Here is a 57,671-nt window from a genome sequence, read left to right as displayed (position 1 = left end):
GCGCCTTTGCCATCGGCACCACCGAATTCGTCATCATGGGCCTGTTGCCCGATGTGGCGGCCGACCTCGGTGTGTCGATCCCCGGCGCTGGCTGGCTGGTCACCGGTTACGCCCTGGGCGTGGCCATCGGGGCGCCGTTCATGGCGATGGCCACCGCCAAACTGCCGCGTAAAGCAGCGCTGGTCGCGTTGATGGGCATCTTCATTGTCGGCAACCTGCTTTGCGCGATTGCCAGTGATTACAACGTGCTGATGTTTGCCCGGGTGATCACCGCTCTGTGCCACGGCGCGTTCTTCGGTATCGGTTCGGTCGTTGCCGCCAACCTGGTGCCGGCCAACAAGCGTGCTTCGGCCGTTGCCTTGATGTTCACCGGCCTGACCCTGGCCAACGTCCTCGGTGTACCGCTGGGCACTGCGCTGGGTCAGCAATACGGCTGGCGCTCGACCTTCTGGGCGGTGACCGTCATCGGTGTGATTGCACTGATCGGCCTGATCCGCTTCCTGCCGGCCAAGCGTGACGAAGAGAAACTCGACATGCGCGCCGAACTCGCCGCCCTCAAAGGCGCCGGGATCTGGTTGTCGCTGAGCATGACCGCGCTGTTCGCCGCGTCCGTGTTCACCCTGTTCACCTATGTCGCGCCGCTGCTCGGCGAAGTCACTGGCGTGTCGCCGCGTGGCGTGACCTGGACGCTGATGCTGATCGGCCTGGGCCTGACCGTCGGCAACATCATCGGCGGCAAACTCGCCGACAAAGGCATGGCCGCCACGCTGATCGGCGTGTTCATCGCCATGGCCGTGGTCTCCACGGTGCTGACCTGGACCAGCGTCGCGCTGATCCCGACTGAAATCACCCTGTTCCTCTGGGCCACCGCGTGTTTCGCCGCCGTACCGGCGCTGCAAGTCAACGTGGTGACCTTCGGCAAAGCCGCACCGAACCTGGTTTCGACCCTGAACATCGGCGCGTTCAACGTCGGCAATGCTCTCGGCGCCTGGGTTGGCGGCACCGTCATCGCCCACGGCTACGGCCTGACCAGCGTCCCGCTCGCCGCCGCCGCGCTGGCTGTGCTCGCGCTGCTGGTGACCCTGATTACTTTCCGTCAGAACGGCAATGCCGATCTGGCCCCAGCAACCAACTGATTAACTTTTCACTTACGAGGGTTGTAGACATGGCAACTATTTTTGATCCAATCAAGCTCGGCGACATCGAACTGGCCAACCGCATCATCATGGCGCCGCTGACTCGCTGCCGCGCCGACGAAGGCCGCGTGCCGAATGCGTTGATGGCTGAGTATTACGTACAGCGCGCTTCCGCCGGCCTGATCCTCAGCGAAGCTACGTCGGTGACACCGATGGGCGTCGGCTACCCTGACACCCCGGGCATCTGGTCCAACGATCAAGTACGTGGCTGGGCGAACGTCACCAAAGCCATTCACGCTGCCGGCGGCAAGATCTTCCTGCAACTGTGGCACGTCGGCCGTATCTCTCACGAGTCGTACCTGAACGGTGAAACCCCGGTGGCACCGAGCGCGATCCAGCCAAAAGGTCACGTCAGCCTGGTTCGCCCAATGGCCGACTACCCAACCCCGCGTGCACTGGAAACCGCTGAAATCGCCGACATCGTCGACGCTTACCGCACCGGTGCCGAGAACGCCAAAGCCGCCGGTTTCGACGGTGTGGAAATCCACGGCGCCAACGGTTACCTGCTTGACCAGTTCCTGCAAAGCAGCACCAACCAGCGCACCGACAACTACGGCGGTTCCCTGGAAAACCGTGCGCGACTGCTACTGGAAGTGACTGATGCCGCCATCGAAGTCTGGGGCGCCGGCCGTGTTGGTGTGCACCTGGCACCGCGCGCTGATTCCCATGACATGGGCGACGACAACCTGGCGGAAACCTTCACCTACGTCGCACGTGAACTGGGCAAGCGTGGTATCGCATTCATCTGCTCCCGCGAGAAAGAAGGTGCCGACAGCCTCGGCCCGCAATTGAAAGAAGCGTTCGGCGGCCCGTACATCGCCAACGAAAAATTCACCAAGGACAGCGCCAACGCGTGGCTGGCCGACGGCAAGGCAGACGCTGTGGCGTTCGGCGTGCCGTTCATCGCCAACCCGGATCTGCCGGCGCGTTTGAAGGCTGATGCGCCGTTGAATGAGGCGCGTCCGGAGCTGTTCTACGCGAAAGGCCCGGTCGGTTATATCGACTACCCAACGCTGTAACAGGCAACACGCAGAAACGCAAAAGCCCCCGACTCGTGAGAGCCGGGGGCTTTTTGCTGGATTTGCTCGCTGGAGGTCAAACGTGGGAGTTGACTGTCAATGTCCGGGTTTCCTCGACGCCGACCTGACTGGCGAGCGTTACCTTGTTTCACAAGGACGAAACAATTTCCCTACAAAATGCGTAGCTCGCTACGTATAAACTCCGCCCCCGCTGACGTATATAAAAGCAGGCCAATTGACATAAGCTGTGTCAATTACGGATTTTGTTTCATTTGCGCAGGCTCGGGCTCAGGCGCAGCATATCCAGCCCTGTATCGACCCAACGCTCGGCTTCGGCATGCAGTTCGAAACTGTCTGGCGTCAGCAGCCAGCCATACAGGAGGCCATCAATATAGGCATGAATGCTGATGGCCGCGCGGGCGGTGTCGAGATCCTCCGGCAACTGGCCCCGATTGACCGCATTACGCAGGGTCAGCCCGATGCGCTCATTGCATTCGAGACTGGCCACTCGGCGCTGCTGGCGCAAATCGCACATTTCATCGGTGAACTCGCACTTATGAAACAGAATTTCGTTGATACGCCGGGTCTTCGGGTCCAGCGCAACTTGATGAAACAAATGAATCAGCAATTTGCGCATGCAGCCCAGCGGATCAAGTTCGTCCTCGCTCTCGCTGGCCTTGGCCAATTCATCCAGGGGTTCATGCAACGTATCGAGCATGGCCTGCAACAGATCAGCCTTGTTGCTGAAGTGCCAGTAGATCGCACCGCGCGTGACACCGGCCAGGGTCGCAATGTCTGCGAGGGTCGTGCGAGCGACACCCCGTTCATAGAAGGCTTTCTCTGCCGCTTCCAGGATCTGGCTGCGGGTTTCCTGAGCTTCCTCTTTGGTACGACGGACCATGGCAGTAAAACCTCAAACAGGATGTTTCAGGGATGGCTGAACATCCGCTGAATAAAGAGGGGGCGATCTCTCGTGAATCGGCTCCCCAGCCTACAATTTCATACCTTGCAACGACTTCTGTAACAGGATGGGTACGCGGACAAGGTGTTTACAAACAACCATGAACGTAAGTATATTCCTTAGCAAGCTACTTATCCACCCGGTATCCTTTTTTTACCCTTACACACTTCTTGTGCGTTATTTGCGCGCCTGACCCGAGGATCTTCATGCAATTCAAGCCAGCTGTTACCGCTCTGGTCACTGCCGTCGCCCTGGCATCGCTGCTCAGCGGATGTAAAAAGGAAGAGGCGGCACCGCCCGCTCCGCCCCCTCAGGTCGGCGTCGTTACCCTGCAACCACAAGCCTTCACGCTTACGTCCGAACTGCCGGGCCGCACCAGTGCGTTCCGCATCGCTGAAGTTCGTCCGCAGGTCAACGGCATCATTCTCAAGCGTCTGTTCAAGGAAGGCGGCGACGTCAAAGCCGGTCAGCAGCTGTACCAGATCGATCCGTCGGTCTACGAAGCGACCCTGAAAAGCGCCGAAGCCAGCCTGCGTTCGACCAAGTCGATCTCCGACCGCTACAAGCAATTGGTTGATGAACAGGCAGTCAGCCGCCAGGAATACGACACGGCGCTGTCCAACCGTTTGCAATCGGAAGCCGAATTGCAGAGCGCGCAGATCAACGTGCGTTACACCAAGGTCTACGCGCCGATCTCCGGGCGTATCGGCCGCTCTTCAGTGACTGAAGGTGCACTCGTCAGCAACGGCCAGACCGATGCCATGGCCGTGATCCAGCAGTTGGACCCGATCTACGTCGACGTTACGCAGTCCTCGGTTGAACTGCTGGAATTGCGCCGCGAGCTGGAAAGCGGACGTCTGCAGAAGGCCGGCGACAACGCCGCAGCGGTCAAACTGACCCTGGAAGACGGCAGCCAGTACAAGCTTGACGGTAAGCTGGAATTCTCGGAAGTGTCGGTCGATCAGACCACCGGCTCCGTCACCCTGCGTGCGGTGTTCCCGAACCCGGATCACACCCTGCTGCCAGGCATGTTCGTCCATGCCCAGTTGCAGGCCGGTGTGAACAGCGCCGCGATTCTTGCACCACAGCAAGGCGTGACCCGTGACCTCAAAGGTACCCCGACCGCACTGGTCGTCGGTGCCGACAACAAGGTCGAGCTGCGTCAGCTCAAGGCCAGCCGCACCGTCGGCAGCCAGTGGCTGATCGAAGACGGCCTCAAGGCCGGCGACCGTCTGATCACCGAAGGTCTGCAGTACGTCAAACCGGGTGTGGAAGTCAAAGCCACTGAAGCGACCAACGTTCACGCAAAGAACCCGGCCCCCGCACAGGCAGCTGACAAAGCCGCCGGCGGCAAAGGGGAGTAACCCATGTCAAAATTCTTTATCGACCGTCCGATTTTCGCCTGGGTAATCGCCCTGGTGATCATGCTGGTCGGGGCACTTTCGATCCTGAAATTGCCGATCAACCAGTACCCGAGCATTGCGCCGCCGGCCATTGCGATTCAGGTGACCTACCCGGGTGCGTCCGCACAAACCGTGCAGGACACCGTGGTCCAGGTCATCGAGCAACAGCTCAACGGTATCGACAACCTGCGTTATGTGTCCTCGGAAAGTAACTCCGACGGCAGCATGACCATCACCGCGACCTTCGAGCAAGGCACCAACTCCGACACCGCGCAGGTGCAGGTTCAGAACAAGCTGAACCTCGCAACCCCGCTGTTGCCGCAGGAAGTGCAGCAACAAGGTATCCGTGTGACCAAGGCAGTGAAGAACTTCCTGCTGGTGATCGGCGTGGTATCGCGTGACGGCAGCATGACCAAGGACGACCTGTCCAACTACATCGTGTCGAACATGCAGGACCCGATCTCGCGGACCGCCGGTGTCGGTGACTTCCAGGTTTTCGGTGCCCAGTATGCGATGCGTATCTGGCTCGATCCGGCCAAGTTGAACAATTTCAATCTGACCCCGGTGGACGTAAAAAACGCGATTGCCGCGCAGAACGTCCAGGTGTCGTCCGGTCAGCTCGGCGGCTTGCCGGCCGTACAAGGCCAGCAACTCAACGCCACGATCATCGGCAAGACCCGTCTGCAGACGGCCGAGCAGTTCAAGGAAATTCTGCTCAAGGTCAACAAGGACGGTTCGCAGGTTCGCCTCAAAGACGTCGCGGATGTCGGCCTGGGTGGCGAAAACTATGCGATCAGTGCCCAGTTCAACGGCAGCCCGGCTTCCGGTCTGGCGGTGAAACTGGCCAACGGCGCCAACGCCCTCGATACCGCCAAGGCCCTGCGCAAGACGATTGACGACCTCAAGCCGTTCTTCCCGCAAGGCATGGAAGTCGTCTTCCCTTACGACACCACCCCCGTGGTGACCGAGTCGATCAAAGGTGTGGTTCACACCCTGGTCGAAGCGATCGCGCTGGTGTTCCTGGTGATGTTCCTGTTCCTGCAAAACTTCCGCGCCACCGTCATCACCACGATGACCGTGCCGGTGGTCTTGCTGGGTACGTTCGGCATCCTCGCTGCCGCCGGGTTCAGCATCAACACGCTGACCATGTTCGGCATGGTGCTGGCCATCGGCTTGCTGGTGGACGACGCCATCGTCGTGGTGGAAAACGTCGAGCGGGTGATGAGCGAAGAAGGCTTGTCACCGAAAGAGGCGACCAAAAAGTCCATGGGCCAGATCCAGGGCGCACTGGTCGGTATCGCCCTCGTACTGTCGGCGGTATTGCTGCCGATGGCGTTCTTCAGCGGCTCCACCGGTGTGATCTACAAGCAGTTCTCGATCACCATCGTCTCGGCCATGGCCCTGTCGGTACTGGTCGCCCTGATTTTCACCCCGGCGCTGTGCGCCACCATGCTCAAGCCGATTCCGAAAGGCGAGCACGGCACGCCGAAGAAAGGCTTCTTTGGTTGGTTCAACCGCAATTTCGACCGTGGCGTGCAGAGCTACGAGCGCGGTGTCGGCAACATGCTGTCGCGCAAAGCGCCGTACCTGCTGGCCTACCTGCTGATCGTTGTCGGCATGATCTGGCTGTTCACCCGCATTCCGACCGCGTTCCTGCCGGAAGAAGACCAGGGCGTTCTGTTCGCCCAGGTGCAGACCCCGGCCGGCTCCAGTGCCCAGCGTACCCAGGTGGTCGTGGATGAAATGCGTGAATACCTGCTGCGTCCGAACAAGGACGGCGGTGAGGCCGACGCCGTGGCTTCGGTGTTCACCGTCACCGGCTTCAACTTCGCCGGTCGTGGTCAGAGCTCGGGTATGGCTTTCATCATGCTCAAACCGTGGGACGAGCGTAACGCCGACAACAGCGTATTCAGCCTCGCGGCCCGTGCTCAGCAGCATTTCTTCAGTTTCCGTGATGCCATGGTGTTCGCGTTTGCTCCGCCAGCGGTGCTGGAACTGGGTAACGCCACCGGTTTCGACGTATTCCTGCAGGACCGTGCCGGTATCGGCCACGAAAAACTGATGGAAGCGCGCAACCAGTTCCTCGGCATGGCCGCGCAGAGCAAAGTCCTGACCCAGGTACGTCCCAACGGTCTGAACGATGAGCCGCAGTTCCAGCTGGAAATCGATGACGAGAAGGCCAGTGCCCTGGGCATTACCATCAGCGACATCAACAACACCCTGTCGATTGCCTTGGGCAGTAGCTACGTCAACGACTTCATCGACCGCGGTCGTGTGAAGAAGGTGTACGTGCAGGGCCAGCCGGATTCGCGCATGAGTCCGGAAGACCTGAAGAAGTGGTACGTGCGTAACGCCGAAGGCACCATGGTTCCGTTCTCCGCGTTCGCCAAGGGCGAGTGGATCTACGGCTCGCCGAAACTGGCGCGCTACAACGGTGTAGAAGCGGTTGAAGTACTGGGTGCGCCTGCGCCGGGGTACTCCACCGGTGAAGCGATGGCCGAAGTCGAGGCGATTGCCAAGAAGCTGCCGGCGGGTGTCGGTATCTCCTGGACCGGTCTGTCCTATGAGGAACGTCTGTCCGGCTCGCAAGCGCCGGCGCTTTACGCCCTCTCGCTGCTGATGGTGTTCCTGTGTCTGGCGGCGTTGTACGAGAGCTGGTCGATTCCGATTGCGGTTATGCTCGTGGTGCCGTTGGGGATCATCGGTGCGCTGCTGGCGACCAGCCTGCGCGGGCTGTCCAACGACGTGTACTTCCAGGTGGGGCTGTTGACGACCATCGGTCTGGCGGCTAAAAACGCCATTCTGATCGTCGAGTTCGCCAAGGAACTGCATGAACAGGGACGCAGCCTGCGTGACGCGGCAATCGAAGCCTGCCGCATGCGTCTGCGCCCGATCATCATGACCTCGCTGGCGTTCGTGCTCGGTGTTGTACCGTTGGCAATCTCCACCGGTGCCGGTTCGGGCAGCCAGCATGCAATCGGTACTGGCGTGATTGGCGGTATGCTGACGGCCACGATCCTGGCGATCTTCTGGGTCCCACTGTTCTTCGTTACGGTTTCGTCCCTGGGCCAGCGCAAAAACGCTGACAAGGATGAAACGACTGAAACTCCTAAAGAGGCTGGCCAATGAGCAAGTCGCTACTCTCCCTCGCAGTCGCTGCCTTCGTGCTGAGCGGTTGCTCGCTGATACCTGACTATCAGCAGCCTGAGGCCCCGGTCGCAGGTCAGTATCCGCAGGGGCCGGCGTACTCGCCGGCCCAGGCACCGGCGCAGGCCGCTGCCGAGCAGGGCTGGAAGCAGTTTTTCCATGACCCTGCGCTGCAACAGCTGATCCAGGTCTCCCTGGAAAACAACCGCGACCTGCGTGTCGCGGCGCTGAACATCGATGCCTACGCGGCTCAATACCGCATCCAGCGGGCCGACCTGTTCCCCGCGGTTTCGGCCAATGCCAACGGCAGCCGTCAGCGTCTGCCGGCACGCGCTTCGCAAACCGGCGATTCGATGATCAGCAGTTCGTACTCGGCCACCGTCGGCATCAGCGCCTACGAACTTGACCTGTTCGGTCGCGTTCGCAGCCTGAGCGAACAAGCGTTGCAACAATACTTCGCCACCGAAGAAGCACGCCGCAGCACCCAGATCAGTCTGGTCGCCAGCGTCGCCAATGCTTACCTCACCTGGCAAGCGGACAAGGAACTGCTCAAGCTCACTCAGGACACCCTCGGTGCCTTCGAAGAAAGCTACAAGCTGACCAGCCGCAGCAACGAAGTCGGTGTGGCCTCGGCGCTGGATCTGGCCCAGTCGCGCACCTCGGTCGAGAACGCTCGTGCACAACTGGCGCGCTATACCCGCCAGGTCGCACAAGACGAAAACAGCCTGACCCTGCTGCTCGGCACCGGTATCCCGGCCAATCTGCAAGCGGCCAGACCGCTGTCCGATAACCTGCTCAGCGACGTACCGGCCGGTCTGCCTTCAGACCTGCTGCAACGTCGTCCGGACATCCTGCAAGCCGAGTACAACCTGAAAGCGGCCAACGCCAACATCGGCGCGGCCCGTGCCGCGTTCTTCCCGAGCATCAGCCTGACCGCCAACGCGGGCAGCCTGAGCCCGGATCTGTCCGGCCTGTTCAAGGGTGGTTCAGGGACGTGGCTGTTCCAGCCGCAGATCAACCTGCCGATTTTCAACGCCGGCAGCCTGCGCGCCAGCCTCGACTACGCCAAGATCCAGAAGGACATTGGCGTGGCGAACTACGAGAAGTCCATTCAAACGGCCTTCCAGGAAGTCGCCGATGGCCTCGCCGCACGCCAGACCTACACCGAGCAGTTGCAAGCGCAGCGTGACTTCGTTCAGGCCAACCAGGATTACTACCGCCTGGCTGAACGTCGGTATCGCATCGGCGTCGACAGCAACCTGACCTTCCTCGATGCCCAGCGTCAGCTGTTCAGCGCGCAACAAGCGCTGATCACCGACCGCCTCGCGCAGTTGACCAGTGCGGTCAACCTGTACAAGGCCCTGGGCGGTGGCTGGAATGCGCAGACCGCGCAGAACGAAGCGCTGAAAGAAGAAGCACCGAAGATGAAGTTGTTCTGATCATCATCGGCTGAATACAGGGAGCCCACCGATTGGTGGGCTTTTTGTTGTCTGTCGGAACGTTGTGTTGTCTGGGCTGGCCCTTTCGCGAGCAAGCCCGCTCCCACAGGGGGATCGCACTCCAAATGTGGGAGCGAACCTGCTCGCGAAGAGGCCCCTGCATTCACCCGGAACACTCGGCTCAATCTTGCGTTCGATAATCGCCCAAAACCCGCTTTACCCAATTGAAACCCGCCCTCCGCCCCCCGCACCATTCGCTCCACAAAACCAATAACAACAGGTTCGATACCATGCTCCCGCGCCCTGCTCCGTCCGGCTGATCAACGCCGCTTCACCCTGAAAATCATTCATGACTGCGCCCCCCGAAAACGGCGCCCGCGCCCCCGTTCGCCTAAAAAAACAAGAGAGACCCGAGCCCATGACCACCTCCCCTGCGCCTTATGCATTTCCTGGCCTGATCGCCCTCGTCCTGGCTGGCGCGGCCCTGCCCGTTGCGGCCGAAGAAGCCGGTTTCGTCGAAGGCGCCAAGGTCAACCTGAACCTGCGCAACTTTTACATCAACCGCAACTTCACCAACCCGACCAAGGCCCAGGGCAAGGCTGAAGAGTGGACGCAGAGCTTCATCCTCGATGCCAAATCCGGCTTCACCCAAGGCACTGTCGGTTTCGGCATGGACGTGCTGGGCTTGTACTCGGTGAAACTCGATGGCGGCAAAGGCACGGGCGGCACGCAGTTGCTGCCGCTGGATCACGACGGGCGCCCGGCCGACAACTTCGGCCGCACCAACGTCGCGTTCAAGGCCAAGCTGTCCCAGACCGAAGTGAAGGTCGGCGAATGGATGCCGGTGCTGCCGATCCTGCGCTCGGACGATGGTCGCTCGTTGCCCCAGACCTTCCGTGGAGGCCAGATCACCTCGAAGGAAATCGACGGCCTCACCCTTTACGGCGGCCAGTTCCGCGCCAACAGCCCGCGCGACGACAGCAGCATGAGTGACATGTCGATGACCGGCAAAGCAGCGTTCACTTCAGATCGCTTCAACTTCCAGGGCGGCGAATACGTTTTCAATGAAAAACGCACGCAGATCGGCCTGTGGAATGCCGAACTCAAGGACATCTACAGCCAGCAATACGTCAACCTGATCCACAGCCAGCCGCTGGGCGACTGGACCCTCGGCGCCAACCTCGGATTTTTCTATGGCAAGGACGACGGCAGCGCCCGTGCCGGTGATCTGGACAACAAGACCTGGTCGGGGATGTTCTCGGCCAAATACGGCGGCAACACTTTTTATGTCGGTCTGCAGAAACTCACTGGCGACAGCGCGTGGATGCGCGTCAACGGCACCAGTGGCGGCACCTTGGCCAACGACAGCTACAACGCCAGTTACGACAACGCACAGGAACGTTCCTGGCAACTGCGCCACGACTACAACTTCGCCGCGCTCGGTGTCCCCGGCCTGACCCTGATGAACCGCTACATCAGCGGCGACAACGTACACACCGGGACGATCACCGATGGCAAGGAATGGGGCCGAGAGTCAGAACTGGGCTACACCGTGCAGAGCGGCGCCTTGAAGAATCTGAACGTCAGATGGCGCAACTCGACCATGCGCCGTGATTACAGCAATAACGAGTTCGACGAGAACCGCTTGATCGTCAGTTACCCGATCAGCCTTTTGTAATCAGCGAACGGTCACTTCAATAGCTGGCTCGTTGAGGCACTCCGTCGGTCGTATCGAACTGGCGGATTGTACTCACACAGATAAAGTCAGTAGGTGGTTACTTTCTCCAGTCCGAAGTAGGAGCCCTTTTTCTCTTCCGTTATCTCCGGATGCTGTACGCGAAGCTGCCATGACCTCGGAGGTCAGGTATGAATAAGCGAATAGTTATCGTCGGTGGCGGTGTAGGCGGAACCATGCTGGCCAATCAATTGGCCGGCAAGCTGTATCCGGAAATCCTTCGCGGCGACGTCTCGATCACCCTGCTATCCAATTCCCCCGATCACTTCTACAAACCGGCGTTCATGTATGTGGCGTTCAACCAGTTCTTCAATGAAGAAATCAAACGCCCGGAACGTTCACTGTTACGCCCGGAAATCCACTTTAATGTTGAAGAAGTCACCCACTTCGATTTTCCTGGCCAATACCTGAAAACCCGTAGCGCAAAACGCTATGACTACGATTTTCTGGTCATCGCCACTGGCTGCGTGCCTGCGCCTGAACGCATTGAGGGATTGCAAGAGGCTGGCGATCACTTCTATCAATACCAACCCGCCCGTCAACTGGCACAAAGGCTGAGCACCATCGAAAAAGGCCGGATTTTCATTACGGTATCTTTCCCGCAAACACCCAACGTCCCTCACCAGTGCGGCATTGCTCCGGTGGAAACGACATTGATGCTTGATGATTTCCTGCGTCGCCGAGGTGTCCGTGACAAGGTAGAAATCATTTACACCTACCCTACCGTCGCCCAACTCTTACGTAATTGCCTGTTTCTGCAACGGCCCACGGGCGAAATCCTGCCGGACATTTTTGAACAGAAAGGTATCCACTTTCAGCGCAGCTTCACTCTGAGCAAGGTCGACCCCGACGCAAAAGTCGCCTATTCAGCCGAAGGTGATGCACAACCATTCGACATCCTGATGGCTACCCCGCCGATCTGTGCAGTTAAAGCGGTTCGGGAGTCCGGCGCCTCACAAGCGCCGAATGATGAGGGCTGGCTGCCGACCCATCATGAAACGCTGCAGGTTTATGGCCTGCAACATGTCTATGTGATCGGCGACACCGTGGATCTTCCAGTGAGCAAGGCGGGTGGTGCATGCCATAACCAGGCACCCGTCATCGCCAACAACATCACCGCCGAAATTCGCTTGGGAGCCCCCAACAGCGTCTATGACGGTCGGGTTCAGGCAGTGGCGCAAATGGGGCTGAATGCCGGGATGCCTCTTTGGTACGACTATTCCCACGATGTACAGCCGACACCGCCCACCAAACTTGGCGGTCTGCTCAGAAACGGTTTCAATCGCGGCCTTTACTGGGCTGTGGCACGAGGCATGCTTTGACCCTGCACAGGGAGGAGTGATGACAGATGAATATGCCTGAAGAAATATCGGCCACGCCAGGGTTCACCGCCCTCATGGCCAAACTGCAACCGTTGGTTGACGGTGGAAGACTGGAAAACCTCGTGGACTTGCTTTCATTGCTTTCCGATCTGATTGACGTGACGGATGCAGCGATGGTGGAAAAGCTCGCGCAGGCGTTCGAATCCGCTGCGGCAACCACTTGGGCAGTCAGTAACACTTTGCGCCAAGCCAAAGCTGAAGCTGCGGCACTGCCCGAATCGCTGAGCCTCTTTGCCTTGCTCAAACTGTTGAACGATACGGATACGCGCAAAGGTGTGGCAGTTGTCCTGAAAACCCTCAACATCATCGGAAGACAACTGTAACTCGCCAGAGAGGATCACCTCATGAGCGTCAAACTTGAAACGGCAGGGGAAGCCAGCACCCAATGGAACGCCAAGGCGTACCAGCAGTTTTCTCGTCTCAGGCAACGTCCGGTCAATGAATTGCTCGACCGGGTTGACCTGGCGAATCCGCAACGCATTTACGACCTCGGCTGCGGCACCGGCATTGCCACGCAGTTGTTGGCCAAACGCTGGCCGCGCGCGCAGTTGCAGGGCGTCGACAGCTCCGCACAGATGCTCGATGAGGCGCGCTGTCTGCCGATCCGGGCGTTGTGGAAACGTTGCGACCTGCTTGATTGGCAACCGGAGCAGCCGGCGGATCTGCTGTTCGCCGCCGCCGTGCTGCACTTCATCGACGGCCATGAAACGCTGCTGCCGCGCCTGCTCGGTTATCTGAACCCCGGCGGCTGTCTGGCGGCGCACATGCCGGACTGGCGCGACGCCTTGTGGTATCGGCTGATGCTCGACACCCTCGAAGACGGCGGCCCCAACGGCACACCCTTGGGCACGCCCGAACTGCGCCAGCGCATGGCCGCGCGACCGTTGTTGTCACTGGAGGATTACTACCGCTTGCTCGCGCCGCAGACTACGTCGCTGGACATCTGGGAGACCGAGCAATTGCAGGTGGTGGACGGCAAATCGCCGGTGTACGACTGGGTAAAAGTGTCGGCGTTGCGACCGGTGATGCAGGCGCTGGATTCAGCCGAACAGGCGCGGTTTATCTATCACTTTCTGATGCGGGTGCATGCGCATTATCCGCAGGAGGCGGATGGGCATACGTTGTTTGCGTTCAAGCGGATATTCATTGTCGCCCACGTCTGATTTCGCGGCCGCTAGCGCCTTCGCGAGCAAGCCCGCGCCCACAGGGGAAACGCATTCTCCTGTGGGCGCGGGCTTGCTCGCGAAGACGTCAGATGAGGCCACCCTCACTCGCGGGATTCAACACCCAACTCATCCCACACCGACTCAGCCAGGTGAAACGTCGCATTCGCCGCCGGTATCCCGCAGTAAATCGCGCTCTGCATGATCACTTCCTTGATCTCGCCACGGCTCACGCCGTTGTTGGCCGCCGCGCGCAAATGCAGTTTCAGCTCCCCCTCGCGGTTCATGCCGATCAGCATGGCGATGGTGATCAGACTGCGTGTGTGCCGAGGCAGGCCCGGACGCGTCCAGATGTCACCCCAGGCATGCCGGGTGATCATTTCCTGAAACTCCGAGTTGAACTCGGTCAGCGTGGTCAGGCTGCGGTCAACATGCGCATCGCCCAACACCGCGCGGCGCACTTGCATGCCGTCGTCGTAACGTTGTTTTTCGTCCACGAAAATCCCCTTGTCAGGCCTTTAGAAACGCCAACACACGATCACTGAAATCCGCGCCAGCCTGCACGTTGGACAAGTGCGCCGCGTAGAACCCGGCGTATTGCGCACCGCGCACGTGCTCCTGAATGAAGTGCCCACCCGACGGCGGCGTCACCGCATCTTCGGTGCCGGCAATAACCAGCAACGGCACGTTGATCGCCGCCAGTTGCTCACGGAAATCGGCATCACGCACCGCCGCGCAATTGGCCGCGTAGCCTTCAGGCGAAGTGGCGGCCAGCATGTCGGTAATCTGCTTGGCCGCCGCCGGATGCGCTGCCGAAAAGTCCGGGGTAAACCAACGGGCAATCGATGCATCACGCAGGGCAACCATCGCCGCCGCGCCGTCACGCAGCACGGTTTCGATGCGTGGGTTCCATACCGACGGATCGCCGATTTTTGCCGCCGTGTTGCAGACGATCAGCTTGTGCAGACGATGCCCGGCATTGATGCCCAACCATTGCCCGATCAGGCCGCCCATCGACAATCCGCAGAAATGCGCACGCTCAATGTGCAGCGCATCGAGCAGGCCGAGTACGTCGTGACCGAGTTGCTCGATGCTGTACGGCCCCGGCGTCACCAGCGATTGACCGTGACCACGGGTGTCGAAACGCAGCACGCGAAAATGCTCGGTAAAGGCCGGCATCTGCGCATCCCACATGTGCAGGTCAGTGCCCAGGGAGTTGGACAGCACCAGCACCGGCGCATCGACCGGGCCTTCAATTTGATAGTGCAGTTCGCCATCGGCGAGTTGAACGAAAGCCACAGCCCTCTCCTTTCAGACAGACAATGCGTTGTGTTCGGCCACCGCGCGCTCGACCCAGGTTTTCGCCTGGCCGAGGTAATGGGCGGGGTTCAAAAGATGATCGAGTTCAGCGCTGCTCAGTTCGGCAGTGATTTGTGCTTCGTCACCGAGTACGGCGCGCAAATGCCGTTGCTCGGCAACTGCGCGTTTGCAGCATTGCTCGAGCAGGTGATGCGCGGTGTCGCGGCCAACCCGCTGCGCAAGCACGATACTCACCGCTTCGGCCAGCACCAGCCCCTGAGTCAATTCAAGGTTGCGGCCCATGCGCGCGGCGTCGACTTCCAGGCCCTCGGCAAGCAATTTCGCCTGTTGCAGCGAACCCGAAACGAGGCAGCAGATGTCCGGCAAGGTTTCCCATTCAGCGTGCCACAGACCGAGGCTGCGTTCATGCTCCTGCGGCATCGCGCTGAACAGCGTGGAGACCAGACCCGGCACCCGCGTCGCCGCGCCGATCAACACCGCCGCACCCACCGGATTGCGTTTGTGCGGCATGGTTGACGAACCGCCCTTGCCCGGCGCCGCAGGTTCAAAAACCTCCGCCGCTTCGGTCTGCATCAACAGGCTGATGTCGCGACCGAATTTGCCGAGGCTGCCGGCGATCAAACCGAGCACCGCGCCAAACTCCACCACACGATCACGCTGGGTGTGCCACGGTTGCTCCGGCAAGGTCAGTTGCAATTCCGCAGCCAGCGCTTGCGCGATTGGCAACGCCTGTTCGCCGAGCGCCGCGAGCGTGCCCGAGGCGCCACCGAATTGCAGCACCAGCAAGCGTGGCTTGAGTTCGCGCAGACGCTGACGGCTGCGAGTGACAGCCCCCAACCATCCAGCGATTTTCATGCCCAGCGTCACTGGCGTTGCGTGTTGCAACCACGTGCGTCCGGCCAGCGGTGTCGCTGCATGACGTTGCGCTTGGGTCGCGAGAGAATCAGCAAGTTGCGAAAGATCGTCCTCGATCAACGCCAGCGCCTGACGCAATTGCAGCACCAGCCCCGAGTCCATCACGTCCTGACTGGTTGCCCCCAAATGCACATAACGCTCGGCCTCGGCATCGCTGGCCGCGATCTGCTTGCCCAACGCCTTGACCAGCGCAATCGCCGAATTGCCCGCCGAGGCAATCGCCTCGCTCAGTGCCGCGAAGTCGTACAAGCCTGCACTGCACGCCGCTGTAATCGGCGCGACAGCTGATGCAGGAATCAGCCCGACCCGCGCCTCGGCCCGGGCCAGCGCTGCTTCAAAGTCGAGCATCGCCTGCACGCGGCCCTGATCGCAGAACACTTCGCGCATATCGCGGGCGGTAAAGTAGGCATCGAACAATTGATTGCCCGGTCGCTGAGTCATAAACAGTCCTTGCCGGCGCGGACCATCACGGCCCGCGCGCATCGGGTTAGAGATCGTGGTGCAAGTACGCCGCCTGTTTCGGCAGGCGCAGACTGAACAGGAAAGCAATCGCCATCATCGCCGTCACGTACCAGTAAAAGGAGTTTTCCATGCCGATGCTCTTCAAGCTCAGGGCGACGAATTCCGCCGAGCCGCCGAAGATCGCATTAGCCACCGCATAGGCCAGGCCGACGCCGAGGGCGCGGACTTCCGGCGGGAACATTTCGGCTTTCACCAGGCCACTGATCGAGGTGTAGAAACTGACAATCGCCAGCGCCACGGTGATCAGCACAAACGCCAAGAACGGGCTGCTGACGCTTTTCAGGCTCAACAGAATCGGCACGGTGAACAGCGTACCGAGCGCGCCGAACCACAGCATCGAATTACGTCGGCCAATCTTGTCGGCGAGCATGCCGAACAGCGGCTGCATGCACATGTACAGGAACAGCGCGCCGGTCATGATGTAGCTGGCGGTCTTGGCGTGCATGCCAGCGGTGTTCACCAGGTACTTCTGCATGTAGGTGGTGAACGTGTAGAAAATCAGCGAGCCACCGGCGGTGTAACCGAGCACGGTGATGAACGCGGCTTTGTGATCACGGAACAGCGCGGCGATGCTGCCGGCGTCTTTGTGTTCACGGGTTTCCTTGTTGGTGGTTTCTTTCAGCGAACGACGCAGGAGCAGCGAGATCAGCGCCGCCACTGCACCGACCACAAACGGAATCCGCCAGCCGTAGGCGCGCAGGTCTTCTTCGGTGAGGAACTGCTGCAGGATCACCACCAGCGACACCGCCAGCAGTTGCCCGCCGATCAGGGTCACGTACTGGAACGAGGCGAAAAATCCGCGCTGGCCCTTGAGGGCGACTTCGCTCATGTAGGTGGCGGTAGTGCCGTACTCACCGCCGACCGAGAGGCCTTGCAGCAGACGGGCGAACAACAGCAAGACCGGCGCCCAGACGCCGATGTCCTTGTACGTCGGCAGGCAGGCGATCAGCAACGAGCCAAAGCACATCATCAGAATCGAGATGAGCATCGAATTCTTGCGTCCGTGCTTGTCGGCGACCCGGCCGAAAATCCAGCCGCCAATCGGGCGCATCAGGAAGCCGGCCGCGAACACGCCGGCGGTGTTGACCAGTTGCACCGTCGGGTTGTCAGAGGGGAAGAACGCCGGGGCGAAATAGATCGCGCAAAAGGCGTAGACGTAGAAGTCGAACCATTCGACGAGGTTGCCGGACGAGGCGCCGACAATGGCGAAGATGCGCTTGCTGCGCTCTTCGCCGGTGTAGTGGGAGGTGGCGGTTGTCATTGTTCTTCACTCGATAGGGACTGTGAGAGTCTAGACATACTTTGCAACAGTCCCGTTCCACAGTGCCATCTGCAACACAGTTCTCTCCGGTGGGAGCGGGCTTGCTCGCGAAGAGGGAGTGTCAGTCGACATTTATGTTGGCTGACCCACCGCTTTCGCGAGCAAGCCCGCTCCCACAGGGGATTGCTGGTGTTCTTTTAGTAATCGAAGAACACCGTCTCGGCATCGGTGCCCTGCAGAATCACATTCCACTGGTAAACACCCGACGCATCTTTTTTCGCCAGCAACGTGTTGCGACGCTCCGCCGGCACACATTCCAGCAACGGATCATTCACGTTCGCCGGCTCGCCTTCAAAGTAGATCCGCGTCAGCAAGTGTTTGACCAGGCCACGGGCAAACACCAGCACCACCAGATGCGGCGCCTGAGTCGAGCCCTTGAGGCCTTCAACCGTGCCCGGTTTGATTGTGGTGAAACGGAAACGCCCTTCAGCGTCCACCGGCACCCGGCCAAAGCCTTCGAAATTCGGATCGAGCGGCTTGTTTTGCTCATCTTCCGGGTGGTCGTATTTGCCGGCGGCATTCGCCTGCCAGACTTCGAGCATGGCGTCGTTGACAACATCGCCGTTGCCATCCACCACCTGCCCGGTGATCGCCACGCGCTCGCCCAGGGTCTGTTCGACAGTGAGGTCTTCGCGGTTCAGCCAGGTCAGACCGATGTGGTAATACGGCCCGACGGTGTGGGACGTGGTCGCAGTCAGCGTCATCTTATTTCTCCATCGGCGTGGCTTCACGCCCGCGCAGCACGATGTCCCAGCGATAACCGAGGGCGTAGGACGGAATGGTTTTTTCCAGATCGAAACTGGCGATCAGGCGTTCCTTGGCCGAGGTGTCCGGCACGCAGTTGTAGATCGGGTCATACGCCAGCAGCGGATCGCCCGGGAAATACATCTGCGTCACCAGGCGGGTGAGGATGCTCGGCCCGAACAGCGAAAAGTGAATGTGCGCCGGGCGCCACGCATTGTGGTGGTTGCCCCACGGATAGGCGCCGGGCTTGATGGTCTGGAATTGATACCAGCCATCGGCGTCGGTGACGGTGCGCCCCGTGCCGGTGAAGTTCGGGTCCAGCGGCGCGTCGTGCAGGTCGCGCTTGTGGTTGTAGCGGCCGGCAGCGTTGGCCTGCCAGATCTCGACGAGAATTCCTGGCACCGGCAGACCGTTTTCGTCGAGCACACGGCCGTGAATGATGATGCGTTCGCCCTGCGGCTCGCCTTCATGCTGGGCGGTCAGGTCGTTATCGGTATCGCCCACACGCTCGGCGCCGATGGTCGGCCCGGTGATTTCCGACAGCGAATGCGGCAGGAACACCAATGGCTTGGACGGCGAGCGCAGGTTGGTGGATTGATACGTCGGGTGCAGGTACTCAGGCTGAGTGCCTTCCTGCGGACGACGGTAACCAGGCTTGTCAGACATGTCGCTTTCCTCTGTTCTATTTCGTCACGGCTTGCGTCAGACGCGTTCGATGGCCAGGGCCAGACCTTGGCCGACGCCTACGCACATGGTCGCCAGACCTTTCTTGCCACCGGTCTTTTCCAGTTGATGCAGCGCGGTCAGCACCAGCCGCGCACCGCTCATGCCCAACGGGTGGCCGAGGGCAATCGCCCCGCCGTTCGGGTTGACCTGAGCGGCGTCGTCGGCCAGACCCAGTTCACGCAGCACCGCCAGGCCTTGGCTGGCAAACGCTTCGTTGAGTTCGATCACATCAAAATCGCTGACTGCGACGCCCAGGCGCTCGATCAATTTGCGCACCGCTGGCACCGGGCCGATGCCCATCACACGTGGCGCCACACCGGCGCTGGCCATGCCGAGCACTTTGGCGCGGGCGGTCAGGCCATGTTTTTTCACGGCTTCGGCGGAGGCGAGAATCAGCGCAGCAGCCCCGTCGTTGACGCCAGAAGCATTACCGGCGGTGACGGTTTTGTCTGGGCCGTTAACGGGTTTCAGCTTGCTCAGCGCTTCAATCGTCGTGTCAGCGCGCGGATGTTCGTCCTCGCTGACCACGGTTTCGCCCTTCTTGTGGGCAATTCGCACTTCGACGATTTCTTCAGCGAAGTAGCCGGCAGCCTGCGCGGCGGCGGTACGTTGCTGACTGCGCAGGGCGAAGGTGTCCTGATCGGCGCGCGACACTTTATAGTCGTCGGCGACGTTGTCGGCGGTCTGCGGCATCGCGTCGACGCCGTATTGCGCTTTCATCAGCGGGTTGATGAAACGCCAGCCGATGGTGGTGTCTTCCAGTTTCATGTTGCGCGAGAACGCCGCGTCAGCCTTGCCCATCACGAACGGTGCGCGGGACATCGACTCGACGCCGCCGGCAATCGCCAGCTCCATCTCGCCGCTGGCGATGGCGCGGAACGCGGTACCGATGGCATCCATGCCCGAAGCGCACAGACGATTGAGGGTCACGCCCGGTACGGTTTCCGGCAGCCCCGCCAGCAGCAGCGCCATGCGCGCGACGTTGCGGTTGTCTTCGCCGGCCTGGTTGGCGCAGCCGAGGAAGACTTCGTCAATGGCGCTCCAGTCCACCGATGGATTGCGCTCCATCAGGGCCTTGATCGGCACAGCGGCCAGGTCGTCGGCGCGAACGGCGGACAGTCCGCCGCCGAAACGGCCGATGGGCGTGCGAATCGCGTCGCAGATATAAACGTCACGCATCATGCTTCTCCCGGTGCCTGGCCGTGGGCGGCGGCGGTGCGTGATTCGAGATCGCGCAGTGCGGTCAGCTCGACCTCAGTCGGTTCAGCGGTGTTTTCTACATGGTCGGCAAAACGAATCGCCCAACCGGTGGCCGCGACCACTTGCTCACGGGTCACGCCCGGGTGCAGCGCGGTCACGACGAATTCGTGGGTACCCTCTTCCGGCTCCATGATGCACAGGTCGGTGATGATCCCGACCGGCCCGGCGCCCGGCAGGCCCAGACGTTTGCGTGAATCACCGCCCTCGCCATGACCGACCGAGGTGATGAAATCGAGCTTGTCGACAAACGAACGTGCCGACTGTTTCAGGATGATCAGCACGCTTTTCGCCGAACCGGCAATCTCCGGCGCGCCACCGGCCCCCGGCAGACGCACTTTCGGCGCATGGTAATCGCCCACCACGGTGGTGTTGATGTTGCCAAAACGGTCGACTTGCGCGGCGCCGAGAAAACCGACGTCGATGCGCCCGCCCTGCAGCCAATAGCGAAAAATCTCACCGGTCGGCACGACGGTGTCGGCGGTTTCCGCCAGTTCGCCATCACCGATGGACAGCGGCAGTACGCTTGGCTTGGCGCCAATCGGGCCCGACTCGTAAATCAGCACCACGTCCGGCGACGAAGTCAGACGTGCGAGGTTGGCGGCTTTCGACGGCAGGCCGATGCCGACAAAGCACACCGAGCCGTTCTTCAGGCGACGGGCCGCCGCAACGGTCATCATTTCATTGGTGGTGTAAGTCATTACTTGGCCTCCGAAGCAGCGGCCAATCTGGCCTGAAACTCGCTGAAATCAGCGCAGCCATGGATGTATTCGTTGATCCACGCGGTAAACGTCTCACGGTCGCGGGCGATCGGGTCCCACGCCTGATAGAAACGATTGTCACGCTCGGTGTAACCATGAGCGTAGGACGGATGTGCGCCGCCGGGTACATGGCAGACCGCGCTCAAGGCCCAGGTCGGCAGCACGCAAGCGTTCATCGGCGCCTTGAGGTCGTCGACGATTTCTTCAACGGTGACGATGCAACGCTTGGCGGCGAGCGCCGCTTCTTTCTGCACGCCGAGAATGCCCCACAGCAGCACGTTGCCCTTGCGGTCGGCCTTCTGCGCGTGGATCACGGTCACGTCCGGGCGCACCGATGGCACGGCGGCCAGCACTTCGCCGGTAAACGGGCAGGTCACGGTTTTGATCAGCGGATTGACTTTCGGCAGGTCGGAACCGGCGTAGGCCCGCAGAACGGCGAACGGCAGGCCGGAAGCGCCAGCGACGTAGGCATTGGCCAGATCGGCGTGGCTGTGTTCTTCGATTTCCAGCGCGTGCGGCCATTGTTTCTCGACCGCGTCACGCAGGCGGTGCAGCGAACCAACACCCGGATTGCCGCCCCAGGAGAAAACCAGTTTGCGTGCGCAACCGGCGCCGATCAGTTGGTCGTAGATCAGGTCAGGCGTCATCCGCACCAGAGTCAGATCTTTCTTGCCCTGACGAATGATTTCATGACCCGCTGCCGTAGGGATCAAGTGGGTGAAGCCTTCGAGTGCGACGGTGTCACCATCGTTGACGAATTGCTTCACCGCGTCGTGCAGCGAAAGGATCTCAGCCATGGAGCGGGCTCCTGTTTTTGTAATGAATCGCCAGTGATAAAAAGGCGCGAGGTTCAGCGCCGGAGTCACTGCAGATTAAGCCTGGGAAAATCGCCAAACAATCCGATAATCGACTGAGTGTTCGTTTATCGAACAGATTGTTGTTTGCCTAACAATCAGATCAAAAGCTTCGCGAGCAAGCCCGCTCCCACATGGGAATGCATTTCTAATGTGGGAGCGGGCTTGCTCGCGAAGAGGTCTGTTGTATCAATGAAGATCTACAGACCTGACTTCAAGTCGCATCCGCATGACTGACCATGCCTTTGATCAACACCGCCGCCGTCGCCAACCCCGCCGGGATCACCAACGCCGTCAGCACCTGCTCGAAATTCCAGCCCAGGCCCAGCAACGTCGCGCCCATCCACGCCCCGAGAATCGCGCCAAAGCGACCAATCCCGAGCATCCACGACACGCCGGTCGCCCGACCCTGGGTAGGATAGAACCGCGCCGCCAGCGACGGCATCGCCGATTGCGCACCGTTCACACACATCCCCGCCACCAGCACCAGCGTCGCCAGCAAGGTGATGTTGCCCAGGCTCTGCCCTACCGCGTAGGCAAACACCCCGGCCAGCAGGTAAAAAATGCCGATGACCTTGTGCGGATTGAAGCGATCCATCGCCCATCCCACAGCGACTGCGCTCAATACCCCGCCGAACTGGAACAGCGCACCGATGAACGCCGCCTGCTCCATGCTTGCGCCGCTGTCACGCATCAGCGTCGGCAGCCAACTGGTCAGCAGGTAAACAATCACCAGGCCCATGAAATAGGTCAGCCACAGCAGCAAGGTGCCGGTGCTGTAAGTGCCGGAGAAGATCACCGCGAACACGTTGCGCGCCTTGACGGTTTTCTGTTCCGGCACGCTGAAGCTGGAGGCTTGGGCGACGGTGAGTGGATCAATCGGCGCGAGGGTCTTGCGTACCTTGTCGGTGCCACGGTTACGGACTACGAGGTAGCGCGCCGATTCGGGCAGCCAGAACAGCAGGACTACGGCGAGGATCAGCGGCAAAATGCCGCCGATCAGCAACAGGGCGTGCCAACCGTAGGCCGGAATCAGCTTGGCGGAGATAAATCCACCGCCGGCCATGCCGAGGTTGAAGCCGCAGAACATGCTGGTCACCAGCAGCGATTTCTTGCGCTCCGGGGTGTATTCCGAAAGCAGTGTGGTGGCGTTCGGCATCCCCGCGCCCAGTCCCAGGCCGGTGAGGAATCGCAGCACCAGAAGTTGTTCGACGTTAGTGCTGTAGGCCGACGCGAGGCTGAAGGCACCGAACAGAACCACGGCGCCGACGAGTACGACTTTTCGCCCGAAGCGGTCAGCCAATGGACCGGAACCGAGTGCGCCGAAGACCATGCCGATCAGCGCAGCACTCATCACCGGGCCGAGGCTGGCGCGGTCGATGCCCCAATCCTGCGACAGCGCCGGGGCAATGAAGCCCATCGCCGCCGTGTCGAGGCCATCGAGGAACACGATCAGGAAACACAGGATCACGACCCGCCACTGATAGCGCGAGATCGGTTGAGCATTGATGAAGGTCTGCACATCCAGGCAGTTACCTACAGCGGACTGAGGCTTGTTCATTATTTTTATTCCACGCAAAAAACGCAGTCGAACGGCGGCCGGCCATCGTGCGGCACGGTCACAAGAATAGAAGGACGCAAATCAGGCGTTGCGCGGGAACCGGCAACAGCGGCGGGAGCGGAGACAGTCGGGGAGCATGCACATGGTGAGTTGCCTCTTGTCATTATTATGGGAGTCGGCAGTCCGGCGGGCTCATTCACATTCGCCGGATGACGCTGCCGCGACATTAATGATCCGAGGGTTTTAGCGTCAATTCGATAAACGCAACACTGTGCGTTTATCGAACAGCTTCATCAGGCAAACAACTGCGCGCTAAGGTCGCGGCTGGCGCTGAGCAAGCCAGGCAGGAAGCGCTGCTCCAGCTCGGTACGGCTGACGCGACCGGCGTGGGTACTGACGTTTAGCGCCGCGACGACCTGACCGGAAGCATCGTAGACCGGCACGGCAATCGAACGCAGGCCTTGTTCCAGTTCCTGATCGACGATGCACCAGCCCTGTTGCCGCACCTCTTGCAGGCATTCAAGCAACGCGTCGGGGGTGTGAATCGTGCGGCTGGTCTTGGCCACCAGCTCGGCGTGATCGAGGTATTCCCGTAACGACGTGTCATCCAGCGCCGCCAGGAGGATGCGGCCCATCGACGTGCAATACGCCGGCAAGCGCCCGCCCACCGACAGGTCCACGGAAATCAGGCGCTGCGTGGTCGCCGAACGCGCAATGTAGAGAATGTCATCGCCCTCCAGCGTGGCCATGTTGCAGGCTTCATGCAGTTGCTCGCTCATGCGGTCGAGGTAGGGCTGGGCGGAGACAGCCAATGGTGTCGAGGACAGATAGGCGTGACCGAGGGTCAGCACTTTCGGCAGCAGCGAGTAGGTGCGACCGTCGGTGGTGGCGTAGCCGAGCTTGATCAGGGTGTGCAGGCAGCGGCGCACGGCGGCGCGGGGAATTTCCGTGCGGTGACTGATTTGCGCGATGGTCAGGTGCCGTTTGCGCTCCTGAAACGCCTGCACCACCGCCAGGCCACGGGCCAGGGAGGTCATGAAGTCCGGATCACCGGTCAGGGCCTGTATGCGCTTGGCCGGCGAAGCGACGATGGGCGGCGCCACGGAGGTGAAAGAGTTGCGCATTTGATCGTTCATTTATTGTCCTTTTATCCGGCACGGATCATTCGCTATACAAACGGCTCGCGAGCAGATGCACAAGCAGCGCGCTACCAACATTGGGCGATTATCGAACCAGCGACCGATAATCGCAATCGAGCACCACCGCCCTCTCGGGTGACAGGCAAGCTCCACTCAACTTGCCGGCCAACTGAACGCTGTCTTGGTAGTTCGACTAAATGACGCCAAAAACAGATCGCCGGGTAAATAAGGCTTTGTTGCGTCGCAACTAGCGACAAAAGTTGCGAGTAACAAAACGATCACACATCCCGAACCGTTTTTAACTTGGCAAAGATAGTCATTCCCGAATCGACCGCTATAATGCATCCAGTGACGCCCGTTTTTTAAATTACACGGCCATCACCGCCGAGACGGGGTTTATCGTCTTCGGCCCAGCCTGCGCCCTGACGCACATTACTCATGTAACGCCAACGCTCGCTGAAACAGGAAACTGATGCTGCGTCAGTTCTAATCTGGTGACGTAGCCGCCTGCAACCTGGAAGTCTTGACCGTCCTGCCGATTACACCGGTGCCTGTTCAGGCATTGCGCTTTCGACGGGTGCGCTCAATCGAATTGTTGCTGTGCGTTTCACCAGACATTTATCTCAACTCAAACAGGTAGCACTGTGACGAAAGACGAACTGCGCGCGGAACTTGAGCGCCAGGAACAACGTTACAAGGAAGTTTACGGCGGGGAAGTCACCACCTACGCCGCCCAACCCGAACCGGAACGCAAAGCATGGCGCAAGCGCCCTACCGTTCAGGATCAGGTTTTCAAACAGGAAATCGAAAAAATCGAAAAGGAACTCAAAGCCGAAGAGCCATGAGCTCCGGATTTTGAGCATTTCGAAGGACAGCGTACCCACCGGTTACAAGCGCGGTGGCGCGACGATGCCTTGCGCGCCCGCTTACCCGCGGGCAGCGGGCGCCTCCCGGTCAAACAGTCTGGAAGGAGCCACCCTAAATGTTTCACAGATATTTCAGACGAGCGTTTGAGCCGTTGGCGTGCCTGCAAATTCAGCTTCAAAAAAACTGTTTTATCAATCAAATCAAAACCTTGGAAAACCCTGCGTCACGCTTGGTTTTCATGCTCTGCAACAAATTAAATAGAAGAAGATTGTTACCGATGAGCTTGGAGGGCATCGATTTCAAGACTTTTCTGGCATAATCGCGCCCCCTTACGACCGGGTCAGAAAACCTTCATGATCGATTTATTCAGCGGACTGGATGCTTGGGTGCTTGTGAGCCTCTTGCTCGCCCTGACGTTTGTCCTCGCCTTCGAGTTCATCAATGGATTTCATGACACCGCTAACGCGGTAGCCACTGTTATCTACACCAAAGCCATGCCGCCTCACCTGGCGGTGTTCTTCTCCGGTGTGTTCAATTTCCTCGGCGTGCTGCTGGGCGGCGTTGGCGTGGCGTATGCCATTGTCCATTTGCTGCCGGTTGAGCTGCTGATCAATGTGAACACCGGCCATGGTCTGGCGATGGTGTTTTCATTGCTCGCCGCGGCAATCGCCTGGAACCTGGGCACCTGGTACTTCGGTATCCCGGCATCCAGTTCACACACGTTGATCGGCTCGATCCTCGGTGTCGGCCTGGCGAACGCCCTGATCAACGACATCCCGTTGGCCGATGGCGTGAACTGGCAGAAAGCGATCGATATCGGCGCCTCGCTGGTGTTCTCGCCAATGGCCGGTTTCCTGATCGCCGCGCTGATCCTGATCGGCCTGAAGTGGTGGCGCCCGCTGTCGAAGATGCACAAGACGCCGGAACAGCGCCGCAAGATCGACGACAAGAAGCACCCACCGTTCTGGAACCGTCTGGTCCTGGTGATCTCGGCAATGGCCGTGAGCTTCGTGCACGGTTCCAACGATGGCCAGAAAGGCATCGGCCTGATCATGCTGGTGCTGATCGGCATCGTCCCGGCGCAGTTCGTCCTCGATCTGAACAGCACCACGTATCAGATCGAACGCACCCGCGACGCGACCCTGCACCTGAGCCAGTTCTACCAGCGCAACGCCGACTCCCTCGGTGAGTTCCTGGCCCTGGGCAAGAGCGTGGAAGGCGACCTGCCGGAGAAATTCCGCTGCAACCCGCAGCAGACCGAACCGACCATCAGCGCCCTGCTGCACACACTCAAAGGTGTCGCGGACTACCACTCGCTGTCGTCGGAAAGCCGCATCGAAGTGCGTCGCTATCTGCTCTGCCTGGACGACACCGCGAAGAAGGTTGGCAAGCTGCCTGGCCTGGAACCCCGTGAAAAGGCTGACCTCGACAAGCTGCGCAAAGACCTGACGACCACCACCGAATACGCCCCGTTCTGGGTGATTCTGGCAGTCGCCCTGGCCTTGGGTCTGGGCACCATGGTGGGCTGGAAGCGTGTGGTACTGACCATCGGCGAGAAGATCGGCAAGCAAGGCATGACCTATTCCCAAGGCATGTCTGCGCAGATCACCACTGCCAGTCTGATCGGTATGGCCAACATCTTCAGCCTGCCGGTGTCGACGACTCACGTGCTGTCTTCGGGCGTGGCGGGCACCATGGTCGCGAACAAGAGCGGCCTGCAGGGTGGCACGGTGCGTACCATTCTGTTGGCGTGGGTGTTGACCCTGCCGGCGACGGTGGCGCTGTCGGCTGGTTTGTTCTGGCTGGCGTCGAAGGCGCTGGGTAGCTGATAGCTAGCGGCACATGAGAAAGGCGCGATTCGAGAGGATCGCGCCTTTTTTGTTTATGGGGTTTTGGGATTGGGGTATGCGGCTTCGGCGCACGGCGCTACGCGCCTACGCCCGGATGAACACCTCCGCTCGTCCTGCCGATGGGGCAAAAGATCAAAAACCAAAGCCAGATCAAAAGCCCCTCACCCTAGCCCTCCCGAAACGTCGGACCGCCCGTAGGGAGAGGGTTGAGGTAAGGGGATAATCCAACACCGAACCAAAGCCGACCACCCGCTCTTCACCACTCAATAGGCCGAGTGTCAGCTCGCCTGCTCTTGATCTTGATCCACGGGCGACGTCGGAAGGCTGAGCAGAGGGATTGATCCGGGCGTGGGAGCGCAGCGACCGTTTGGCGCAGCCAAACACAGCGAGAGAAGGTGCAGCGAAGCAAACCGGAGGCGCTGCGCCCGGATCGATCCCGGAGCGAAGGAACCCCGAGCCCCAGCGAGCGGGCCGAACGCAGGAGCAAGCGTTTTTTGCTTACTTTTTTTGGCGTTTCCGGTTTGAAAAAAAGTGAGTCGCCGTAAGGGCGAACCCCCAAGCCGCCATTACCGAAGAAACGGATATACACACCAAACACCCACAACATGGTCGGCCCACAGGCCGCCAAGTCAAAAAAAAGGGGCAACCGAAGTCGCCCCAAAATGCCTTGCGTGCTCATCAATCCAGAAGAATTACTTCTTGCGCTTATGCGCATCCTTCCAGATAAAAAATCCAAACCCTGCAAAAAACAGAACCATGAGACCCACGGTCAGAACCCCGGCAAACACCACGTTATCGAAAAACATGACTGTGGCCTCCCGGCCCCTGCTTTGCTGCGATGGAACTAACTTACCAAACACACAGGCGCACAAATTGACCGGGATCAATACCAGCAACGAAGGGGGATAAAGGAGGGGAATTAAATGACCTGCATCAACCGATGCAGGAGCAGATCAACGCTTTTTCGGCTTGTTCTTCGACTTTTTCTTCGGCTTACCCAACGGCATGGCCTGCTCGAACGCCTGCCGGACCTCGTTCAGGCGCTTCTCTTTGATGTCATGCACACGCTTGGCGCGCTCAGTGCTGAGGTCGATCAGTTTGTCGTCTTGGCTCATGGCGTTCAGTACATCGCAGAAAGGAATCACAACTGCCACATCACCGGCAGGACTGTGCCAATAATGCAGCCTCGCGCCGGCGCTGACCAGCCAACAAGGCCCGCGAGGAGCAACTCAGATCTCGATATCGACCCACAAGCCCTGGCGCGGCTGATCTTCCATCAGCGGCACCACCGGCACCGTGTTGTCGGCATTCAGCTCGGTGCCGGGCACGGCCAGGTGTTCTTCCGGGTCTTCATCGGCCTCGCGACGGCGCCGATCACGTTCCTGTTGCCGGCGCTGTTCTTCGCGCGCCAGCAGCCGATCCTGTTCCGGATCGCGCTTTTGCAGGTCGATGGTGCTTTCGTTGGAGCTTTCCTGCACCGGCACCACCGGAGGAATGTCCGGCCGCTGGCGGATCGGGTCCTGCTGGGATGTGATCGGCACAGCGCTCAAGGGGAGCATCGGTGGCAGCATATAGAGGTTCTCCTGTCAGCAGGCTATCGGCTCGGGCAATGATGGCTTTAGCCGTCGGTCGCAAACTTGTGACCGGGTTGGCACTCACAGGTGCCCTGTTCCTTGGGAAAACCGACGCATGACCGCCACCTGCTTCGACTTGCCGCTTGCAGCTAAAAGCTCGCAACCGCTCCTAATCCTTTGGCCTCGGGGCCTCATTCCGTTAAGATAGCCCGCTTTTTCAAGGTGGGAGTCAGGCAGCATGGCGCAGCAGTATCAACCGGGGCAACGCTGGATCAGTGACAGCGAAGCAGAGCTTGGTTTAGGCACCGTTCTGGCACAGGACGGCCGCTTGTTGACCGTGCTTTACCCGGCCACTGGCGAAACCCGCCAGTACGCGCTACGGAATGCGCCCCTCACCCGCGTGCGGTTCTCGCCCGGCGACTCCATCACCCACTTCGAAGGCTGGAAGATGACCGTGCAGCAGGTCGACGACGTCGACGGGCTGATGGTCTATCACGGCCTCAACGAGCAGAACGAAGCCGTCACCCTGCCGGAAACCCAGCTGTCGAACTTCATTCAGTTCCGTCTGGCCAGCGACCGTCTGTTCGCCGGGCAAATCGACCCGCTGGCGTGGTTCTCCCTGCGTTACAACACGCTGGAGCACACCAGCCGCCAGTTGCAGTCCTCGCTCTGGGGCCTGGGCGGTGTTCGCGCACAGCCGATCGCGCACCAATTGCACATTGCCCGTGAAGTCGCCGACCGTATCGCCCCGCGCGTACTGCTGGCGGACGAAGTGGGTCTGGGTAAAACCATCGAAGCCGGTCTGGTGATCCATCGCCAACTGCTCTCGGGCCGCGCCAACCGCGTGCTGATCCTCGTCCCGGAAAACCTCCAGCACCAGTGGCTGGTGGAGATGCGCCGCCGCTTCAACCTGCAGGTCGCGCTGTTCGACGAAGAACGCTTCATCGAAAGCGATGCCACCAACCCGTTCGAAGACACCCAACTGGCGCTGGTTGCACTGGAATGGCTGGTCGACGACGAGAAGGCCCAGGACGCACTGTTCGCCGCCGGCTGGGATTTGCTGGTGGTCGACGAAGCGCACCACCTGGTCTGGCACGAAGAAAAAGCCAGCCCTGAATATTCGCTGGTTGAGCAACTGGCCGAAGTCATCCCGGGCGTGCTGCTGCTCACCGCCACCCCGGAACAGCTCGGTCAGGACAGCCACTTCGCCCGTCTGCGCCTGCTCGATCCCAATCGTTTCCATGACCTGGCCGCCTTCCGCGCCGAGAGCGACAACTATCGCCCGGTGGCCGAAGCCGTGCAGGAACTGCTCGACAAGGGTCGCCTCTCGCCAGAAGCGCACAAGACAATCCACGGTTTTCTCGGCAACGAAGGCGAAGCCCTGCTGACGGCAGTCAACGACGGCGACACCGAAGCCAGCGCGCGCCTGGTGCGTGAACTGCTCGACCGCCACGGCACTGGCCGCGTGCTGTTCCGTAATACCCGCGCCGCCGTGCAGGGTTTCCCGGAACGCAAACTGCACCCTTACCCGCTGCCATGCCCGGACGAATACCTCGAACTGCCGCTGGGCGAACACGCCGAGTTGTACCCGGAGGTCAGCTTCCAGGCGCAGCCGGATGCCAGCGAAGAAGAACGCTGGTGGAAATTCGACCCGCGCGTCGAGTGGCTGATCGATCAGCTGAAAATGCTCAAGCGCACCAAAGTGCTGGTGATCTGCGCCCACGCCGAAACCGCGATGGACCTGGAAGACGCCCTGCGCGTGCGGTCAGGCATCCCGGCCACGGTGTTCCATGAAGGCATGAACATCCTTGAGCGTGACCGCGCCGCGGCCTACTTCGCCGACGAAGAATTTGGCGCGCAGGTACTGATCTGCTCGGAAATCGGCAGTGAAGGCCGCAACTTCCAGTTCGCTCACCATCTGGTGCTGTTCGATCTGCCGTCGCACCCGGACCTGCTGGAGCAGCGCATCGGTCGTCTCGACCGGATCGGTCAGAAGCACATCATCGAACTGCACGTGCCGTACCTGGAAACCAGTCCGCAAGAGCGCCTGTTCCAGTGGTATCACGAAGCGCTGAACGCCTTCCTCAACACCTGCCCGACCGGTAACGCCTTGCAGCATCAGTTCGGCCCGCGCCTGCTGCCGCTGCTGGAAGAAGCGGACGACAGCGAGTGGCAAGCGCTGATCGACGAGGCGCGCACCGAGCGCGAGCGTCTGGAAGCCGAACTGCACACCGGTCGCGACCGTTTGCTGGAGCTCAACTCCGGCGGCGCGGGCGAAGGTGAGGCGTTGGTCGAAGCGATCCTTGAGCAGGATGACCAGTTTGCCCTGCCGATCTACATGGAAACCTTGTTCGACGCGTTCGGTATCGACAGCGAAGACCATTCGGAAAACGCCCTGATCCTCAAGCCGAGCGAGAAGATGCTCGACGCCAGCTTCCCGCTGGGTGACGACGAAGGCGTGACCATCACTTACGACCGTAACCAGGCGCTGTCGCGCGAAGACATGCAGTTCATCACCTGGGAACACCCGATGGTGCAGGGCGGCATGGATCTGGTGCTGTCCGGTTCGATGGGCAACACCGCCGTCGCGCTGATCAAGAACAAGGCGTTGAAGCCGGGCACCGTGCTGCTGGAACTGATTTACGTCAGTGAAGTGGTTGCGCCGCGCTCGCTGCAACTGGGCCGTTACCTGCCGCCGGCTGCCCTGCGCTGCCTGCTGGATGCGAATGGCAACGACCTGTCTCCACGCGTCTCGTTTGAAACCCTGAACGATCAGCTGGAAAGCGTGCCGCGTGCGAGCGCCAACAAGTTCATCCAGGCTCAGCGCGATCAGCTGACGCCACGGATCAACGCCGGTGAAGACAAGATCGCCCCGCGTCACGCCGAGCGCGTGGCCGAGGCCCGTCGCCGTCTGGCGGCCGACACCGACGAAGAACTGGCGCGCCTGACCGCGCTGCAAGCGGTCAACCCGACCGTGCGCGACAGCGAACTGGATGCGCTGCGCAAGCAACGCGAGCAGGGTCTGGCGATGCTGGATAAAGCGGCGTTGCGTCTGGAAGCGATTCGGGTGCTGGTGGCGGGCTAAACCGCCCTGCTTCACCGCTGAAAACAAGAAGGCCCGCAGTCATGCGGGCCTTTTTGTTTGTCTGTTCTTTTTCAGCTGATGCGGATGGCCCCTTCGCGAGCAAGCCCGCTCCCACACTGGATCTGGGGTGTGAACTCGATCCCTGCTCGCGAAGGCAATCATGCAGTCGCTACAGAAACATCAGGCTCAACCGTAGCAACCAACCCCTCCTTCATCCGCTGCGCATCGCGGACAAAACACCGCGCTGCCAGGAACAGAAACACCATGGTCAAAAACAGCGCCACCGGAATCAGGTACATCGCGTCATGCAGCCCGACTGCCTTGAACGCCTCGGTCATCTGCTCAGCGCCCGCCGCCAGCATCGCGGTATGGGCAAAATGATCGGACAAGCCTCCGACCACCACCGGCCCCAGACCACCGCCCAGCAGATACAACCCGGCAAAGAACAGCGCCATCGCCGTGGCGCGCAGGCGCGGTTCGACCACGTCTTGAATCGCCGTGTACACGCAGGTGTAGAAGTTGTAGGCAAACAGCCAGCCGATGCTGAATACGGCAACGAACACGCCAATCTCGATCCGCCCTGAATGCAATGCCCACGCGGTGCACAGTGTGGAAACAATCAGGCTGAATGCGGCGAACAACAGCCGCCCATTGGCCACGCGCTGGTGAATCTTGTCGGCAATCCAGCCACCGAGCGTCAACCCGACCAGCCCGGTCACACCGACAATCACCCCGGTGGCCACCGCCGCTTCCTGCAATGGCATGAGGAAATAGCGCTGCAGCATTGGCACCAGAAACGAGTTGCAAGCGTAGGTCGCGAAGTTGAAGCACAGCCCGGCCATCACCAGCCACAGGAAAGTGGGCACGGCGAGAATCCGGCGGATCGGCTTGTCGACTTTTTCTTGGGAGACCTGCACGGTTTCCGCCGCGCCACGCTTGGGTTCCTTGATGAAAAACATGAACACCGCGAGCAGCAAGCCCGGGACGGCGGCGATGAAGAACGGTGCGCGCCAACTGTCGAACGCCTTGACCATCCAGCCGATGGTGAAGAACGCCAGCAGCAAACCCAGCGGCAGCCCCAGCATGAAAATACCCATGGCCCGAGCCCGACGGTGCGCCGGGAACAGATCGCCGATCAGCGAGTTGGCCGCCGGCGCGTAACTGGCTTCGCCGATGCCGATGCCCATGCGCACGATAAGAAAGCTCCAGAAGCTGCCGACCAGACCATTCACGGCGGTCAGCGCACTCCACGTCGCCAGGCCCCAGCCCATCAGTTTGCTGCGCGAACCGGTGTCAGCCATGCGCCCCAATGGCAGCCCGGCAATCGCATAAACGATGGTGAACGCGGTACCGACGATCCCCAGCTGGAAATCGCTGAGGTGCCATTCCATGCGGATCGGCTCGATGATGATCGCCGGAATGGTGCGGTCGAAGAAGTTGAACAGGTTGGCGAGGAACAGCAGGAACAGAATGCGCCAGGCATTCGCCGCTTGGGTCGAGTTCTGCATGGGTCCGTCTCTTTATTGTTATGGGGCTTCACTGCCGACGCATCCGAGCCCGGAACCTGCAATCTAGTCAGCCCTTCGGGGGCTGTCTGTGATCATTCGTCTGCCTGATATCGGCCCATGGCCGTGTAAAGAAACGTAAGCCGTTGATAAGTCTGCAATCCCCCCGTAAACCGGGGCTTTTGTGGCAAAACCTTGCCACAAAAAAATAGTTTCACGCCCCCCTTCCCAAGTCTGTGGCGAAGCCTAGAATGGCGGCCGGATCCGTCCGGATCTCCCGATCAATCCCTTTGATACCCTCGCCCATGTCCGAAGTCAGTCCGTGTCTGAATTGCGGTGCCTGCTGTTCCCATTTTCGCGTGTCTTTTTTCTGGGGTGAGTGTGCTTCCTCCGGTGGCACGGTGCCCGATGAACTGGTCACGCAAATCAGCCCCAGCCGGGTCGCGATGAACGGCACCGACTGCAAATCACCGCGCTGCACAGCGTTAGAGGGTCAAGTGGGCAGCGAGGTGAAGTGCTCGATTTATGAGTTGCGCTCCAGCCCCTGCCGGGAATTCGACGCGTCATGGGAACACGGCGAACAGAATGTCGATTGCGACAAGGCGCGTGCGCGTTTCGGTCTGCCGGCCCTGCAACCGGATTGGGCGACGATCCCCTTCGAACAGATCGCTTAAGCCTTTAGCGCGAATCGCTATGACGCTAATGACGAAATCATTAGCGCCAATGTGCCACTACGCCTTGCAGCCCGGAAACCGCCTCTATACTCCAATCATTCGCCTGCGTTCATTGCGCAGTCAGGACGACTTCAGAAACGGGACGTGCTATGGAGTGGCTTGGTTTGCAGTTCATCACCGAGCTGTCGGAGAGCGGGCAGGTCATACTCGTTTGCACACATAATCCCTTGCTGGTGGTGGTGGCCTATCTGGTCGCTTGCGCTGCAAGTTTCGCCACCCTCGACATAGCCGAACGGGTCGCTCACGCCGAAGACCCGCGTTCGCAACGCCTGTGGCGCTGGATCGGCGCAACCTGTCTGGCCGGCGGTATCTGGGCCATGCACTTCATTGGCATGCTGGCCTTCCAGGCGCCCATCGAGATCCAGTACGACCTGGCGATCACCCTGTTTTCCCTGCTGATCGCCCTGCTCGCTTCGTGGCTGGCCATGCACACCCTGAGCGAAGCGCGGCCGAGCCTGGTGCTTTACCTGAAAACCGCCATCGTCATCGGTCTGGGGATCGCCGGCATGCATTACATCGGCATGGCCGCCATGCAATCGGTCGCCGGCGTTTACTACCAGCCGGATCTGTTTGTGTTGTCGATTGTCATCGCCATCGGCGCCAGCTTCGCCGCGTTGTGGGTGGCCGGGTATCTGCGCGAAGGCAGCGGTGTGTTTCACCAAATGCTCAAGTACAGTGCCGCGCTGATTCTCGGGGCCGGCATATTCGCCATGCACTTCACCGGGATGGCGGCCCTGCACCTGGTATTGCCCGAGGGGGGCGTGCCGTCGATGGCGGTGCAAAACAACCATTTGCAACTGGGTCTGACCGTGGCGCTGATCATCCTGTTGATCCTCGGCAGCGCCATCAGCGCCGCCCTCGCCGACAAGAAACTGCAACACAAGGAACACGACCTGCAGCGAGTCAACGCCCTGCTCAGTCAACTCGATCAGGCGCGCATGTCGCTGCAGCAAGTGGCCAACTACGACGCCCTGACGAATCTGATCAACCGCCGTGGCTTCAATCAGATTTTTGCCGAAAAACTCAGCCAGAAAGCGACCGAGGGCGGCATGCTCGCGGTGATGTTTCTCGACATCGATCACTTCAAACGCATCAATGACAGCCTCGGCCATGACGCCGGCGATGCCCTGCTCAAAGTGATCGCCGAGCACATCAAAAGCTCGGTGCGCAGCCATGAAGACGTGGTCGCCCGCTTCGGCGGCGACGAGTTTTGCATCCTGATCGCCCTGCATGACCGCGAAGAGGCGCGCAGCATGGCCCAGCGCATCATGCTCAAGATGAAAGAGCCCATCGAGTTGGCCGGCCGGCGCATGGTGATGACCACCAGCATCGGCATCAGTCTGTTTCCTGAAGACGGTACCACCTGCGAAGAACTGCTCAAGCACGCCGATCTGGCGCTGTATCAGTCCAAGGGCGCCGGGCGTAACGGTCTGCATTTCTTCAGCTCCAACCTCAAGACCCGCGCCAGTTTCGAACTGCAACTGGAAGAAGAACTGCGTCATGCCCTGCGCGAAGAAAACGGCCTGACACTTTACTACCAGCCGATTTTCGAACTGAAAACCGGGCGGGTGACCAAACTAGAAGCCCTGATACGCTGGCAGCATCCGCTGCATGGCTTGCTGACCCCGGATCGTTTCATCAGCATCGCTGAAAGCAACGGCCTGATCGCCGAGCTGGACAACTGGGTGTTGCGCCGCGCCTGCAAGGATCTTGGTGAATTGTCGCGCCATGGCTGCGAGGAGCTGAAAATCGCCTGGAACTGCTCGCCGCTGAACCTCGGCCGGGAAGAGCTGGCCCACGAAATCGAACACGCTTTGCATACCGCTGGCGTTGCGCCGGAGCGGCTGGAACTGGAGGTGACTGAAAACGCCTTGATGGGCAATATCGCCAACACCCTGGTGCTGCTGCGACAGATCCGTGCACTCGGTGTGTCGCTGTCCATCGACGACTTTGGCACCGGTTATTCGTCGCTCGCCTACCTCAAGCGTCTGCCGCTGAACACGCTGAAGATCGACCGCTCGTTCATCCTCGACATTCCCAAGGCGACGGCGGACATGGAGATCGTCCAGGCGATCATCGTCATGGCGCACACCCTGCATTTGCAGGTGGTCACCGAAGGCGTGGAAAGCCTGGAGCAGTATGATTTTCTCGAACGATCAGGCTGCGATTTCATTCAGGGCTATCTGCTCAGCCGCCCGGTGCCTCTGGAAGAACTGCGCCCGGTGCTGGAAGAGATCAATCAGCGCAAACATTCCCACGCGGTCAATCCGTTGAGTCTGGCGCGCGGTACATTTTCACCAGTGTTGCAGGATCTTTCGCCAAAAAGCCCTGGGCTCCATGCAGGCGCATCAATTGTGCGGCCAATCCGCTGATCGGCGTGGCCGAGCCTTGCTCACGGGAAAATTTCACCGCGGTGTCGAGGTCCTTGAGCAGCGTGCGCACGTGCCATTTGATCGGTTCGAAACGGCTTTCGGCCATTTGCGGGGCAAGGATCTGCAGCGGTTTCGAATCGGCAAAACCGCCGGCCAGCGCGTCGGCGATCAGGCGGGCATCGACGCCAGCCTGTTCGGCCAGCGCCACCACTTCGGCAATCACCAGCGCATTGCAGGCAACGATCATCTGGTTGCACGCCTTGGTCACTTGCCCCGCGCCGATGCCGCCCATGTGCGTGATGCGCTGACCCAGGGTGAGCAGCACCGCACGCACCCGCTCCAGATCCGCCGCATCGCCGCCGACCATGATCGCCAGGCTCCCCGCCTCGGCGCCGACCACACCGCCGGACACCGGTGAGTCGAGCCACGTCATACCGGTTTTTTCCGCCAGTTCGGCGGCCATTTCCCGGGTGGCGGTGGGCTCAAGGCTGGAAAAATCCACCAGCAACTGTCCTTTCTTCGCAGCGTCAGCGACGCCGGCCGGGCCGAATACCACCTCACGCACTACCGCCGTATCGGCCAGGCACAACATCACCACGTCAGCGTGTTCGCACAATTGCGCGGGGCTGGCGACTTGCCGGGCACCGGCTTCGACCAGTGCTGCGCACTTGGCCGGGTTGCGGTTCCACACCGTTAGCGGGAAACCCGCCGCCAACAAACGCCGGCACATGGGCAGGCCCATCAGACCGATTCCGGCGAACCCCAACGAAGGTAGCGTTGACATCATTTTGCCTCTTTTCGATTAAAGATCGCCGAATAATGGCCGATTCATCAACGATCAGGAAAGGATTCCCCCCAGCGACAGTCAGGCCAGAACCCTGACGCTCGGGCTCAATTCGCGCAAACAAGACGCGAGATCTTATTCCGTGAGGTTCGCAGGCAACTGGCCTGCGAGCCGACCCAGTCCAGGTACATGGCGCACAATGACTTCTAAAAACAATCCCGCCACAGCGGTTTCCGATCTGACCTTGAGCCCGGCCGCCAACAGCCCGTCATCGTCGAAGCCATTGGTTCCCTCGCGCCCGCTGTCGACCCAGCAATACCTGTACTTCACCGAAACCAATACCGACCGCATCCTCGACAACCTCGACGGCCTGCGCGATCTGGTGTTCCCGCGCCCGCCGCACCTGGAAGGCGATAACGAACAGCACAGCGACCAGGAATTCCCCTCGGTGTGCCTGATCGGCCTCGGTCGCTGCGGCTCCAACATCGCCCTGGATGTGGCGGAGCTGGTGTACAACGCGCGCAAGTTCTACCTCAATGAATTCAACAACGAAGACCGTGCGGCAGATCGTCGTCTGGCCGACAAGGGCTACAGCCCGGCCCAGTGGATCAAGCAGAATCTGCGCATCGGCCCGAACAAATCGACCAAACCCGTGTTCCTCGTTGAGCCGCTGGTCATGCTCGGCGACCTCGACAAGGACATCGCCGGGCGCATCCGTTTCTCGCGCAAAGGCGAGAAAAGCGGCTTCCTGCGCGATTACAGCAAAATGAAGATCATGGACTTGTCCGAAGTCCACGCCGGTGGCGCCGGTAACGCGCCGATCCTCGGCCAGTATCTGGCGAAGATCATCCTCAACAAGGACACCCAGCGCTTTTCCAGCCCAGACTGGAAAATGATCCACTCGTACCTGATCGACAGCTGCGGCATCAAGGCCAACCAGTCGCGCCTGTACTTCTCGATCTTCAGTGCCGGCGGCGGTACCGGTTCCGGCATGGCTTCGGAATTCGGCCTGGCCCAGCAGCACTCGTACATGAACAAGACGTTCGACACCAAGCCGATGGACGAGCATGACGGCAAGAGCGGTCATTCGTTCGTGTTCGAGCCGATCTTCACCAGCGGCATCTGCGTGCTGCCGAACATTTCCGATCACCGCAGCGAAATGTCCGAGGCGCTGCACATCAACGCCGGACGCCTGCTGTGTAAATACCTGTCGGAAGAGTGGGATTTCTCCTACAACTTCGCCAATGAAGACAGCAGCGAAGCCAGCGTCATGGGGCGTATTCGCCCGTGGAACGCGATGATGCTGATCTCCAACGACATCATGCGTTACGCCGAAGAGAGCGATGACGGCAACATCCAGAACATTGATGTCAATGCGATGGAGAAGCACGCCAACCAGTACATCTCGCAGCAGATCTTCAACATCCTCACGGCGCAGGCGGTGACCACCGACTACGACCAGAACTACTTCCGCCGCGCCGGCATCGACATCGGCGAAACCATTCGTCTCGACGCCAACGACCTGTTCATGAGTCTGGCCGGCCCGGTGGCGATTGCCTACGCCGAGTCGGTGGTGCCGGAAACGCCGCCGCCGAGCAGCGACAAGTTCAAGGTGTTCGATAAAGAACCGCAGCGTCTGAACATCGACGACCTGTTCTTCCGCTCTATCGATCTGCCGCACTTCAACAAGGTGACGCAGGCCATCGAAGGCATCAGCCTGTTGCCGATCGAGTCCAAGCGTTATCGCGCCTCGCTTGAGCAGTACAAGAATTCCGGTTACGACGCCGCCGCGCTGCACGACCTGCACTTTTTCAAGAACTGCTCGTCGGTGGTCTCGATTGTTTCGCTGCCGAAAGACTACAAGCTGTCGTACATGGACCTGAACCGGTTGAAGACTCACCTCAACAGCCTGTTCCCCAACACCACGCTCAAGCGTTACGCGCTGGTGATCGGCGCCTCGGCGAACCTGTCGCTGACCACCCTGATCGCGAAGAGCCCGTGCCTGTCGGACGACTTCCTGACCCTGATCGTCGCGTTCATCAAACGCTGCTTTGCGAAGAACCCGTACCGTTTCGACGAGACGCTGGACAACTCGATCCTCGACTTCATCATCAACGAAGAATTCGACGAAGATCGCATCGACGAATTGCTCAACGAATTCGAAAACCCGGCGAAGATCCTCGACACCAACTGGTACGCGATCAAACCGATGTACGAGAAGAAGTACCGCGAACTGATCAACGACAAAGAGAAGTTTGTCTCGATCAATGACATTCGCCTGTCGCGCGATTGCGTGAAAAAGTCGATCAAGTATCTGCGCGAGATCTACCGTCACCGGATTGGCAAGACCAAGGTCATTTCCCTGAACAACCATACCGGCAAGTCGTTCTCGGTCTGATCCAGGACCGAGTCGCGCCATTCGCGAGCAGGCTCGCTCCCACATTCGGAAAGCATTTCCCTGTGGGAGCGAGCCTGCTCGCGAAGAGGCCGACGAATTCACCGAAGAATTCAGCTTTTCCAACATCCAGAAACAATTAAGCAGCCGTTAGGCTGCTTACTAAACTGTTCCCGTTACGTTTACGTCACCGTGATGCCACCCTCGCTTGTGGCGTTTCTCTACGGCAACGTGCCATCACGCTACTCGGCTACACACTTTCCTACAGGCGGTGTGCGCACCATCACGGTGCATTGGTTCCAGACTGCGCCCTTTCCTGGATCAGAATCCAGGGCGAAACCACCACGGCCCAAAGCTGTGGATCGCGTTCGAAAATATCCAGCGCCCGCGTTTCAGACAGCTTGGCGACCTTGTCTTCAGCCAGCCAGGCAGCCACTTTCTCGCCATCATCCTGCGCCACGGCCTCGGCAGCGGCGATCAAATCCAGGTCAGGGTCGACCCACAATAGGGCACCCTTGGCGAAGAACGGCTCCAACTCTTTCCAGGTAATAGATGCTGTTTCACCAAGCAGCTTGGCATAGAGGGTGCTAGGTTCTTGATTCATGGGAACTGTCCGGAAAAGAAATCGACGCGAATGATAACGTCGGTGGTCCGCCAGCAAAACCCGGTTGCAATTGGCTTCACCGAACGAAAAGAGCAGGAAGGCCAAGGAATGCTGTTGATTGGGATATATGCCCACGAAAGCCCCGCCGCAATTCTGTCTTTTTCATTCAAAAATGCGACACCCCCAAGTTTTGCCCCCCGGCGCCCGCTTCCCAGGCCAACAACCGGCGCTCTACACTGTACCGGTACAGTTGCCGGGGGCATTTCCGGAGGGTATCGCAAAGATATCTGACCCGGTTCTGCTGCTACGGCGCCAGGACTCTAAAAAAATACAACAGTAAGAGTGGAGCACTATGACTAAGGCTACTAAGCAGATTTCCAAACTGTTTGCCGCTATGGTTCTGGCCGGGGTTGCCAGCCATTCGTTCGCAGCTGACACGATCAAGATCGGTATCGCCGGCCCCAAGACCGGTGCAGTAGCCCAATACGGCGACATGCAGTTCAGTGGCGCGAAAATGGCCATCGAGCAAATCAACGCCAAAGGTGGTGTCGACGGCAAGAAACTCGAAGCCGTTGAATACGACGATGCCTGCGATCCAAAACAAGCGGTAGCGGTCGCGAACAAGGTCGTCAACGACGGCGTCAAGTTCGTGGTCGGCCACCTGTGCTCCAGCTCCACTCAACCGGCTTCGGACATCTACGAAGACGAAGGCGTGATCATGATCACCCCGGCTGCCACCAGCCCGGACATCACCACCCGTGGTTACAACATGGTCTTCCGCACCATCGGTCTCGACAGCGCCCAGGGCCCTGCCGCCGGTAACTACATCGCCAAATTCGTAAAACCGAAAGTCGTTGCCGTCCTGCACGACAAACAGCAATACGGTGAAGGCATCGCCACTGCGGTCAAATCGACCCTGGAAAAAGACGGCGTCAAGGTTGCCGTGTTCGAAGGCATCAACGCCGGTGACAAGGACTTCTCCTCGATCATCGCCAAGCTCAAGCAAGCCAACGTCGACTTCGTCTACTACGGCGGCTACCACCCGGAGCTGGGCCTGATCCTGCGTCAAGCTCAGGAAAAAGGCCTGAAGGCCAAGTTCATGGGTCCGGAAGGCGTGGGTAACGACTCCATCTCGCAGATCGCACAGAACGCTTCCGAAGGTCTGCTGGTAACCCTGCCGAAATCCTTCGACCAGGACCCGGCCAACATTGCGCTGACGGATGCCTTCAAGGCCAAGAAAGAAGACCCGAGCGGTCCTTTCGTATTCCCGGCGTACTCGGCTGTTCAAGTCATCGCTGAAGGTATCAAGGCTGCCAAGTCCGAAGACACTGCCAAAGTGGCTGAAGCCATTCACGCCGGCACCTTCAAGACCCCGACTGGCGACCTGAGCTTCGACGACAAGGGCGACCTGAAGGACTTCAAATTTGTGGTTTACGAGTGGCACTTCGGCAAACCAAAAACTGAAGCTTCGCCTCAGTAAGGCCTTGCCTGACTGACTGCCAACAAAGCCCACGGCGTGCCGTGGGCTTTGTTTTACGAATGTATGGGCCGCGCTGGCGTGATCCGCCAGTCTCCCCACCTGAAAATCTCAAAACCGTCATCAGCGGTTCGCTGGCAAAACCCGGATTCGAAGTGGATAAAGATCCACGGGGCCGGGCGGGAAAATGACTCCACCAGTGAAATGCGTATCAGGTTTTTAGGAGCGTTGTAATGCCTGACCTCTATCACTTCTTCCAGCAGCTGGTTAATGGTCTGACCATTGGCAGCACGTATGCCCTGATTGCCATCGGCTATACGATGGTTTACGGCATCATTGGAATGATCAACTTCGCCCACGGCGAGGTGTACATGATCGGTTCCTACGTGGCGTTCATCGCCATCGCCGGACTGGCCATGATGGGACTCGACAACGTCCCGCTGTTGATGACCGCTGCCTTCATTGCGAGCATCGTCGTGACAAGTTCCTACGGTTACAGCATCGAACGGATCGCCTACCGCCCCCTGCGCGGCAGCAACCGTCTGATCCCGCTGATCTCGGCCATCGGTATGTCGATCTTCCTGCAGAACACGGTTCTGCTGGCGCAAGACTCCAAGGACAAATCCATCCCCAACCTGATCCCCGGCAACTTTTCCATCGGGCCAGGTGGTGCACATGAAGTGCTGATTTCCTACATGCAAATCGTGGTGTTCGTGGTGACCCTGATCGCCATGCTCGGCCTGACGCTGTTCATCTCCCGCTCTCGCCTGGGTCGCGCCTGCCGCGCCTGTGCCGAAGACATCAAGATGGCCAACCTGCTCGGCATCAACACCAACAACATCATCGCTCTGACCTTCGTCATTGGTGCTGCACTGGCGGCCATCGCCGCTGTACTGCTGAGCATGCAATACGGGGTGATCAACCCGAACGCCGGTTTCCTCGTCGGCCTCAAGGCCTTCACCGCCGCGGTACTCGGCGGTATCGGCAGCATCCCCGGCGCCATGCTCGGCGGGTTGGTGCTTGGGGTAGCGGAAGCGTTTGGTGCCGATATCTTCGGCGACCAGTACAAGGACGTCGTGGCTTTCGGCTTGTTGGTTCTGGTGCTGTTGTTCCGTCCGACCGGCATTCTGGGCCGTCCGGAGGTTGAGAAAGTATGACTAGGAATCTTAAACAGGCGCTGTTCAGCGCTTTGCTGGTGTGGGCCGTGGCCTACCCGGTACTCGGTCTGAAACTGACCATCGTCGGCATCAACCTGGAAGTGCACAACACCAGCCCGGCCATCCTCGCGACCATCGCCATCTGCTCGGTGCTGATGTTCCTGCGTGTACTGTTCAACCAGCAGATCAGCAAGGCGTGGAAATCCTCGCCGGGCCTGCCGTTGATCCCGGCCAAGGCGAGCAACTTCCTGACCCTGCCAACCACCCAGCGCTATTTCATCATTGCGCTGATCCTGGTGGCGCTGGTGTGGCCGTTCTTCGGCTCCCGTGGCGCGGTGGACATCGCAACGCTGATCCTGATCTACGTGATGCTCGGCCTGGGCCTGAACATCGTCGTCGGTCTGGCCGGCCTGCTCGACCTCGGTTACGTCGGCTTCTACGCCGTCGGCGCCTACAGCTACGCGCTGCTGTCGCACTACTACGGCCTGAGCTTCTGGATCTGCCTGCCGATTGCCGGGCTGATGGCGGCGACGTTCGGCTTCCTGCTGGGCTTCCCGGTGTTGCGTCTGCGCGGTGACTATCTGGCGATCGTGACCCTCGGCTTCGGCGAGATCATCCGTCTGTTCCTGCGTAACCTGACCGACATCACCGGCGGTCCGAACGGTATCAGCAACATCGAGAAACCGACGTTCTTCGGCCTGACCTTCGAGCGTAAAGCCGCAGAAGGCATGCAGACGTTCCACGAGTACTTCGGTCTGCAATACAACTCGATCAACAAGGTGATCTTCCTCTACCTGGTTGCGCTGTTGCTGGCGCTGGCCGCGCTGTTCATCATCAACCGCCTGCTGCGCATGCCGATTGGCCGTGCATGGGAAGCGCTGCGTGAAGATGAAATCGCCTGCCGCGCGCTGGGTCTGAATCCGACGATCATCAAGCTGTCGGCGTTCACCCTCGGTGCAAGCTTCGCCGGTTTCGCCGGTAGCTTCTTCGCCGCCCGCCAGGGTCTGGTGACGCCGGAATCGTTCACCTTCATCGAGTCGGCAATCATCCTCGCCATTGTGGTGCTGGGTGGCATGGGCTCGCAGTTGGGGGTGATTCTGGCCGCGGTGGTGATGATCCTGTTGCCGGAAATGATGCGTGAATTCAGCGAGTACCGCATGTTGATGTTCGGTGCCCTGATGGTGTTGATGATGATTTGGCGTCCACAAGGTCTGCTGCCGATGCAACGCCCACACATGGAGTTGCGAAAATGAGCCGCGAGATCCTTAAAGTCGAAAACCTGAGCATGCGCTTCGGCGGCTTGCTGGCGGTCAACGGTGTGGCGCTGACCGTGAAGGAAAAACAGGTGGTTGCATTGATCGGCCCGAACGGCGCCGGCAAGACCACCGTGTTCAACTGCCTGACCGGTTTCTACCAGCCAACGGGCGGCAGCATCTTGCTGGACGGCGAACCGATTCAGGGCCTGCCGGGCCACAAGATCGCCCTCAAAGGCGTGGTGCGCACCTTCCAGAACGTGCGGTTGTTCAAGGACATGACGGCGGTCGAGAACCTGTTGATCGCCCAGCACCGTCACCTGAACACCAACTTCCTGTCCGGCCTGTTCAAGACCCCGGCGTTCCGCAAAAGCGAGCGTGAGGCGATGGAATTCGCCGAGTACTGGCTGGAAAAGGTCAACCTCAAAGAGTTCGCCAACCGTACCGCCGGCACCCTGGCCTACGGCCAGCAACGGCGTCTGGAAATCGCGCGTTGCATGATGACCCGCCCACGGATTCTCATGCTCGACGAACCGGCCGCCGGCCTGAACCCGAAGGAAACCGAAGACCTCAAGGCACTGATCAGCGTGCTGCGTGAGGAGCACAACGTGACCGTGCTGCTGATCGAACACGACATGAAACTGGTCATGAGCATCTCCGACCACATCGTCGTGATCAACCAGGGCACGCCTCTGGCTGACGGTACGCCGGAACAGATCCGCGACAATCCTGAAGTGATCAAAGCCTACCTGGGGGAAGCGTAAATGCTGCAGTTCGAAAACGTTTCCACCTTCTACGGCAAGATCCAGGCCCTGCACAACGTCAACGTTGAAGTCCGCCAGGGCGAAATCGTGACGCTGATCGGCGCCAACGGTGCCGGCAAGTCCACGCTGCTGATGACGCTCTGCGGTTCACCGCAGGCGCACAGCGGCAGCATCCGCTACATGGGTGAGGAACTGGTCGGCCAGGACTCCTCGCAGATCATGCGCAAAAGCATCGCGGTGGTGCCGGAAGGTCGTCGGGTGTTTGCCCGTCTGACCGTTGAAGAAAACCTGTCGATGGGCGGCTTCTTCACCGACAAGGGCGACTATCAGGAGCAAATGGACAAGGTCCTCGGCCTGTTCCCGCGCCTGAAGGAACGCTTCAACCAGCGCGGCGGCACCATGTCCGGCGGCGAACAGCAAATGCTCGCCATCGGCCGTGCGCTGATGAGCAAGCCCAAACTGCTGCTGCTCGACGAGCCGTCGCTGGGCCTGGCACCGATCATCATCCAGCAGATCTTCGACATCATCGAAATGCTGCGCAAGGACGGTGTGACGGTGTTCCTGGTCGAGCAGAACGCCAACCAGGCGCTGAAAATCGCTGACCGCGCCTACGTTCTGGAAAACGGTCGCGTGGTCATGCAAGGCACCGGTGAAGCGCTCCTGACCGACCCGAAAGTGCGCGAGGCGTACCTGGGCGGTTGATGCTTTTTGCTGAACAAAAAAACGGCCTTCGGGCCGTTTTTTTATGCGCCAATCCTGAATTCACGCAACCCCTGTGGGAGCGAGCCAGCCACGCGAAAGCGGTGTGTCATTCAGCAAATGAGCTGACTGATACTCCCTCTTCGCGAGCAGGCTCGCTACCACAGGGGGGAGTTGCAGCAACCGCTTAGTACGGATTGCAGTGCTGCGCCACCGCCGTCGCCTGATCGACATAAGGCCGTGCCGGCTCAAGGTTCCACTCAGGCTTGTTCCTCACAGGCCTGCCGTCGTAGACCGCTGCCAGGTGGCAGACCATTTGCCGACGCAACGAGCCGCCATTGACGCTGTACTCGCGCCATTGCGGATCATCCTTGTGTTTGTTGTACAACTCGGCAAACATCCGGTCGGTCTGGTCATCCTTGATTGCGCGGCCGCACGCGGTTGGCACCACCGTGAGCGACCAGGTGTTCGGTCCCAGTTTTGGATCGGGACGTTGTTCCCAGGTGCCGGACTCGATGTACTTGTCGCAGAATTTCGGTTCAGCCGGCGTCGAAGTCTGGATGCACGAGAACGAGGCCTTGGCGACCGGAGTTCTCGGGAAGTCGATCTTGATGACATTGCGGTCCTTGCCGGTCCTGGCCTTGTAGTCCCTTTGATTGGCCAGCGCATCGTTCAGGCCGCGCTGATCGCTGTAGAAGAACGCCAGCACCGGCAGTTCATCGGTTTTCGGATTGCCCAGGCGCAGTTCGGTCTGAGTCTGGAACTCACGGCTGTTGATGACTTTGCGCGCGCCCATGAAGTTGCGAAAGGCGTCGACCCGTTCCTTGTTGCTCATCGGATTGCGCATGTTGAAGCCACACTGCAACTGGTCCTGCTGGCGATTGTTGTTGTACCGGGTAAAGTGCGCGACCCAGGCATTCGGCGTCGAAACAGGCGGCTTCATGGCTTGGCAGACCGCCTCGGTCGGGACGGTGTTTTTGTTGTCACCACAGCCACGATCGTTGCGATAGTCGGTCCAGGCATCGTTGGGAAATGCACAGTAGACGTGCACCGGTGTTTCCGGGGCGCGCACCAGATCTCGCGGGGTAATCAGGTAACCGTTCTGTGTGCTCATGCCGGGGTCTTCATAACTGATGCCATCGACACGCATGTAGGAGGCGGCAAACGTCCCCAGTTCCACGGCTTTCGGGCTGGGATTCCACACGTCCCATTTCTGCCCCTTGGCCGGATCGGCCCGGTGCGTCCCGCGGATCAACAATCCAGAGCAGTCTGATGCAGGGTCCTGCCCGCAACTGTCGACGGTTTTGTTGTACAAGGTTTCGACCTTTTTCAGCGTCTCGGCGCATGATTCGGCATTGGCCCACGTGGGGTGCAACAGCAGCGGTGCCAACAGCAGTGGAACGGCCCTGATCAGACTTTTCTTCATGGCTTGCATCTCCTTGATTAGCCAACACACACTCAACGCGGAACCGGGTTACACCCCGCGGCGCGCGTTTCGCTGTCCGACAACGCCGGGCGGAACGGCTCCAGATTCCACTCGGTCTTGAGCGGATAGTTCTTCACCAGACAGCTCAGTTGCTGGCGCATACTGCCGGCGGCGTTCTCGTTGTCGCGCCACTGACTGTCAGCGCCACGCAAGGCGAACAATTCCCTGTACAAGGCCTCTTGGTCAGTGGCCTGAGCCGCCTTGCCCTGCGCCGTAGGCGTGACCCTGAGTGACCATTCTTTTTTCCGGGTGCCCGGGTCGTAACGCTCGACCCACACGGCAACCGCGATGTAGTTGGGCGCCGGGGCGCCCGCCACCACCATTTCGTCGATTGCCTGATCGGCCGCAACATAGCTGAAACGCTGTTCGGCGGGCTTGGTGAAATCCAGGCGCAGGATCGGCACGCTGTAGCCCTGAGCCTTGAGTTTTTTCTGGAAATTGCGCGCGCTGTTCAGGCCGTTCTCCGGCTTCGGCGGCGCCTGATCACCGCGCGTGGCGAAGTTCTGCGTGCTGTTGACGTTATAGATGAAGGCGTCGATGTACTTCATGTTGTCGCTGCCATCATGGGTCGCGGTGGCGTTCTTCAACATGAATTCGTTGACCTGGGCACTGAAGGCGAAAGGGTCCTTGCTGGTCGTGGCCGGGCGCGATTCGTGCACGCGGATCATCGCGTTCCAGTCGCTGGGTTTTTCCGCATTCCACGAACACTGGCCGTACTGGATCGGCCCCTTCATCAGCCCGGTGTATTTCTGCGTCCATTGCTTTGCGGTGGTCACCCCGGCCTCGGCGCAGGTGCCGTAGGCCAGCGCGGCATTGCGGTTGTTCATCGTGCCTTGCGCAGCGCGCGGTGGCTCGCGGCTGTCAAAGAACCCGCAGCCGTACCACTTGCGCTCAGGGCCAGTGCCGCCGTCGAAGGCGTAAATGCACGTGAACCCCTGCTCCTTGACCGGCAAATTCAATGCCGCCGCATCGCTGGGCGTCCGCAAGATGAAGCCGGCAGGATGAATGAGAATCCGGGTACTCAGATCCTTGCGAATCCACGAATAAGAGGTTGCGCCAATCCTGATCGCGTAAGGGCTGTAATCCCAAGGATTGAAGGGCCCATCGTTGACCATGCGCAAAGTGACGCCGCTGCAGTAATAAAGACCGCGTGCAGCACCGGTATCAGGTTCTGCGCAAGCGTTCTTGAGCGTGTTGTAGTTGTGGTTGATCCGTTTGAGCGTCTCCAGTGGATCAAGGGGCGCTGCTGCCATTGCGCTGATCGCCGGGAGAAGCGCACACGCCAGGCTCAAAAATAATTGTCGGCTCGTCATGAGTTGCCTTCCCTGGTCAGTAAACCCTTCACCCGAAGGCCTGTGCTGCTGACCATGGAACACCCTTGAGAACGTGCTGCCTACTGTCAGAAATTACAGGTACGCCGAAGGTGGTGACGAATGGTCATGGTCGCCGCAAAAAAATCCGGGCACCTCTGTAACGCATCCTCACCTCGTTTCTCTAGAGGGGTAAGCAAGCGCATTCCGCTTGCAGTAACCCTGAACAAAACTGGAGAAACATCATGACTGCTACCACCCGCACCCTGTCCGCCACTGCCCTGGTTCTGGCCCTCGGCTCTGCCTTGAGCATTGCTGCTGTCTCCACCGCCCATGCCGCCGACGACATGGAGAAATGCTTTGGCGTGGCCATGAAGGGCAAGAACGATTGCGCCGCAGGTGCCGGCACCACCTGCGCCGGTACGTCGAAAATGGACTACCAGGCCAACGCCTGGAAACTCGTACCGAAAGGCACCTGCACCACCATCGAAAGCAAGACCTCGCCGACCGGTTTCGGTCAGATGGAAGCCTTCAAAGCCAAGTCCTGACCTGCGATCTGCCTGAGTGACGATCATGTTCACACCACACGACCATGCCCTCCCCTGCACTCAGGCAGCCGCTACAGAGCTCCCGTGCCGTGCCGGGCTGGGGCTCAAGACCGGGCACTTTCGTGAAGTGCTCGGTTCACTTCCGGACATCGGCTTCTTCGAAGTCCACGCCGAAAACTACATGGTGGACGGCGGTCCGTTTCATCACTTTCTCGGATTGATCCGCGAGCAGTATGCGCTGTCGCTGCACGGCGTCGGACTGTCCATCGGGGCTGAAGGGCCACTGGACGTTCCGCACCTGCAACGCTTGAAAAAGCTGATCGAGCGTTATCAACCGCAATCCTTTTCCGAACATCTGGCCTGGTCGAGCCACGGCCCGGTGTTTCTCAATGACCTGCTACCGCTGGCCTATGACACGCCGACCCTGAACCGGGTCTGCGCACACATCGATCAGGTGCAGAACACCCTCAAGCGCCCGATGCTGCTGGAAAACCCGGCGACCTATCTGGCGTTCCAGCGCTCGACCATCGATGAGCCAGACTTCATCGCCGAGGTGGTGCGGCGCAGCGGCTGCGGCCTGCTGCTGGACGTCAATAACGTCTACGTCTCGTGCATCAATCATCAACGCGATCCGCTCGCCTACCTTGCTGCCCTTCCGCTGCACACAGTGGGTGAAATTCATCTGGCGGGGTTTGCCGAAGATTCCGACAGCCTCGGTGAGCGGCTTCTGATCGACGATCACGGTGCCGCCATCGATCTGGCCGTCTGGGATCTGTACCGGCAGGCGCTGGAACTCACCGGCCCGGTCGCCACACTGATCGAGCGCGACAATCAGGTACCGGCACTCGAGGTATTGCTGGCCGAGGCGCAGCAGGCCGATGCGTTGCTGACAGACGCGGGGAGTCAGCCATGAGCACTCAAGCCGCATTCAGCGCTGCGCTGCTTGATGGCCGACTGCCCTGCCCCGACGGCCTGTGCAGCGCCAACGGCGCCGACCCGGCCAGTCGATTCGCGGTGTATCGCAACAATGTGCAGGGCTCGTTGATCAACGCCTTGGCTGACAGTTACCCGGTCGTCATGCAATTGGTCGGTGAGGAATTTTTCCGCGGCATGGCCGCCGTTTTCATCGTTGATCACCTCCCTCGCAGCCCTTTGATGAGCCGCTACGGCGAAGCATTCGCCGCCTTCATTGACACATTTGCACCCGCAGCCAGCGTGCCCTATCTGGCGGATGTCGCACGCCTCGAACACCTGCGCACCTGCGCCTATCACGCCGCCGACGTCGAGCCGTTGCGAGCTGAACAGATCAGCGCGGCACTGACCGATCCACAGGCCCTGATCGAACTGCGGGTGCAACTGCATCCCTCTGTGCACCTGCTTGATTCGGCCTATGCCGTGGTCGCGATCTGGGCCACTCACCAGCGTGAAGAATCCCTGGCCGGCATCGACATCCATGGCCGACAGCATGCGCTGGTACTGCGCAACGGTCTCGACGTCGAGGTGTTTGCGCTTGAACCCGGCGCCAGCGCATTCATCCGCAATCTCATCGAGGGCGAGCCATTGCTCGCGGCCGCACAAAACAGCGCCCCATTGGATCTGGGCCAAACCCTCGGCCTGTTGATCGCGCATCACGCCATCACCCACCTGAACTGCAAGGAATCACCATGAACAACCTCATCACCCGTGCTATCGCGCTGTTGGAGAAAATTCCCCACAGCCTGATTGCCTTCATTGCGCGTTTTTCGATTGCCGCAGTGTTCTGGAAGTCCGGGCAGACCAAGGTCGAGGGCCTGGCCATCGACCTGATCGACGGCACCTTTCAACTCGGCTGGCCGCATCTGGCCGACTCGACCATCCCGCTGTTCAAGAGTGAATACCAAGTACCGCTGCTGTCACCGGAAGTCGCCGCACACCTGGCAGCGTTCGCCGAACACTTCTTTCCGGTGCTGATCCTGATCGGCTTCGCCACGCGATTTTCCGCACTGGCGCTGCTGGGCATGACCCTGACCATTCAACTGTTCGTGTACCCCGATGCTTATCCGACTCACGGCACCTGGGCGGCGGTGTTGCTGTACCTGATGGCGACCGGGCCGGGGAAATTGTCGATCGATCATCTGATCTTGCGGCGTGCATAGCGTTGGCCGTTCGTCCATTTTCTCGCTCTACCTGTCAATCCTGACAGTAGGCAAGACGCTCTTTGCAGCGTTGACTCATGCCTTCGAACCGAAACACTTCGCAGGAAACGTCCATGAGCGAAAAAGATGCCGAATCAGGTGTATTGGCCATTACTCCGCCTCGCATGCCAAATGCGACAGATCCAATCATCCCCTACCCTTCACCCTCGCCGGGCGTGTACTACATTGGCCTTGCGCAATCGGCATTCACTCAACCGCTGACCCGTGATCCCACTCGCCAAAACGCGGCGTTGGTCTTGGCGGACCCTCTTCCCGAAGAGCCCGCAAACCTATATGAAACCCTTGCTCTGTGGCTCAACAACACGCAGGTTTCCAGCCAATACGTCGCGCCGGATGATCAAAATAAAATCGTGCCGGCACAACTGCCCCAGGCAGAACTCAACGAAGGCTTGAATATCCTGAAGCTGCGCTATCACCGAGCCAGCGGAAACTTCACCGACTCACAAGAGTTGGGGATCCAGTACCACCGCAATCTGCCAGGCGGGAATGAGGTGCCGGGAACCGGGGATCATCCGAATCTGAAAATCGATTTTTCACCGCAGTTGGGCACTCCTCCGGTGGTCGGGCCCGAGGAGCTCGCCAATGGCCTCGTCCAGCTGACTCTCGACTATCTGTTCAAACGCGCTTACGACAGGATCAAACTCGAAATCAACAATGTGCCGTTCTTTTTCACAGTACAGCCAGGCGAGGAAAACAAACCTTTCGTTATCACCGTGACGATGGAGATGTATGTCTCGGCTGGAAAGCCTGAGGTGCTCAATTTCAACTACACCGTGACCGATCAACTGGGCAACCCCACGCACTTGCGACGTTGGTCCAGACGGATCTCGACAACGGTCGATCCCGTGGACGGCGAGTTGTACGTCATGGGGGCACGCGTGGCTGCGGTGCAGTTCTGGGCCAACAAAGGCGCGTCGCGCTACATCACGGCCCTCGACGCGCGGACCAGCAAACCGCTCCGGGCACGGTGGCGATATGAAGGTGAAACACAAGAAGTGGCTACTGCGCACTTCGATGACCTCCACCCCGAGCGGCCCCTGCACGTGCGGTACGTCGCGCAAAGTTTAACGCTCAGACCGGCCAATTTTTTCGGCAACGGATTCTGTGATCTCGACAACTCAAGCATCGCTCACTCTGCCTTCCTGGCATTGAAGGACGACGGAAAAGCCGTCACCTGGGGTGTTCCGGAGAATGGTGGTAGCCCTGTGTCGATAAGCAATGTCATCGCCGTGGCCTGGTCAATGGCGGCATTCGCTGCACTCAAGCGCGATGGTTCAGTCGTCGCATTTGGTAACCCACAGCTAGGAGGGCAAGTCCCTGCATCCATCGCCGCGCGTCGAGACATACGCCAACTGTGTACGGCAGGACAAGCTATTGCGGCATTGACACACGACAACTCCGTGGTTGCATGGGGCGTTTCGGTCAATGGGGGGCAGGTTCCCGAAAACATCGCTGCACTGAAAAACATCCGCAACGTTTGGGCGAGCGCGACGGCGTTCATCGTACAGCTGACGGACGGATCGCTAAGGGCATGGGGGGATTCCTTGCGCGGGGGGGAGATACCGCCCGACATCGCTCGTCTACGCAACATCGCCGAGGTCGTCAACAATCATGACTCGGTTGCGGCCCGCCTGACCAACGGCACCGTCGTCGCGTGGGGCCACCCGGACTCAGGTGGCCAGTTGACCAGTCCTCTGAGCAATGTTGTCCGAATCATCAGCGCCGGCTACGCCTATGTCGCGCATATGGACAACGGGCAAATAAAGACATGGGGCAGACCAGAGTGGGGTGGCAATGCACCGGCGTCGATTCTTGCCCTCCACAACATCATCGATATCGTGGGCGCCGGCTATGCATTTGCGGCCATTCTGGATGACTATCGTGTCGTAGCGTGGGGCGATCCTGAGCAAGGTGGTGAGGTATCCACCGAAATCGCCGAGTTGCGCAATGTCGTGCAACTGGCCGCGACCAACGGCGCTTTCGCAGCCCTTTGCGCCGATGGCTGCGTGGTGACCTGGGGCAATTCCTTATGGGGTGGGGATAGTACCCGGGTAGCCAAACGCTTGAAGAACGTCGTGGCCATTTACAGCAACTCTGAAGCTTTCGTGGCGTTGACCAAGGACAGGGAAGTCATCACCTGGGGGCTGGCCGGATCGGGAGGCTATGACGCCGAGGCCGAATATAAACTGCTGGAAGAAATATCCTATGCAGACTGGACAACCTCACAAGGGGTCACGAGCAATCAGTCTATCGAGACGCCCAAGGGCTGATAGAGGAAGGCGCTGACGGCCATCAGAGTCGATCCAGCGCCTCGCCACTGCGTTTGAACCAGCCAATCAGATAATCCGCCAGTACTTGCGTGCGCTTAGGCAAACCACCCTGATACGGATGCACCAGGTACATCGGCATGCGTCGGGTCTGATAGTCGCGCAGCAACCAGCGCAAACGCCCGTCGGCCAGTTCCGTCTGCAACAGGTACGACGGCAGGCGGGCGATGCCGGCGCCGGCCAGGGCGGCTTTCTTCAGCAGGTTGTAGTGATTGCTGGCGAACGGCCCGGAAACTCGCACCCGTAGCAATTCGTGCTGTTGGTGATACAGCCACTCTTCGCGACCGCTGTAGTGGCTGTTGAGCAGGCAACGATGTTCGACCAGCGCTTGCGGAGTCAGCGGCTCGCCAGACCGTGCAAGATACGCCGGGCTGGCGCAGGTCATTTCCTGCCAGGCCAGCAAGGGTCTGGCTACCAGGCGTTCGTCATTGGCCACGTCGGTGCGGATTGCCAGATCGAAGCCATCCCGTGAAAGATCGCGATAGTGATTGTTCAGCTCCAGCTCGATCTGCACCTCAGGGTATTGTTGCGAAAACTCCAGCAACAAACCGTCGAAGAAGGTTTCCCCTAGCGACACCGGCACCGTCACCCGCACAGGCCCCGCCATGTCGTCCTTCAACCGCGCCAGCGCCTGCCGCGCCCGCTCCACCTGCACCACCAGCGCCTGGGCTTGCGGCAACAATGCGGCACCCGCTGCCGTCAGGCTCAAACGGCGCGTAGTGCGTTGCAGCAATACCACGGAAAACTGCGCTTCCAGCTGGCTGATGCGCTTGGACAACTGGCCCTTGCTGCAGCCCAGTTGCTGCGCCGCCAGGGTGAAACTGCCGGCTTCGATCAACACGGCGAATGCGGCCAGATCATCCATTTCACTCATGGATTGTTTCCATTTGAAAACCAAAGGTTGCCTATTAGTGCGCTTATCCGCAGAAAAAACCACTCTAGACTGAAACCTCGTTCAACCCAGTGAGGAACAGCCCATGAAAATTCTGTTGATCGGTGCCTCCGGCACCATCGGTTCGGCCGTGGACAAAGAACTGAGCCAGCGCCACGAAGTGATTCGCATCGGTCGCAGCAGCGGCGACTTGCGGGTCGACATCAGCGACAGCGCCTCGATTCGCCAACTGTTCGAGCAAACCGGCAAGTTCGACGCGCTAGTCTGCGCGGCCGGCAACGTCACCTTCGCCCCGCTGGGCGAAATGAATGCCGACAGCTTTGCCCTGGGCCTGAAAGACAAGCTGATGGGCCAGGTCAACCTGCTGCTGATCGGCCGTGAATATGCCAACGATGGCGCCTCGTTCACCTTCACCACCGGCGTGCTCAGCCACGATCCGATCCGCTCCGGCGCTTCGGCGGCACTGGTCAACGGTGCACTGGACAGCTTCGTGAAGGCAGCGGCCATCGAACTGCCGCGCGGTCTGCGGGTGAATTCGATCAGCCCGACGGTGCTGCTGGAAGCCATGGGCAGCTACGCCCCGTACTTTCGCGGTTATAAGCCGGTGCCTGCGGCGGATGTGGCGTTGGCCTACGCCAAAAGTGTCGAAGGCCTGCAAACCGGTCAGACGTTTCACGTGGGCTAAACCCTTGTGATGAACGGTCAGGCTGCGTAACGTGGCGGCACTTGTCTGGAGAGCCGAAGATGCGTGTTGCCCGTTCGTTAGTCCTTGTTGCCCTGCTGCCGTTGTTTGCCGCCTGCCAGTTGTTCGAAGGCCAGCGTGAAAGTGCCTCGCATGCAGGGCTGACGCGCATGCAGGGGCAACTGACCGCTGCTGACGGCAAACTGGTTTTCCAGCCGTGCCAGGATCAACGCCAATTGGTGGTCAATGACATTGGCGGCACCAGCATTCTGCAGGAAGCGGCAACGCTTGCCGATGAGCAAGGCAAGCTGTTTGCCGATGCGCGCGGCAAAGTCGCCGGTGATCGACTCGATCTGGCTCAGCTGTACCGCGTCGAGCGCTCCGGTACCGCCTGTGATGATCCGAATTTCAAACTGCTGATCCTGCGCGCCGCCGGCCATGGCCCGGAATGGAACGTCAAGGTCAGCGGCAAAGGCATGGTCATCGACCGCGAAGGCCAACCCGCGCTGGCTGTGCCTTATGTCGAAGAGCAACTGGGCGACGACCGCTTCAATCTGAGCAGCGAAGCCAACAACCAGCGCATCGAATTGTGGGTCGCGCCGCAACGCTGCGTCGACAGCAGCACCGGCAGCGTCCAGCACATGAGCGCCGAACTGCGCATCGACGGCCAGGTCCAGCGCGGTTGCGGGTATTTCGGCGGGTCGCGCAACGACTGAGCGTTTTAGCCTCACCGGATCCGGCCTTTGCGGCTTATAATCGCGGCCTTCAAACGCCTTGGCGCAGTTGTGCGCCCCGCGAACCCGGATCCTCGCCATGTTACGAATCACTGAACTCAAGCTGCCAATCGACCATCCCGAAGAAGACCTGCGTGCCGCTATCGTGCAGCGCTTGGGCATCGCCAGCGATGACTTGCTCGATTTCACCTTGTTCAAGCGCAGCTACGACGCGCGCAAAAAGTCCTCCGAACTGTGTTTCATCTACACCATCGACCTCCAGGTGCACGACGAGGACAAGGTGTTGGGCAAGTTCGCCGACGACCGTAACGTCAACGTGGCACCGGATGTCAGCTACAAATTCGTCGGCCAGGCGCCAAGCGATCCGAGCCAGCGTCCAATCGTCGTCGGCTTCGGCCCGTGCGGGATTTTCGCCGGTCTTTTGCTGGCACAGATGGGCTTCAAGCCGATCATCCTCGAACGCGGCACCGAAGTCCGTCAGCGTACCAAGGACACTTGGGGCCTGTGGCGTAAAAGCGTGCTCAACCCCGAGTCCAACGTGCAGTTCGGCGAAGGCGGCGCGGGCACGTTCTCCGACGGCAAGCTGTACAGCCAGATCAAGGACCCGAAATTCCTTGGCCGCAAAGTCCTGCACGAGTTCGTCAAGGCCGGCGCGCCGGAGGAAATCCTCTACGTCAGCAAGCCGCACATCGGGACGTTCCGTCTGACGGGCATGGTTGAAAACATGCGCGAACAGATCCGCGAACTGGGCGGCGAAGTGCGCTTCCAGGAACGCGTCACCGACGTGCTGATCGAAGACGGCCAACTGGTCGGCGTCGAACTGGCCAGCGGTGAAACACTGCATTCAAAACACGTGGTTCTGGCCCTCGGCCACAGCGCCCGAGACACCTTCCGCATGCTCCACAGCCGTGGCGTGTTCATGGAAGCCAAGCCGTTCTCGGTGGGTTTCCGCATCGAACACCCGCAATCGCTGATCGACCGCGCGCGATTGGGCAAGTACGCCGGCCACCCGAAGCTCGGCGCTGCCGACTACAAACTCGTGCACCACGCCAAGAACGGCCGCTCGGTCTACAGCTTCTGCATGTGCCCAGGCGGCACCGTGGTCGCGGCGACGTCCGAGCCGAACCGCGTGGTCACCAACGGCATGAGCCAGTACTCGCGTAACGAACGCAACGCCAACTCCGGCATCGTCGTCGGCATCACCCCGGAAGTCGATTATCCGGGTAGCCCGCTGGCCGGGATCGAGTTGCAGGAGCGTCTGGAATCCCACGCGTTCATCCTCGGCGGCAGCGATTACAAGGCACCGGCGCAACTGGTCGGCGACTTCATCAACGACATTCCTTCGACCGAGCTGGGCGAAGTCGAGCCGTCGTACAAACCGGGCGTAGCGCTGGGTGACCTGTCCTTGGCCCTCCCGGACTTTGCCATTGAAGCGATCCGTGAAGCACTGCCGGCGTTCGAGAAGCAGATTCGCGGTTATTCGCTGCACGACGCAGTGCTGACCGGGATCGAGACCCGCACGTCTTCGCCGCTGCGCATTACCCGGAACGAGTCGTTGCAGAGCATGAACGTCAAGGGCTTGTTCCCGGCCGGAGAAGGCGCGGGTTATGCGGGCGGGATTCTGTCGGCAGGTGTTGACGGGATTCGTATTGCCGAAGCCGTCGCGCGGGACATTCTTGGCCTCGAAGCCTGATCTGTAACAACACAAAACCCTGTGGGAGCGGGCTTGCTCGCGAAAAGAGTGCGCAGCACTCGCTTTCAAGCGGCATCCTTTTGTGGCTCGCGAATCTTGTACCAGGCCACATACAGCGC

General features: G+C 60.0%; 49 protein-coding genes (1 of these 49 running past the window's edge). 28 read left to right on the top strand and 21 right to left on the bottom strand.

Translation table 11 applies throughout. The features are described 5' to 3' along the window. Both AACY19_RS20130 and AACY19_RS20125 read left to right on the top strand, forming a co-directional pair. Window positions 1-1,136 carry the 3' portion of an MFS transporter gene (locus tag AACY19_RS20130; protein ID WP_339453262.1) on the top strand. It extends 31 nt beyond the left edge of the window, so the window shows 1,136 of its 1,167 coding nt (coding positions 32-1,167); the start codon falls outside the window, past its left edge; the stop codon is at window positions 1,134-1,136. A gap of 29 nt (window positions 1,137-1,165) precedes the next feature. Further along, on the top strand, window positions 1,166-2,215 hold the full coding sequence (locus tag AACY19_RS20125; RefSeq protein WP_339453260.1) for an alkene reductase: 1,050 nt from the start codon (window positions 1,166-1,168) through the stop codon (window positions 2,213-2,215). A gap of 268 nt (window positions 2,216-2,483) precedes the next feature. On the opposite strand, the gene emhR is transcribed toward AACY19_RS20125, so the two are convergent. Further along, complete coding sequence (gene emhR, locus AACY19_RS20120) at window positions 2,484-3,116, bottom strand: efflux system transcriptional repressor EmhR (protein WP_339453258.1); 633 nt, start codon at window positions 3,114-3,116, stop codon at window positions 2,484-2,486. A gap of 266 nt (window positions 3,117-3,382) precedes the next feature. Between emhR and emhA the strand changes: the two genes are divergently transcribed. The 7 genes from emhA to AACY19_RS20085 all read left to right on the top strand — a co-directional run bounded on the left by emhA (window position 3,383) and on the right by AACY19_RS20085 (window position 13,445). After that, window positions 3,383-4,540 carry an efflux RND transporter periplasmic adaptor subunit EmhA gene (gene emhA / locus AACY19_RS20115; RefSeq protein ID WP_339453256.1) on the top strand — a complete coding sequence of 386 codons (1,158 nt, stop codon included), beginning with the start codon at window positions 3,383-3,385 and terminating at the stop codon, window positions 4,538-4,540. A gap of 3 nt (window positions 4,541-4,543) precedes the next feature. After that, window positions 4,544-7,708 carry an efflux RND transporter permease subunit EmhB gene (gene emhB / locus AACY19_RS20110; protein ID WP_339453254.1) on the top strand — a complete coding sequence of 1,055 codons (3,165 nt, stop codon included), beginning with the start codon at window positions 4,544-4,546 and terminating at the stop codon, window positions 7,706-7,708. After that, the gene (gene emhC / locus AACY19_RS20105; RefSeq protein WP_339453252.1) at window positions 7,705-9,165 is read left to right on the top strand and encodes an efflux RND transporter outer membrane subunit EmhC; all 1,461 of its coding nucleotides are present in this window, start codon (window positions 7,705-7,707) and stop codon (window positions 9,163-9,165) included. Before emhB ends, emhC begins: the two co-directional genes overlap by 4 nt. Window positions 9,166-9,583: 418 nt before the next feature. Next, window positions 9,584-10,843, top strand: a complete 1,260-nt coding sequence (locus tag AACY19_RS20100; RefSeq protein WP_339453250.1) for an OprD family porin — start codon at window positions 9,584-9,586, stop codon at window positions 10,841-10,843. Between the two features lie 188 nt (window positions 10,844-11,031). Beyond that, window positions 11,032-12,222: an NAD(P)/FAD-dependent oxidoreductase gene (locus AACY19_RS20095; protein ID WP_339453248.1), complete on the top strand. Its 1,191-nt coding sequence runs from the start codon at window positions 11,032-11,034 to the stop codon at window positions 12,220-12,222. Between the two features lie 74 nt (window positions 12,223-12,296). Further along, window positions 12,297-12,605, top strand: a complete 309-nt coding sequence (locus tag AACY19_RS20090; RefSeq protein WP_339453246.1) for a DUF1641 domain-containing protein — start codon at window positions 12,297-12,299, stop codon at window positions 12,603-12,605. Window positions 12,606-12,626: 21 nt separating this feature from the next. Further along, entirely contained in the window at window positions 12,627-13,445 is an 819-nt protein-coding gene (locus AACY19_RS20085; RefSeq protein ID WP_339453244.1) for a methyltransferase domain-containing protein, read from the top strand. Between the two features lie 104 nt (window positions 13,446-13,549). Here AACY19_RS20085 and pcaC read toward each other — a convergent pair whose 3' ends face one another. The 11 genes from pcaC to pcaR all read right to left on the bottom strand — a co-directional run bounded on the left by pcaC (window position 13,550) and on the right by pcaR (window position 24,562). Continuing rightward, a complete protein-coding gene (gene pcaC / locus AACY19_RS20080; RefSeq protein ID WP_025110738.1) occupies window positions 13,550-13,942 on the bottom strand; it encodes a 4-carboxymuconolactone decarboxylase in 393 nt (130 codons plus the stop codon). A gap of 13 nt (window positions 13,943-13,955) precedes the next feature. Further along, window positions 13,956-14,744, bottom strand: coding sequence for a 3-oxoadipate enol-lactonase (pcaD, locus tag AACY19_RS20075; protein ID WP_339453241.1), 789 nt, complete (start codon window positions 14,742-14,744; stop codon window positions 13,956-13,958). 12 nt (window positions 14,745-14,756) lie between these two features. Then, window positions 14,757-16,121: a 3-carboxy-cis,cis-muconate cycloisomerase gene (locus AACY19_RS20070; RefSeq protein ID WP_339453239.1), complete on the bottom strand. Its 1,365-nt coding sequence runs from the start codon at window positions 16,119-16,121 to the stop codon at window positions 14,757-14,759. A 46-nt stretch (window positions 16,122-16,167) separates the two neighbouring features. Then, window positions 16,168-17,463 (bottom strand): MFS family transporter, encoded by a 1,296-nt coding sequence (locus tag AACY19_RS20065; RefSeq protein ID WP_339453238.1) that lies wholly within the window; start codon window positions 17,461-17,463, stop codon window positions 16,168-16,170. Between the two features lie 197 nt (window positions 17,464-17,660). Next, window positions 17,661-18,227 (bottom strand): protocatechuate 3,4-dioxygenase subunit alpha, encoded by a 567-nt coding sequence (pcaG, locus tag AACY19_RS20060; protein WP_339453236.1) that lies wholly within the window; start codon window positions 18,225-18,227, stop codon window positions 17,661-17,663. A gap of 1 nt (window position 18,228) precedes the next feature. Continuing rightward, window positions 18,229-18,933 (bottom strand): protocatechuate 3,4-dioxygenase subunit beta, encoded by a 705-nt coding sequence (gene pcaH / locus AACY19_RS20055; RefSeq protein WP_008080089.1) that lies wholly within the window; start codon window positions 18,931-18,933, stop codon window positions 18,229-18,231. 36 nt (window positions 18,934-18,969) lie between these two features. Then, the gene (gene pcaF, locus AACY19_RS20050) at window positions 18,970-20,175 is read right to left on the bottom strand and encodes a 3-oxoadipyl-CoA thiolase (RefSeq protein ID WP_339453234.1); all 1,206 of its coding nucleotides are present in this window, start codon (window positions 20,173-20,175) and stop codon (window positions 18,970-18,972) included. Continuing rightward, the gene (locus AACY19_RS20045) at window positions 20,172-20,951 is read right to left on the bottom strand and encodes a CoA-transferase subunit beta (RefSeq protein ID WP_339453232.1); all 780 of its coding nucleotides are present in this window, start codon (window positions 20,949-20,951) and stop codon (window positions 20,172-20,174) included. Before AACY19_RS20045 ends, pcaF begins: the two co-directional genes overlap by 4 nt. Next, on the bottom strand, window positions 20,951-21,808 hold the full coding sequence (locus tag AACY19_RS20040; protein WP_339453230.1) for a CoA transferase subunit A: 858 nt from the start codon (window positions 21,806-21,808) through the stop codon (window positions 20,951-20,953). The genes AACY19_RS20045 and AACY19_RS20040 overlap by 1 nt, the downstream gene beginning before the upstream one ends. Before the next feature lie 271 nt (window positions 21,809-22,079). After that, entirely contained in the window at window positions 22,080-23,426 is a 1,347-nt protein-coding gene (locus AACY19_RS20035) for an MFS transporter (RefSeq protein ID WP_339453228.1), read from the bottom strand. 293 nt (window positions 23,427-23,719) lie between these two features. After that, window positions 23,720-24,562, bottom strand: coding sequence for a pca regulon transcriptional regulator PcaR (pcaR, locus tag AACY19_RS20030; protein ID WP_007917109.1), 843 nt, complete (start codon window positions 24,560-24,562; stop codon window positions 23,720-23,722). Window positions 24,563-25,209: 647 nt separating this feature from the next. On the opposite strand from pcaR, the gene AACY19_RS20025 reads away from it, so the two are divergent. Continuing rightward, window positions 25,210-25,410: a hypothetical protein gene (locus AACY19_RS20025; RefSeq protein WP_008080067.1), complete on the top strand. Its 201-nt coding sequence runs from the start codon at window positions 25,210-25,212 to the stop codon at window positions 25,408-25,410. A 375-nt stretch (window positions 25,411-25,785) separates the two neighbouring features. Then, complete coding sequence (locus tag AACY19_RS20020) at window positions 25,786-27,261, top strand: inorganic phosphate transporter (protein ID WP_034153067.1); 1,476 nt, start codon at window positions 25,786-25,788, stop codon at window positions 27,259-27,261. A 713-nt stretch (window positions 27,262-27,974) separates the two neighbouring features. Here AACY19_RS20020 and ccoM read toward each other — a convergent pair. The 3 genes from ccoM to AACY19_RS20005 form a co-directional block, all read right to left on the bottom strand. Continuing rightward, window positions 27,975-28,088 carry a cytochrome c oxidase subunit CcoM gene (ccoM, locus tag AACY19_RS20015; RefSeq protein ID WP_041070550.1) on the bottom strand — a complete coding sequence of 38 codons (114 nt, stop codon included), beginning with the start codon at window positions 28,086-28,088 and terminating at the stop codon, window positions 27,975-27,977. A 147-nt stretch (window positions 28,089-28,235) separates the two neighbouring features. Beyond that, complete coding sequence (locus AACY19_RS20010; protein ID WP_172680076.1) at window positions 28,236-28,397, bottom strand: hypothetical protein; 162 nt, start codon at window positions 28,395-28,397, stop codon at window positions 28,236-28,238. Window positions 28,398-28,511: 114 nt separating this feature from the next. Beyond that, on the bottom strand, window positions 28,512-28,853 hold the full coding sequence (locus AACY19_RS20005; RefSeq protein WP_339453219.1) for an aspartate-semialdehyde dehydrogenase: 342 nt from the start codon (window positions 28,851-28,853) through the stop codon (window positions 28,512-28,514). A 241-nt stretch (window positions 28,854-29,094) separates the two neighbouring features. Between AACY19_RS20005 and rapA the strand changes: the two genes are divergently transcribed. After that, window positions 29,095-31,941 carry an RNA polymerase-associated protein RapA gene (rapA, locus tag AACY19_RS20000; protein ID WP_339453217.1) on the top strand — a complete coding sequence of 949 codons (2,847 nt, stop codon included), beginning with the start codon at window positions 29,095-29,097 and terminating at the stop codon, window positions 31,939-31,941. Window positions 31,942-32,099: 158 nt separating this feature from the next. On the opposite strand, the gene AACY19_RS19995 is transcribed toward rapA, so the two are convergent. Then, on the bottom strand, window positions 32,100-33,449 hold the full coding sequence (locus AACY19_RS19995) for a spinster family MFS transporter (protein ID WP_339453215.1): 1,350 nt from the start codon (window positions 33,447-33,449) through the stop codon (window positions 32,100-32,102). Between the two features lie 302 nt (window positions 33,450-33,751). On the opposite strand from AACY19_RS19995, the gene AACY19_RS19990 reads away from it, so the two are divergent. Both AACY19_RS19990 and AACY19_RS19985 read left to right on the top strand, forming a co-directional pair. After that, on the top strand, window positions 33,752-34,120 hold the full coding sequence (locus AACY19_RS19990; RefSeq protein WP_339453214.1) for a YkgJ family cysteine cluster protein: 369 nt from the start codon (window positions 33,752-33,754) through the stop codon (window positions 34,118-34,120). 149 nt (window positions 34,121-34,269) lie between these two features. Continuing rightward, a complete protein-coding gene (locus AACY19_RS19985; protein WP_339453212.1) occupies window positions 34,270-36,552 on the top strand; it encodes a putative bifunctional diguanylate cyclase/phosphodiesterase in 2,283 nt (760 codons plus the stop codon). Here the strand turns inward: AACY19_RS19985 and AACY19_RS19980 are convergent. Beyond that, window positions 36,443-37,339 carry an NAD(P)-dependent oxidoreductase gene (locus AACY19_RS19980; protein ID WP_339453210.1) on the bottom strand — a complete coding sequence of 299 codons (897 nt, stop codon included), beginning with the start codon at window positions 37,337-37,339 and terminating at the stop codon, window positions 36,443-36,445. The two genes, AACY19_RS19985 and AACY19_RS19980, sit on opposite strands and share 110 nt — an antisense overlap. Window positions 37,340-37,535: 196 nt before the next feature. Between AACY19_RS19980 and AACY19_RS19975 the strand changes: the two genes are divergently transcribed. After that, window positions 37,536-39,734, top strand: coding sequence for a hypothetical protein (locus AACY19_RS19975; RefSeq protein WP_339453208.1), 2,199 nt, complete (start codon window positions 37,536-37,538; stop codon window positions 39,732-39,734). Between the two features lie 280 nt (window positions 39,735-40,014). Here AACY19_RS19975 and AACY19_RS19970 read toward each other — a convergent pair whose 3' ends face one another. Further along, window positions 40,015-40,335, bottom strand: coding sequence for a DUF2288 domain-containing protein (locus AACY19_RS19970; protein WP_339453544.1), 321 nt, complete (start codon window positions 40,333-40,335; stop codon window positions 40,015-40,017). 352 nt (window positions 40,336-40,687) lie between these two features. Between AACY19_RS19970 and AACY19_RS19965 the strand changes: the two genes are divergently transcribed. From AACY19_RS19965 to AACY19_RS19945, 5 genes are all read left to right on the top strand, one after another. Further along, complete coding sequence (locus tag AACY19_RS19965) at window positions 40,688-41,815, top strand: branched-chain amino acid ABC transporter substrate-binding protein (RefSeq protein ID WP_339453206.1); 1,128 nt, start codon at window positions 40,688-40,690, stop codon at window positions 41,813-41,815. A 230-nt stretch (window positions 41,816-42,045) separates the two neighbouring features. Further along, on the top strand, window positions 42,046-42,969 hold the full coding sequence (livH, locus tag AACY19_RS19960) for a high-affinity branched-chain amino acid ABC transporter permease LivH (protein ID WP_339453204.1): 924 nt from the start codon (window positions 42,046-42,048) through the stop codon (window positions 42,967-42,969). Then, window positions 42,966-44,222 (top strand): high-affinity branched-chain amino acid ABC transporter permease LivM, encoded by a 1,257-nt coding sequence (locus AACY19_RS19955; RefSeq protein WP_339453202.1) that lies wholly within the window; start codon window positions 42,966-42,968, stop codon window positions 44,220-44,222. The genes livH and AACY19_RS19955 overlap by 4 nt, the downstream gene beginning before the upstream one ends. Further along, on the top strand, window positions 44,219-44,986 hold the full coding sequence (livG, locus tag AACY19_RS19950; RefSeq protein WP_007918535.1) for a high-affinity branched-chain amino acid ABC transporter ATP-binding protein LivG: 768 nt from the start codon (window positions 44,219-44,221) through the stop codon (window positions 44,984-44,986). Before AACY19_RS19955 ends, livG begins: the two co-directional genes overlap by 4 nt. Beyond that, on the top strand, window positions 44,987-45,688 hold the full coding sequence (locus AACY19_RS19945) for an ABC transporter ATP-binding protein (RefSeq protein WP_007918536.1): 702 nt from the start codon (window positions 44,987-44,989) through the stop codon (window positions 45,686-45,688). Window positions 45,689-45,872: 184 nt separating this feature from the next. On the opposite strand, the gene AACY19_RS19940 is transcribed toward AACY19_RS19945, so the two are convergent. Both AACY19_RS19940 and AACY19_RS19935 read right to left on the bottom strand, forming a co-directional pair. Continuing rightward, window positions 45,873-47,111 carry a DUF2599 domain-containing protein gene (locus AACY19_RS19940; protein WP_339453198.1) on the bottom strand — a complete coding sequence of 413 codons (1,239 nt, stop codon included), beginning with the start codon at window positions 47,109-47,111 and terminating at the stop codon, window positions 45,873-45,875. A 32-nt stretch (window positions 47,112-47,143) separates the two neighbouring features. Next, window positions 47,144-48,424: a DUF2599 domain-containing protein gene (locus AACY19_RS19935; protein ID WP_339453196.1), complete on the bottom strand. Its 1,281-nt coding sequence runs from the start codon at window positions 48,422-48,424 to the stop codon at window positions 47,144-47,146. A gap of 302 nt (window positions 48,425-48,726) precedes the next feature. On the opposite strand from AACY19_RS19935, the gene AACY19_RS19930 reads away from it, so the two are divergent. The 5 genes from AACY19_RS19930 (at window position 48,727) to AACY19_RS19910 (ending at window position 53,494) form a co-directional block, all read left to right on the top strand. After that, window positions 48,727-49,029: a BufA1 family periplasmic bufferin-type metallophore gene (locus AACY19_RS19930; RefSeq protein ID WP_339453194.1), complete on the top strand. Its 303-nt coding sequence runs from the start codon at window positions 48,727-48,729 to the stop codon at window positions 49,027-49,029. Between the two features lie 25 nt (window positions 49,030-49,054). After that, window positions 49,055-49,942 carry an MNIO family bufferin maturase gene (gene bufB, locus AACY19_RS19925; protein WP_339453192.1) on the top strand — a complete coding sequence of 296 codons (888 nt, stop codon included), beginning with the start codon at window positions 49,055-49,057 and terminating at the stop codon, window positions 49,940-49,942. Beyond that, window positions 49,939-50,697: an HvfC/BufC N-terminal domain-containing protein gene (locus AACY19_RS19920; RefSeq protein ID WP_339453190.1), complete on the top strand. Its 759-nt coding sequence runs from the start codon at window positions 49,939-49,941 to the stop codon at window positions 50,695-50,697. The genes bufB and AACY19_RS19920 overlap by 4 nt, the downstream gene beginning before the upstream one ends. Beyond that, a complete protein-coding gene (locus AACY19_RS19915) occupies window positions 50,694-51,164 on the top strand; it encodes a DoxX family protein (RefSeq protein WP_339453188.1) in 471 nt (156 codons plus the stop codon). The genes AACY19_RS19920 and AACY19_RS19915 overlap by 4 nt, the downstream gene beginning before the upstream one ends. 113 nt (window positions 51,165-51,277) lie before the next feature. Beyond that, window positions 51,278-53,494 carry an RCC1 domain-containing protein gene (locus AACY19_RS19910; protein WP_339453186.1) on the top strand — a complete coding sequence of 739 codons (2,217 nt, stop codon included), beginning with the start codon at window positions 51,278-51,280 and terminating at the stop codon, window positions 53,492-53,494. A gap of 22 nt (window positions 53,495-53,516) precedes the next feature. Here the strand turns inward: AACY19_RS19910 and AACY19_RS19905 are convergent, their stop codons facing one another. After that, window positions 53,517-54,425: a LysR family transcriptional regulator gene (locus AACY19_RS19905; protein WP_339453184.1), complete on the bottom strand. Its 909-nt coding sequence runs from the start codon at window positions 54,423-54,425 to the stop codon at window positions 53,517-53,519. 103 nt (window positions 54,426-54,528) lie between these two features. Here AACY19_RS19905 and AACY19_RS19900 point away from each other — a divergent pair, with 103 nt between their 5' ends. From AACY19_RS19900 to AACY19_RS19890, 3 genes are all read left to right on the top strand, one after another. Then, window positions 54,529-55,128 carry a short chain dehydrogenase gene (locus tag AACY19_RS19900; RefSeq protein ID WP_339453182.1) on the top strand — a complete coding sequence of 200 codons (600 nt, stop codon included), beginning with the start codon at window positions 54,529-54,531 and terminating at the stop codon, window positions 55,126-55,128. A gap of 59 nt (window positions 55,129-55,187) precedes the next feature. Beyond that, on the top strand, window positions 55,188-55,841 hold the full coding sequence (locus AACY19_RS19895) for a COG3650 family protein (RefSeq protein ID WP_339453180.1): 654 nt from the start codon (window positions 55,188-55,190) through the stop codon (window positions 55,839-55,841). 97 nt (window positions 55,842-55,938) lie between these two features. Continuing rightward, window positions 55,939-57,552 (top strand): NAD(P)/FAD-dependent oxidoreductase, encoded by a 1,614-nt coding sequence (locus tag AACY19_RS19890; protein WP_339453178.1) that lies wholly within the window; start codon window positions 55,939-55,941, stop codon window positions 57,550-57,552. Window positions 57,553-57,671: the final 119 nt, after the last annotated feature.

It is taken from the genome of Pseudomonas sp. EA_5y_Pfl2_R50, from assembly GCF_963970475.1.
Taxonomy (GTDB): domain Bacteria; phylum Pseudomonadota; class Gammaproteobacteria; order Pseudomonadales; family Pseudomonadaceae; genus Aquipseudomonas.
This window is presented reverse-complemented; position numbering and strand designations above follow the sequence as displayed.

What these genes read in the sequence shown, in the direction of transcription:
- AACY19_RS19995 (WP_339453215.1), bottom strand. Translation starts at nt 33,449, where the DNA reads ATGCAGAACTCGACCCAAGCGGCGAATGCCTGGCGCATTCTGTTCCTG.
- AACY19_RS20100 (WP_339453250.1), top strand. Translation starts at nt 9,584, where the DNA reads ATGACCACCTCCCCTGCGCCTTATGCATTTCCTGGCCTGATCGCCCTC.
- AACY19_RS19940 (WP_339453198.1), bottom strand. Translation starts at nt 47,111, where the DNA reads ATGAAGAAAAGTCTGATCAGGGCCGTTCCACTGCTGTTGGCACCGCTG.
- AACY19_RS19975 (WP_339453208.1), top strand. Translation starts at nt 37,536, where the DNA reads ATGACTTCTAAAAACAATCCCGCCACAGCGGTTTCCGATCTGACCTTG.
- livH (WP_339453204.1), top strand. Translation starts at nt 42,046, where the DNA reads ATGCCTGACCTCTATCACTTCTTCCAGCAGCTGGTTAATGGTCTGACC.
- AACY19_RS20095 (WP_339453248.1), top strand. Translation starts at nt 11,032, where the DNA reads ATGAATAAGCGAATAGTTATCGTCGGTGGCGGTGTAGGCGGAACCATG.
- AACY19_RS19920 (WP_339453190.1), top strand. Translation starts at nt 49,939, where the DNA reads ATGAGCACTCAAGCCGCATTCAGCGCTGCGCTGCTTGATGGCCGACTG.
- rapA (WP_339453217.1), top strand. Translation starts at nt 29,095, where the DNA reads ATGGCGCAGCAGTATCAACCGGGGCAACGCTGGATCAGTGACAGCGAA.
- AACY19_RS19900 (WP_339453182.1), top strand. Translation starts at nt 54,529, where the DNA reads ATGAAAATTCTGTTGATCGGTGCCTCCGGCACCATCGGTTCGGCCGTG.
- AACY19_RS19945 (WP_007918536.1), top strand. Translation starts at nt 44,987, where the DNA reads ATGCTGCAGTTCGAAAACGTTTCCACCTTCTACGGCAAGATCCAGGCC.
- AACY19_RS20020 (WP_034153067.1), top strand. Translation starts at nt 25,786, where the DNA reads ATGATCGATTTATTCAGCGGACTGGATGCTTGGGTGCTTGTGAGCCTC.
- AACY19_RS19930 (WP_339453194.1), top strand. Translation starts at nt 48,727, where the DNA reads ATGACTGCTACCACCCGCACCCTGTCCGCCACTGCCCTGGTTCTGGCC.
- AACY19_RS19890 (WP_339453178.1), top strand. Translation starts at nt 55,939, where the DNA reads ATGTTACGAATCACTGAACTCAAGCTGCCAATCGACCATCCCGAAGAA.
- AACY19_RS20090 (WP_339453246.1), top strand. Translation starts at nt 12,297, where the DNA reads ATGGCCAAACTGCAACCGTTGGTTGACGGTGGAAGACTGGAAAACCTC.
- AACY19_RS19985 (WP_339453212.1), top strand. Translation starts at nt 34,270, where the DNA reads ATGGAGTGGCTTGGTTTGCAGTTCATCACCGAGCTGTCGGAGAGCGGG.
- AACY19_RS19905 (WP_339453184.1), bottom strand. Translation starts at nt 54,425, where the DNA reads ATGAGTGAAATGGATGATCTGGCCGCATTCGCCGTGTTGATCGAAGCC.
- pcaF (WP_339453234.1), bottom strand. Translation starts at nt 20,175, where the DNA reads ATGATGCGTGACGTTTATATCTGCGACGCGATTCGCACGCCCATCGGC.
- AACY19_RS19895 (WP_339453180.1), top strand. Translation starts at nt 55,188, where the DNA reads ATGCGTGTTGCCCGTTCGTTAGTCCTTGTTGCCCTGCTGCCGTTGTTT.
- AACY19_RS19910 (WP_339453186.1), top strand. Translation starts at nt 51,278, where the DNA reads ATGAGCGAAAAAGATGCCGAATCAGGTGTATTGGCCATTACTCCGCCT.
- AACY19_RS19965 (WP_339453206.1), top strand. Translation starts at nt 40,688, where the DNA reads ATGACTAAGGCTACTAAGCAGATTTCCAAACTGTTTGCCGCTATGGTT.
- AACY19_RS20065 (WP_339453238.1), bottom strand. Translation starts at nt 17,463, where the DNA reads ATGACAACCGCCACCTCCCACTACACCGGCGAAGAGCGCAGCAAGCGC.
- pcaG (WP_339453236.1), bottom strand. Translation starts at nt 18,227, where the DNA reads ATGACGCTGACTGCGACCACGTCCCACACCGTCGGGCCGTATTACCAC.
- AACY19_RS19955 (WP_339453202.1), top strand. Translation starts at nt 42,966, where the DNA reads ATGACTAGGAATCTTAAACAGGCGCTGTTCAGCGCTTTGCTGGTGTGG.
- AACY19_RS20045 (WP_339453232.1), bottom strand. Translation starts at nt 20,951, where the DNA reads ATGACTTACACCACCAATGAAATGATGACCGTTGCGGCGGCCCGTCGC.
- pcaH (WP_008080089.1), bottom strand. Translation starts at nt 18,933, where the DNA reads ATGTCTGACAAGCCTGGTTACCGTCGTCCGCAGGAAGGCACTCAGCCT.
- emhA (WP_339453256.1), top strand. Translation starts at nt 3,383, where the DNA reads ATGCAATTCAAGCCAGCTGTTACCGCTCTGGTCACTGCCGTCGCCCTG.
- livG (WP_007918535.1), top strand. Translation starts at nt 44,219, where the DNA reads ATGAGCCGCGAGATCCTTAAAGTCGAAAACCTGAGCATGCGCTTCGGC.
- emhR (WP_339453258.1), bottom strand. Translation starts at nt 3,116, where the DNA reads ATGGTCCGTCGTACCAAAGAGGAAGCTCAGGAAACCCGCAGCCAGATC.
- AACY19_RS19970 (WP_339453544.1), bottom strand. Translation starts at nt 40,335, where the DNA reads ATGAATCAAGAACCTAGCACCCTCTATGCCAAGCTGCTTGGTGAAACA.
- AACY19_RS20125 (WP_339453260.1), top strand. Translation starts at nt 1,166, where the DNA reads ATGGCAACTATTTTTGATCCAATCAAGCTCGGCGACATCGAACTGGCC.
- AACY19_RS20040 (WP_339453230.1), bottom strand. Translation starts at nt 21,808, where the DNA reads ATGGCTGAGATCCTTTCGCTGCACGACGCGGTGAAGCAATTCGTCAAC.
- emhC (WP_339453252.1), top strand. Translation starts at nt 7,705, where the DNA reads ATGAGCAAGTCGCTACTCTCCCTCGCAGTCGCTGCCTTCGTGCTGAGC.
- ccoM (WP_041070550.1), bottom strand. Translation starts at nt 28,088, where the DNA reads ATGTTTTTCGATAACGTGGTGTTTGCCGGGGTTCTGACCGTGGGTCTC.
- AACY19_RS20005 (WP_339453219.1), bottom strand. Translation starts at nt 28,853, where the DNA reads ATGCTGCCACCGATGCTCCCCTTGAGCGCTGTGCCGATCACATCCCAG.
- AACY19_RS19990 (WP_339453214.1), top strand. Translation starts at nt 33,752, where the DNA reads ATGTCCGAAGTCAGTCCGTGTCTGAATTGCGGTGCCTGCTGTTCCCAT.
- bufB (WP_339453192.1), top strand. Translation starts at nt 49,055, where the DNA reads ATGTTCACACCACACGACCATGCCCTCCCCTGCACTCAGGCAGCCGCT.
- AACY19_RS19915 (WP_339453188.1), top strand. Translation starts at nt 50,694, where the DNA reads ATGAACAACCTCATCACCCGTGCTATCGCGCTGTTGGAGAAAATTCCC.
- AACY19_RS20010 (WP_172680076.1), bottom strand. Translation starts at nt 28,397, where the DNA reads ATGAGCCAAGACGACAAACTGATCGACCTCAGCACTGAGCGCGCCAAG.
- AACY19_RS19980 (WP_339453210.1), bottom strand. Translation starts at nt 37,339, where the DNA reads ATGATGTCAACGCTACCTTCGTTGGGGTTCGCCGGAATCGGTCTGATG.
- AACY19_RS19935 (WP_339453196.1), bottom strand. Translation starts at nt 48,424, where the DNA reads ATGGCAGCAGCGCCCCTTGATCCACTGGAGACGCTCAAACGGATCAAC.
- emhB (WP_339453254.1), top strand. Translation starts at nt 4,544, where the DNA reads ATGTCAAAATTCTTTATCGACCGTCCGATTTTCGCCTGGGTAATCGCC.
- pcaR (WP_007917109.1), bottom strand. Translation starts at nt 24,562, where the DNA reads ATGAACGATCAAATGCGCAACTCTTTCACCTCCGTGGCGCCGCCCATC.
- AACY19_RS20070 (WP_339453239.1), bottom strand. Translation starts at nt 16,121, where the DNA reads ATGACTCAGCGACCGGGCAATCAATTGTTCGATGCCTACTTTACCGCC.
- AACY19_RS20085 (WP_339453244.1), top strand. Translation starts at nt 12,627, where the DNA reads ATGAGCGTCAAACTTGAAACGGCAGGGGAAGCCAGCACCCAATGGAAC.
- AACY19_RS20035 (WP_339453228.1), bottom strand. Translation starts at nt 23,426, where the DNA reads ATGAACAAGCCTCAGTCCGCTGTAGGTAACTGCCTGGATGTGCAGACC.